Annotated in this window: 66 protein-coding genes and 1 other RNA gene (2 of these 67 running past the window's edge); 30 read left to right on the top strand and 37 right to left on the bottom strand. The window is 35.9% G+C overall.

Annotation, left to right across the window (positions count from 1 at the left end):
• Positions 1-74, bottom strand: the beginning of a protein-coding gene (locus ABXT51_RS01425) for a phosphoethanolamine transferase (RefSeq protein WP_416695814.1). The gene continues 1,519 nt to the left of window position 1, outside the view; the window shows 74 of its 1,593 coding nt (coding positions 1-74); its start codon is at positions 72-74; its stop codon lies off the left edge, out of view.
• Positions 75-130: 56 nt separating this feature from the next.
• Here ABXT51_RS01425 and ABXT51_RS01420 point away from each other — a divergent pair, with 56 nt between their 5' ends.
• The 8 genes from ABXT51_RS01420 to ABXT51_RS01385 all read left to right on the top strand — a co-directional run bounded on the left by ABXT51_RS01420 (position 131) and on the right by ABXT51_RS01385 (position 7,195).
• Complete coding sequence (locus ABXT51_RS01420; protein ID WP_416678482.1) at positions 131-826, top strand: TatD family hydrolase; 696 nt, start codon at positions 131-133, stop codon at positions 824-826.
• A complete protein-coding gene (locus ABXT51_RS01415; RefSeq protein WP_271541305.1) occupies positions 826-1,563 on the top strand; it encodes a tRNA threonylcarbamoyladenosine dehydratase in 738 nt (245 codons plus the stop codon). The genes ABXT51_RS01420 and ABXT51_RS01415 overlap by 1 nt, the downstream gene beginning before the upstream one ends.
• 22 nt (positions 1,564-1,585) lie before the next feature.
• Entirely contained in the window at positions 1,586-2,134 is a 549-nt protein-coding gene (locus ABXT51_RS01410; protein ID WP_416695813.1) for a thioredoxin family protein, read from the top strand.
• 99 nt (positions 2,135-2,233) lie between these two features.
• Positions 2,234-4,054, top strand: coding sequence for a DEAD/DEAH box helicase (locus ABXT51_RS01405; RefSeq protein WP_416695812.1), 1,821 nt, complete (start codon positions 2,234-2,236; stop codon positions 4,052-4,054).
• 176 nt (positions 4,055-4,230) lie between these two features.
• The gene (locus tag ABXT51_RS01400; RefSeq protein WP_114114942.1) at positions 4,231-4,437 is read left to right on the top strand and encodes a cold-shock protein; all 207 of its coding nucleotides are present in this window, start codon (positions 4,231-4,233) and stop codon (positions 4,435-4,437) included.
• A gap of 186 nt (positions 4,438-4,623) precedes the next feature.
• Positions 4,624-6,051, top strand: a complete 1,428-nt coding sequence (gene sbcB, locus ABXT51_RS01395; protein WP_416695811.1) for an exodeoxyribonuclease I — start codon at positions 4,624-4,626, stop codon at positions 6,049-6,051.
• A 77-nt stretch (positions 6,052-6,128) separates the two neighbouring features.
• Positions 6,129-6,761, top strand: coding sequence for an endonuclease III (gene nth, locus ABXT51_RS01390; RefSeq protein ID WP_416678472.1), 633 nt, complete (start codon positions 6,129-6,131; stop codon positions 6,759-6,761).
• A 14-nt stretch (positions 6,762-6,775) separates the two neighbouring features.
• Entirely contained in the window at positions 6,776-7,195 is a 420-nt protein-coding gene (locus ABXT51_RS01385; RefSeq protein ID WP_416695810.1) for a DUF1841 family protein, read from the top strand.
• A 1-nt stretch (position 7,196) separates the two neighbouring features.
• Here ABXT51_RS01385 and hisH read toward each other — a convergent pair whose 3' ends face one another.
• The 10 genes from hisH to folB form a co-directional block, all read right to left on the bottom strand.
• Positions 7,197-7,814, bottom strand: a complete 618-nt coding sequence (hisH, locus tag ABXT51_RS01380) for an imidazole glycerol phosphate synthase subunit HisH (RefSeq protein ID WP_416695809.1) — start codon at positions 7,812-7,814, stop codon at positions 7,197-7,199.
• 21 nt (positions 7,815-7,835) lie between these two features.
• On the bottom strand, positions 7,836-8,417 hold the full coding sequence (hisB, locus tag ABXT51_RS01375; RefSeq protein WP_271541288.1) for an imidazoleglycerol-phosphate dehydratase HisB: 582 nt from the start codon (positions 8,415-8,417) through the stop codon (positions 7,836-7,838).
• Positions 8,418-8,431: 14 nt separating this feature from the next.
• Positions 8,432-9,457: an aspartate-semialdehyde dehydrogenase gene (locus ABXT51_RS01370; protein ID WP_416687449.1), complete on the bottom strand. Its 1,026-nt coding sequence runs from the start codon at positions 9,455-9,457 to the stop codon at positions 8,432-8,434.
• Positions 9,458-9,585: 128 nt separating this feature from the next.
• Complete coding sequence (locus tag ABXT51_RS01365) at positions 9,586-10,491, bottom strand: aldo/keto reductase (protein ID WP_416695808.1); 906 nt, start codon at positions 10,489-10,491, stop codon at positions 9,586-9,588.
• A gap of 23 nt (positions 10,492-10,514) precedes the next feature.
• A complete protein-coding gene (locus ABXT51_RS01360; protein ID WP_416695807.1) occupies positions 10,515-11,255 on the bottom strand; it encodes a Nif3-like dinuclear metal center hexameric protein in 741 nt (246 codons plus the stop codon).
• Entirely contained in the window at positions 11,248-12,309 is a 1,062-nt protein-coding gene (gene hisC / locus ABXT51_RS01355; RefSeq protein ID WP_416695806.1) for a histidinol-phosphate transaminase, read from the bottom strand. Before hisC ends, ABXT51_RS01360 begins: the two co-directional genes overlap by 8 nt.
• Positions 12,306-13,085, bottom strand: a complete 780-nt coding sequence (gene thiD / locus ABXT51_RS01350; RefSeq protein ID WP_416695805.1) for a bifunctional hydroxymethylpyrimidine kinase/phosphomethylpyrimidine kinase — start codon at positions 13,083-13,085, stop codon at positions 12,306-12,308. Before thiD ends, hisC begins: the two co-directional genes overlap by 4 nt.
• A gap of 5 nt (positions 13,086-13,090) precedes the next feature.
• The gene (locus tag ABXT51_RS01345; protein ID WP_271541279.1) at positions 13,091-13,717 is read right to left on the bottom strand and encodes a thiol:disulfide interchange protein DsbA/DsbL; all 627 of its coding nucleotides are present in this window, start codon (positions 13,715-13,717) and stop codon (positions 13,091-13,093) included.
• 11 nt (positions 13,718-13,728) lie between these two features.
• Positions 13,729-14,223 carry a 2-amino-4-hydroxy-6-hydroxymethyldihydropteridine diphosphokinase gene (gene folK / locus ABXT51_RS01340; protein WP_416687439.1) on the bottom strand — a complete coding sequence of 165 codons (495 nt, stop codon included), beginning with the start codon at positions 14,221-14,223 and terminating at the stop codon, positions 13,729-13,731.
• Positions 14,223-14,576, bottom strand: coding sequence for a dihydroneopterin aldolase (folB, locus tag ABXT51_RS01335; protein WP_416695804.1), 354 nt, complete (start codon positions 14,574-14,576; stop codon positions 14,223-14,225). The genes folK and folB overlap by 1 nt, the downstream gene beginning before the upstream one ends.
• Before the next feature lie 131 nt (positions 14,577-14,707).
• On the opposite strand from folB, the gene plsY reads away from it, so the two are divergent.
• Positions 14,708-15,289 carry a glycerol-3-phosphate 1-O-acyltransferase PlsY gene (gene plsY / locus ABXT51_RS01330; protein WP_416695803.1) on the top strand — a complete coding sequence of 194 codons (582 nt, stop codon included), beginning with the start codon at positions 14,708-14,710 and terminating at the stop codon, positions 15,287-15,289.
• A 56-nt stretch (positions 15,290-15,345) separates the two neighbouring features.
• Here plsY and ABXT51_RS01325 read toward each other — a convergent pair whose 3' ends face one another.
• Entirely contained in the window at positions 15,346-15,624 is a 279-nt protein-coding gene (locus ABXT51_RS01325) for a hypothetical protein (RefSeq protein ID WP_416695802.1), read from the bottom strand.
• A gap of 56 nt (positions 15,625-15,680) precedes the next feature.
• Positions 15,681-16,220 carry a lipocalin family protein gene (locus tag ABXT51_RS01320; protein WP_271541272.1) on the bottom strand — a complete coding sequence of 180 codons (540 nt, stop codon included), beginning with the start codon at positions 16,218-16,220 and terminating at the stop codon, positions 15,681-15,683.
• Between the two features lie 163 nt (positions 16,221-16,383).
• Between ABXT51_RS01320 and ABXT51_RS01315 the strand changes: the two genes are divergently transcribed.
• From ABXT51_RS01315 to ABXT51_RS01305, 3 genes are read left to right on the top strand one after another with little or no spacing between them, the layout of a single operon-like run.
• Entirely contained in the window at positions 16,384-16,629 is a 246-nt protein-coding gene (locus ABXT51_RS01315) for a hypothetical protein (protein ID WP_271541271.1), read from the top strand.
• 54 nt (positions 16,630-16,683) lie between these two features.
• Positions 16,684-16,815, top strand: a complete 132-nt coding sequence (locus ABXT51_RS01310) for a hypothetical protein (RefSeq protein ID WP_416695801.1) — start codon at positions 16,684-16,686, stop codon at positions 16,813-16,815.
• Positions 16,779-16,982: a hypothetical protein gene (locus ABXT51_RS01305; protein ID WP_416695800.1), complete on the top strand. Its 204-nt coding sequence runs from the start codon at positions 16,779-16,781 to the stop codon at positions 16,980-16,982. Before ABXT51_RS01310 ends, ABXT51_RS01305 begins: the two co-directional genes overlap by 37 nt.
• Before the next feature lie 17 nt (positions 16,983-16,999).
• On the opposite strand, the gene ABXT51_RS01300 is transcribed toward ABXT51_RS01305, so the two are convergent.
• Genes ABXT51_RS01300 through ABXT51_RS01290 form a run of 3 tightly spaced genes read right to left on the bottom strand, consistent with a single transcriptional unit; the run spans position 17,000 to position 17,791 of the window.
• Positions 17,000-17,197: a DUF3565 domain-containing protein gene (locus ABXT51_RS01300; RefSeq protein ID WP_416688390.1), complete on the bottom strand. Its 198-nt coding sequence runs from the start codon at positions 17,195-17,197 to the stop codon at positions 17,000-17,002.
• A 16-nt stretch (positions 17,198-17,213) separates the two neighbouring features.
• Complete coding sequence (locus tag ABXT51_RS01295) at positions 17,214-17,405, bottom strand: CPXCG motif-containing cysteine-rich protein (protein WP_416695799.1); 192 nt, start codon at positions 17,403-17,405, stop codon at positions 17,214-17,216.
• Positions 17,406-17,422: 17 nt separating this feature from the next.
• Positions 17,423-17,791, bottom strand: a complete 369-nt coding sequence (locus ABXT51_RS01290; protein WP_416695798.1) for a DUF2237 family protein — start codon at positions 17,789-17,791, stop codon at positions 17,423-17,425.
• Positions 17,792-17,846: 55 nt separating this feature from the next.
• Here ABXT51_RS01290 and ABXT51_RS01285 point away from each other — a divergent pair, with 55 nt between their 5' ends.
• Positions 17,847-19,004: an agmatine deiminase family protein gene (locus ABXT51_RS01285; protein WP_416695797.1), complete on the top strand. Its 1,158-nt coding sequence runs from the start codon at positions 17,847-17,849 to the stop codon at positions 19,002-19,004.
• Positions 19,005-19,179: 175 nt separating this feature from the next.
• Here the strand turns inward: ABXT51_RS01285 and ABXT51_RS01280 are convergent, their stop codons facing one another.
• Complete coding sequence (locus tag ABXT51_RS01280) at positions 19,180-20,529, bottom strand: hypothetical protein (RefSeq protein WP_416695796.1); 1,350 nt, start codon at positions 20,527-20,529, stop codon at positions 19,180-19,182.
• Positions 20,530-20,694: 165 nt separating this feature from the next.
• Here ABXT51_RS01280 and ABXT51_RS01275 point away from each other — a divergent pair, with 165 nt between their 5' ends.
• A complete protein-coding gene (locus ABXT51_RS01275) occupies positions 20,695-20,976 on the top strand; it encodes a hypothetical protein (RefSeq protein WP_416695795.1) in 282 nt (93 codons plus the stop codon).
• Positions 20,977-21,100: 124 nt separating this feature from the next.
• Here the strand turns inward: ABXT51_RS01275 and ABXT51_RS01270 are convergent, their stop codons facing one another.
• Both ABXT51_RS01270 and ABXT51_RS01265 read right to left on the bottom strand, forming a co-directional pair.
• Entirely contained in the window at positions 21,101-21,862 is a 762-nt protein-coding gene (locus ABXT51_RS01270; protein ID WP_416695794.1) for an ABC transporter permease, read from the bottom strand.
• An 8-nt stretch (positions 21,863-21,870) separates the two neighbouring features.
• Positions 21,871-22,779, bottom strand: coding sequence for an ABC transporter ATP-binding protein (locus ABXT51_RS01265; protein ID WP_416695793.1), 909 nt, complete (start codon positions 22,777-22,779; stop codon positions 21,871-21,873).
• A 122-nt stretch (positions 22,780-22,901) separates the two neighbouring features.
• Here ABXT51_RS01265 and ABXT51_RS01260 point away from each other — a divergent pair, with 122 nt between their 5' ends.
• The 10 genes from ABXT51_RS01260 to ABXT51_RS01215 all read left to right on the top strand — a co-directional run bounded on the left by ABXT51_RS01260 (position 22,902) and on the right by ABXT51_RS01215 (position 34,222).
• On the top strand, positions 22,902-24,476 hold the full coding sequence (locus ABXT51_RS01260; protein ID WP_416695792.1) for a dihydrolipoyllysine-residue acetyltransferase: 1,575 nt from the start codon (positions 22,902-22,904) through the stop codon (positions 24,474-24,476).
• On the top strand, positions 24,473-25,879 hold the full coding sequence (gene lpdA / locus ABXT51_RS01255) for a dihydrolipoyl dehydrogenase (RefSeq protein WP_416695791.1): 1,407 nt from the start codon (positions 24,473-24,475) through the stop codon (positions 25,877-25,879). The genes ABXT51_RS01260 and lpdA overlap by 4 nt, the downstream gene beginning before the upstream one ends.
• Positions 25,880-25,886: 7 nt before the next feature.
• Complete coding sequence (locus ABXT51_RS01250; protein WP_416695790.1) at positions 25,887-26,540, top strand: protein-L-isoaspartate O-methyltransferase family protein; 654 nt, start codon at positions 25,887-25,889, stop codon at positions 26,538-26,540.
• A 16-nt stretch (positions 26,541-26,556) separates the two neighbouring features.
• Positions 26,557-28,848, top strand: a complete 2,292-nt coding sequence (locus ABXT51_RS01245; RefSeq protein ID WP_416695789.1) for an efflux RND transporter permease subunit — start codon at positions 26,557-26,559, stop codon at positions 28,846-28,848.
• Positions 28,849-28,994: 146 nt separating this feature from the next.
• Positions 28,995-30,554: an L-aspartate oxidase gene (gene nadB / locus ABXT51_RS01240; protein WP_416695788.1), complete on the top strand. Its 1,560-nt coding sequence runs from the start codon at positions 28,995-28,997 to the stop codon at positions 30,552-30,554.
• Positions 30,551-31,048, top strand: a complete 498-nt coding sequence (def, locus tag ABXT51_RS01235; protein WP_416695787.1) for a peptide deformylase — start codon at positions 30,551-30,553, stop codon at positions 31,046-31,048. The genes nadB and def overlap by 4 nt, the downstream gene beginning before the upstream one ends.
• A gap of 4 nt (positions 31,049-31,052) precedes the next feature.
• Entirely contained in the window at positions 31,053-32,021 is a 969-nt protein-coding gene (dusB, locus tag ABXT51_RS01230) for a tRNA dihydrouridine synthase DusB (protein WP_416695786.1), read from the top strand.
• Positions 32,018-32,248: a helix-turn-helix domain-containing protein gene (locus ABXT51_RS01225; protein WP_416695785.1), complete on the top strand. Its 231-nt coding sequence runs from the start codon at positions 32,018-32,020 to the stop codon at positions 32,246-32,248. The genes dusB and ABXT51_RS01225 overlap by 4 nt, the downstream gene beginning before the upstream one ends.
• Positions 32,249-32,296: 48 nt before the next feature.
• Complete coding sequence (purH, locus tag ABXT51_RS01220; protein WP_416695784.1) at positions 32,297-33,838, top strand: bifunctional phosphoribosylaminoimidazolecarboxamide formyltransferase/IMP cyclohydrolase; 1,542 nt, start codon at positions 32,297-32,299, stop codon at positions 33,836-33,838.
• A gap of 33 nt (positions 33,839-33,871) precedes the next feature.
• Positions 33,872-34,222, top strand: coding sequence for a rhodanese-like domain-containing protein (locus ABXT51_RS01215; protein ID WP_416695783.1), 351 nt, complete (start codon positions 33,872-33,874; stop codon positions 34,220-34,222).
• 33 nt (positions 34,223-34,255) lie between these two features.
• Here the strand turns inward: ABXT51_RS01215 and ABXT51_RS01210 are convergent, their stop codons facing one another.
• Genes ABXT51_RS01210 through ABXT51_RS01200 form a run of 3 tightly spaced genes read right to left on the bottom strand, consistent with a single transcriptional unit; the run spans position 34,256 to position 38,756 of the window.
• Positions 34,256-35,020, bottom strand: a complete 765-nt coding sequence (locus tag ABXT51_RS01210) for a dimethylarginine dimethylaminohydrolase family protein (protein WP_416695782.1) — start codon at positions 35,018-35,020, stop codon at positions 34,256-34,258.
• A gap of 28 nt (positions 35,021-35,048) precedes the next feature.
• Positions 35,049-36,227 (bottom strand): M20 aminoacylase family protein, encoded by a 1,179-nt coding sequence (locus ABXT51_RS01205; protein ID WP_416695781.1) that lies wholly within the window; start codon positions 36,225-36,227, stop codon positions 35,049-35,051.
• 3 nt (positions 36,228-36,230) lie between these two features.
• Positions 36,231-38,756 (bottom strand): GcvT family protein, encoded by a 2,526-nt coding sequence (locus ABXT51_RS01200; RefSeq protein WP_416695780.1) that lies wholly within the window; start codon positions 38,754-38,756, stop codon positions 36,231-36,233.
• A gap of 135 nt (positions 38,757-38,891) precedes the next feature.
• On the opposite strand from ABXT51_RS01200, the gene ABXT51_RS01195 reads away from it, so the two are divergent.
• Positions 38,892-39,191 carry a virulence factor gene (locus ABXT51_RS01195; protein ID WP_416695779.1) on the top strand — a complete coding sequence of 100 codons (300 nt, stop codon included), beginning with the start codon at positions 38,892-38,894 and terminating at the stop codon, positions 39,189-39,191.
• A 7-nt stretch (positions 39,192-39,198) separates the two neighbouring features.
• Here ABXT51_RS01195 and ABXT51_RS01190 read toward each other — a convergent pair whose 3' ends face one another.
• Together ABXT51_RS01190 and ABXT51_RS01185 are read right to left on the bottom strand one after the other, a co-directional pair.
• Positions 39,199-40,323, bottom strand: a complete 1,125-nt coding sequence (locus ABXT51_RS01190; RefSeq protein ID WP_416695778.1) for an aspartate kinase — start codon at positions 40,321-40,323, stop codon at positions 39,199-39,201.
• 105 nt (positions 40,324-40,428) lie between these two features.
• The gene (locus tag ABXT51_RS01185; RefSeq protein WP_416695777.1) at positions 40,429-41,016 is read right to left on the bottom strand and encodes a MarC family protein; all 588 of its coding nucleotides are present in this window, start codon (positions 41,014-41,016) and stop codon (positions 40,429-40,431) included.
• Between the two features lie 124 nt (positions 41,017-41,140).
• Here ABXT51_RS01185 and ssrS point away from each other — a divergent pair.
• Positions 41,141-41,321: non-coding RNA, 6S RNA (ssrS, locus tag ABXT51_RS01180), on the top strand.
• A gap of 72 nt (positions 41,322-41,393) precedes the next feature.
• Positions 41,394-41,948 (top strand): 5-formyltetrahydrofolate cyclo-ligase, encoded by a 555-nt coding sequence (locus tag ABXT51_RS01175; protein ID WP_416695776.1) that lies wholly within the window; start codon positions 41,394-41,396, stop codon positions 41,946-41,948.
• Here ABXT51_RS01175 and ABXT51_RS01170 read toward each other — a convergent pair whose 3' ends face one another.
• From ABXT51_RS01170 to ABXT51_RS01130, 9 genes are all read right to left on the bottom strand, one after another.
• Positions 41,949-43,118 carry a UbiH/UbiF/VisC/COQ6 family ubiquinone biosynthesis hydroxylase gene (locus ABXT51_RS01170; RefSeq protein ID WP_416695775.1) on the bottom strand — a complete coding sequence of 390 codons (1,170 nt, stop codon included), beginning with the start codon at positions 43,116-43,118 and terminating at the stop codon, positions 41,949-41,951.
• Complete coding sequence (pmbA, locus tag ABXT51_RS01165; RefSeq protein ID WP_416695774.1) at positions 43,119-44,435, bottom strand: metalloprotease PmbA; 1,317 nt, start codon at positions 44,433-44,435, stop codon at positions 43,119-43,121.
• A gap of 44 nt (positions 44,436-44,479) precedes the next feature.
• Positions 44,480-45,346 carry an HlyC/CorC family transporter gene (locus ABXT51_RS01160; RefSeq protein WP_416695773.1) on the bottom strand — a complete coding sequence of 289 codons (867 nt, stop codon included), beginning with the start codon at positions 45,344-45,346 and terminating at the stop codon, positions 44,480-44,482.
• A 27-nt stretch (positions 45,347-45,373) separates the two neighbouring features.
• Positions 45,374-45,685 carry an RnfH family protein gene (locus ABXT51_RS01155; protein WP_416695772.1) on the bottom strand — a complete coding sequence of 104 codons (312 nt, stop codon included), beginning with the start codon at positions 45,683-45,685 and terminating at the stop codon, positions 45,374-45,376.
• Positions 45,675-46,412, bottom strand: a complete 738-nt coding sequence (gene hisA, locus ABXT51_RS01150; protein ID WP_416652422.1) for a 1-(5-phosphoribosyl)-5-[(5-phosphoribosylamino)methylideneamino]imidazole-4-carboxamide isomerase — start codon at positions 46,410-46,412, stop codon at positions 45,675-45,677. Before hisA ends, ABXT51_RS01155 begins: the two co-directional genes overlap by 11 nt.
• Positions 46,413-46,509: 97 nt before the next feature.
• Positions 46,510-47,532 carry a tRNA (adenosine(37)-N6)-threonylcarbamoyltransferase complex transferase subunit TsaD gene (gene tsaD / locus ABXT51_RS01145; RefSeq protein WP_416695771.1) on the bottom strand — a complete coding sequence of 341 codons (1,023 nt, stop codon included), beginning with the start codon at positions 47,530-47,532 and terminating at the stop codon, positions 46,510-46,512.
• Complete coding sequence (lptB, locus tag ABXT51_RS01140; protein WP_416652419.1) at positions 47,525-48,256, bottom strand: LPS export ABC transporter ATP-binding protein; 732 nt, start codon at positions 48,254-48,256, stop codon at positions 47,525-47,527. Before lptB ends, tsaD begins: the two co-directional genes overlap by 8 nt.
• 37 nt (positions 48,257-48,293) lie before the next feature.
• Complete coding sequence (locus ABXT51_RS01135; protein ID WP_416695770.1) at positions 48,294-49,049, bottom strand: biotin--[acetyl-CoA-carboxylase] ligase; 756 nt, start codon at positions 49,047-49,049, stop codon at positions 48,294-48,296.
• The gene (locus ABXT51_RS01130; RefSeq protein WP_416678378.1) at positions 49,028-49,390 is read right to left on the bottom strand and encodes a diacylglycerol kinase; all 363 of its coding nucleotides are present in this window, start codon (positions 49,388-49,390) and stop codon (positions 49,028-49,030) included. The genes ABXT51_RS01135 and ABXT51_RS01130 overlap by 22 nt, the downstream gene beginning before the upstream one ends.
• A 98-nt stretch (positions 49,391-49,488) precedes the next feature.
• On the opposite strand from ABXT51_RS01130, the gene truA reads away from it, so the two are divergent.
• The gene (gene truA / locus ABXT51_RS01125) at positions 49,489-50,232 is read left to right on the top strand and encodes a tRNA pseudouridine(38-40) synthase TruA (RefSeq protein ID WP_416695769.1); all 744 of its coding nucleotides are present in this window, start codon (positions 49,489-49,491) and stop codon (positions 50,230-50,232) included.
• Between the two features lie 7 nt (positions 50,233-50,239).
• Entirely contained in the window at positions 50,240-51,418 is a 1,179-nt protein-coding gene (locus ABXT51_RS01120; protein WP_416695768.1) for an SRPBCC family protein, read from the top strand.
• 52 nt (positions 51,419-51,470) lie between these two features.
• On the opposite strand, the gene ABXT51_RS01115 is transcribed toward ABXT51_RS01120, so the two are convergent.
• The 4 genes from ABXT51_RS01115 to purB form a co-directional block, all read right to left on the bottom strand.
• Positions 51,471-53,282, bottom strand: a complete 1,812-nt coding sequence (locus ABXT51_RS01115; protein WP_416695767.1) for a SulP family inorganic anion transporter — start codon at positions 53,280-53,282, stop codon at positions 51,471-51,473.
• Positions 53,283-53,381: 99 nt separating this feature from the next.
• Entirely contained in the window at positions 53,382-53,900 is a 519-nt protein-coding gene (gene rimM, locus ABXT51_RS01110) for a ribosome maturation factor RimM (protein ID WP_416695766.1), read from the bottom strand.
• 4 nt (positions 53,901-53,904) lie between these two features.
• The gene (rpsP, locus tag ABXT51_RS01105; RefSeq protein WP_416695765.1) at positions 53,905-54,546 is read right to left on the bottom strand and encodes a 30S ribosomal protein S16; all 642 of its coding nucleotides are present in this window, start codon (positions 54,544-54,546) and stop codon (positions 53,905-53,907) included.
• A gap of 56 nt (positions 54,547-54,602) precedes the next feature.
• Positions 54,603-55,967: an adenylosuccinate lyase gene (gene purB / locus ABXT51_RS01100; protein WP_416695764.1), complete on the bottom strand. Its 1,365-nt coding sequence runs from the start codon at positions 55,965-55,967 to the stop codon at positions 54,603-54,605.
• 93 nt (positions 55,968-56,060) lie between these two features.
• On the opposite strand from purB, the gene acnB reads away from it, so the two are divergent.
• Positions 56,061-56,371 carry the 5' end (the start) of a bifunctional aconitate hydratase 2/2-methylisocitrate dehydratase gene (gene acnB / locus ABXT51_RS01095; RefSeq protein WP_416695763.1) on the top strand. It continues 2,248 nt past the right edge of the window, so the window shows 311 of its 2,559 coding nt (coding positions 1-311); its start codon is at positions 56,061-56,063; the stop codon falls past the right edge of the window.

Below are 56,371 nucleotides of genomic sequence, written 5' to 3'. Positions count from 1 at the left end.
CCGGTTAATGTTAAAAAACCTGCAATAATCAAAACTAGATGAATCTGAGATAATTTATAAGAAAAAAGTTTCATTTGTTTTGTTTACAAAAAAATATTATTATATTATCCATTAGATTAAAAAGGAAGTAATGCTTAACTCACATATACACTTAGATTTTGATAATGTTAACTCCCCTTCTAGCTCTACAACTGGGGTTATTGTTCCATCAACTGGGAAAGATAACTGGGATAGCGTTATTGCATGCTGCTCAGCAGACAATAATAGTCACTTTGCACTTGGAATTCATCCTTGGTTTATTGAAAATCATCAAATGATCGATTTATACAATCTTGAAGTTCGTATCGAGGAAGAAAAGCCAGTTGCGGTTGGTGAGTGTGGCCTTGATTATGTTAAAGTTAAAGATCAGAATACGCAGAGATTTATGTTTGATGAGCAGATATCTTTGGCAACTCGCTTTGATCTGCCTTTAATAATTCATTCAGTCCAAGCAACTGAAGATGTGACTGACTTACTCAAATCGCACTCTAAATCTCGAGGTGTAATTCATGCATATTCAGGCAGTATTCAACAAGCTGAAAATTTACTGAAAATTAATTTTTCGTTTGGTTTTGGTAATACATTAACCAATCCTCAAGCTTACAAACTGCATGATATTGTGAAGTTTTTACCAATTGAGTCTATTGTGATTGAAACTGATGACCATAAAAACCCTGATGAATTAATTCAGGTAGCTGAGAGGGTTGCAAGAATTAAAAAGCTCACTGTTGATGAGGTAATTGATCAGTGTGACCAAAATACACGCAATATTTTTAATATAGATTAATGTCAGGAAGTTGTGCACGTACTGAAATATTAGTTGGCCAACTAGGCCTAGCTCAATTAGCAGAATCACATGTTGTCATTGCTGGATTAGGGGGTGTTGGAGGAGCATGCGCTGAATCACTCTGCAGGGCAGGAATTGGAGAGTTGACTTTAATTGACTACGATACTATTTCAAATACGGATCTTAATCGTCAGGTAATTGCTCTGCATTCAACTTTAGGTGGCTCAAAAGTCAAAGTTCTTGCGCAGAGACTTAGAGATATTAACCCTGATACTGTAATCAATGAAAAAAACCTTTTTATTGATAGCAAGGAAGCAGAATCAATAGCCAAGAATGAAGATTTAAATTTTGTTGCGGACTGTATTGATGCAATTGCCTGTAAGACAAATTTAATTGATGCCTGTAATCGCTCAGGTAAACCAATAATTTCTAGCATGGGAGCTGGGGGTAGACTAGACCCAACTAAAGTTACAATCTCTAGAATGGATAAAACAGAATATTGTGGTCTTGCTAGAGAGCTAAGAAGACAACTCAGAAGTAAACACGCATCTTTAAAATTTCCAGTTGTTCATTCCACAGAGGTTCAAATAAAAGCCCTCCCACATGAAGATTTGGATAAAAACGAATTATGCCCTCCAGGAAGACCAAGAGCGGTCAATGGAGCAATATCATATATGCCTAATATTTTTGGATTAATGATGGCAGGACACATCATCCAAACTATATTAAAATCATAGTCATTAGGATATTGAGAAAATTATGGTAAGGACTGAAAGCCCAATTTGTGATTTTAATTTACCCGCAATTGAATTTGAGCTGAAGGGGGTTGATGGGAAGCTTTATGACTTAAATAGTCTTAAAGGATCCAATGGCTTGCTAGTAATGTTTATCTGTAACCACTGCCCTTATGTCAAATCAATTATTGATCAAATAATTCTTGACACAAAAGAGCTTTCTGAATTAGGCATAAATAGTGTCGGCATAATGTCAAATGACCCTAATGAATATGAAGAAGATTCATTTGAAAATATGAAAAAAATTTCTTCCGATTTAAATTTTCCTTTTCCATATCTAATTGACGAAACGCAGGAAGTGGCAAAAGCATTTGGCGCTGTATGTACACCAGACTTTTTTGGTTATAACAAAAACCTTGGACTCCAATATCGTGGGAGACTTAATGAGTCAAGAAAAGAGTCAGTTGATGGAGCGAAAAGAGAGTTATTTGAGGCCATGAAAGAAATTGCAATTTCAGGAAATGGTCCTAGCCATCAGACTCCCTCAATAGGCTGCTCAATCAAATGGTTTTAATTTATTTTTATAAGCTTCATGCTAGTGATAAATACTGGTTATAGATGTAAAATTTCAAATTAAGGTATAATACGCACCTTTTTACTCCCCCCACTTCACATGTCTGAACATGAATCAAGCGTAAATTTTAAAAGTTTTGGTCTTTCCGAGGCCTTAATAAAGGTGCTTGATGAAGTTGGTTATGAAACGCCTTCAGCAATTCAAGAGCAGTGTATACCTTACTTGCTAAATGGTCACGATGTTATTGGACAGGCGCAAACTGGTACTGGCAAAACAGCAGCATTTTCACTCCCATTAATTGATAGAATTGATATTAGTACTAATCAAGTTCAGCTTTTAGTGTTAACCCCGACAAGGGAGCTAGCAATCCAAGTTTCAGAGGCCATTCAAACCTATGCTAGGCATCTTAAAGGACTGCATGTACTTCCTATATATGGTGGACAGTCTTATGATATTCAGCTAAGGCCATTAAAAAGAGGAGTCCATGTTGTTGTAGGAACTCCTGGAAGAGTAATGGACCATATAAAAAAAGGCACCCTTAAGCTTGGCTCACTAAAAGCATTGGTGCTTGATGAGGCTGATGAAATGTTAAGAATGGGTTTTATTGATGATGTAAAGTGGGTAATGGAAAAGCTGCCGAAAGAACGTCAAATTGCACTTTTTTCAGCAACAATGCCTGACGTAATAAGAAGAGTTGCAGAAAAATTCTTAAACGATCCAAAAATAGTTAAGATAAAAACAAAAACCGCTACAGCGCAAACAATTAGTCAAAGATATTGGCTGGTTAGTGGCGTTAATAAGCTAGATGCGTTGACTCGAATCTTAGAAGTAGAAACATTTGATGCACTTTTAATATTTGTAAGAACAAAAACAGCAACAGTAGATTTGGCAGAAAAATTATCTGCAAGAGGTTTTTCATCTGAAGCGATTAATGGTGATATTGCTCAAAATCAAAGAGAGCGAACAATCCAGCAACTTAAAAAAGGGAAAATTGATATTCTAATTGCCACAGATGTAGCCGCTAGAGGATTAGATGTTGAGCGAATTTCTCATGTTGTGAATTATGATATTCCTCAAGACCCAGAGTCTTATGTTCACAGAATTGGAAGAACAGGTAGAGCAGGTAGGGAAGGAAAAGCAATACTATTTGTAGCGCCAAGAGAAAGAAGAATGCTTCAGACAATTGAAAGAATTACGCGTCAACCAATCACACCAATGCAGCTTCCTTCTGCCAAAATTATTAATGAGCAAAGGGTAACAAATTTTAAACAAAGAATAAGTGATACTCTTAATAATCAAGAGTTGGGAATCTTTGAAGAACTCATCCTAAGTTTCCAAAAAGAGCATGAAGTTGATGCCTTTAAAATAGCATCAGCATTAGCATTGATGGCGCAAGGTACAGAGCCATTACTTCTTAGTGAAAAGGAGTTAAGCCAAGGCTCATTTAAGGAAGGCAGTAAGGCTAAAATTTCTATTTCAGTTCATGCAGATCCGCTAAAAAATAACCCTTCAATTAAAATGCGAAGGTATAGGCTAGCTATTGGTCATAAAGATAACATTAAGCCGGGTAACGTCTTGGGTGCAATAGCTAATGAGGCTGAAATTAGTAGTGAGTTTATTGGAGCAATCCAAATATTTCAAGACTTTACCACAATTGATCTACCCGATGAAATGACAAAAGAAACGCTTGCTATTTTGAAAAAAACTAGGGTTTTTGATAAAAAACTTAATATTGAAGAGCTATCAGAGAAAAATAACACAACCTCTCCTCAACAAAAAAGTGATGATTTTAAAAGAAATTCTTCAAGAAGGGGTGGTGAAAGGAAGTTTGAGAGAAAGCCAAGAGGCAAAGGTGGAGATAGGCCTAATAGACATAAAGATAAGAAATTCTCACGAGGCAAGCCAAAAAGAAAAGATTAATTGCTACTAATTACAAGCAAATAGGCGTATTTAAGGCAAAAATATAGGTTAAAATCACATTGCTGGTTAAAATACAGCTAATTTAATAGTGTGTTGTTGCTTCGTAGTAAGTCGGTTTCACAGTAATTTGGGTTGGTTGCGTCTTTTCCATGTTTTATTTATTTTTAGGAGACGGAATGTCTACAACAACAGGACGCGTTAAATGGTTTGACGCAAAAAAAGGTTTTGGTTTTATTGAGCAAGAAAGTGGTGACGATGTGTTCGTTCACTTCAGAGCAATCCAAGGTGATGGTTACAAATCACTAGAAGAAGGTCAAGAAGTTGAATTTGAACTTGAAGATGGCGCCAAAGGACCTCAAGCTGCCAACGTAGTACCAAAATAATTTAAGAATTATTTAATGAAAACCCAGCCTAAGTGCTGGGTTTTTTATTGCCTGTCTTAAATCAAATTGCTTTCATTTAATCTTGTATCGTTTAAAACCTCTATGACCTCATTTTTTTAGTCAAAATAATATCTCTTTCAATTACAAGTATTTGTTACATATATAATTAATCCAAAAAAACAATCTATGAAAACATTCTATTGGTACGATTATGAAACTTTTGGATTATCGCCAAAAGTTCAAAGAATTGCACAGTTTGCTGGCATTAGAACTGATGAAAATCTTAATATTCTTGAAGAACATATGTTCTACTGTAAACCAACCCATGATTCCTTGCCTGCACCTGAGGCATGCGCAGTCACAGGCATAACGCCACAATTATGTGAGAAAAAAGGATTAATAGAACATGAGTTTATCAAAAAGATACATCAAGAATTTTCAAAACCTGAGACATGCACTGTTGGTTACAACTCTATAGCATTTGATGATGAATTTACAAGGCACACTCTATTTAGAAATTTCATAGACCCATATTCTTGGCATTGGCAAAATGGTAACGCAAGATGGGACATTCTCAATGTTGCACGTTTCTGTTATGCTCACAAAGAAGAGGGAAGCCTTAAGTGGGTTAAAAATGATAAGAATAGACCAATTTTCAAACTGGATACACTTGCTCCTGCAAATAACATTGAGCATACGAATGCGCATGATGCTATGGCTGATGTAAGAGCCACAATTGGGATTGCAGCTATTATTAAAAAAAGTCAGCCCAAGTTTTTTGATTATGCCCTTAGCTTAAACGATAAAAAAGAAGTTAGCAGACAAGTTCGTTTGCTTCATCCAATGCTTTTAACAAGCTCACCCTTTGGCTATAAATCATCTTTTACTCGATTAGTAACTGCAATATGTTATCACCCCGATTATTCAGATCGCGCAATCGTCTTTAATCTTAATCAGGATCCTGAAATTCTAATGGAGCTTGAGATTGATGAATTGAAAACACTCACATTTTCTAAAAAAACAGACCTCCCAAAAGGGATCAATAAATTAGAGCTAAATGAACTAGTTTTTAATAAAAGTCCGATGTTTGTATGTAGTCCAAATTCAACTAGTTTTAAGTTGTCTCCAGCCCTTGTGGAGAAGTTTAATTTAAATATGGAGAATTGTTTAAAAAATTTACTTTACATTCAAAGCAACATAAAAAAAATTGAAGAAAAGGTCCAATCGATTTATAATGATAAAGGGGAAAGAGAGCCAAGTAATGATGTTGATCAATCTCTATATGATGGCTTTATTAGTAATAATGATAGAGCTATATGCAATCAAATTCAAAACCTTTCAGAAGAGGAAATAAAGCACTTTGAACCAAATTTTGAAGATAGGAGGCTCACAAAATTATTCCTGAACTTTAAAGCTAGAAACTATCCCCAGTTATTAAATGAATTTGAACAGGAGCAGTGGTTTGAAATTGTTCAATCACGAGTGCAAAATGGTGAGAATGGCTTCTTATCAATAGATAGTTTCGAGCGCAGCTTATTTAACTTAAAAGAAAAATCTCCTGAGAAACAAAATTTATGGAGAGATCTTGAGAACTATGCACAGACATTTCTTTAATCAAAATACCTTGCTATTGAAAAATAAGTAAAGTTTAAGTATAATATTCGACCTTAGTTTAACGAAAAAAGGTTCAAATGAACGCAGAAACTAGAAGTGAAATGTTTGCTAGGCTTTTAAAGCAGATTCCAAACCCGACAACTGAACTGAACTACTCAACATCATTTGAATTATTAGTGGCTGTGACATTATCAGCGCAAGCAACTGATAAAAGTGTAAATCAAGTTACTGATATCTTATTCCCTCTTGCAAATACTCCTGAAAGCATTTTTGAGCTAGGTGAGGATACGCTTAGAGACACAATTAAGTCGATTGGCTTATTTAATTCAAAAGCAAAACACATTATTCAAACTTGCAGGATATTAATAGATAAATATAGCTCAAATGTTCCTGAAACTCGAAAAGAATTAGAGGCGCTTCCTGGCGTAGGCCGCAAGACTGCAAATGTAGTTCTTAACACAGCATTTGGACAACCAACTATTGCAGTTGATACTCACATATATAGAGTAGCCAATAGAACAGCAATAGCCTCAGGAAAAACAGTTCTAGAAGTTGAAAAAAAGCTAATTAAGTTCATACCTGATGAATTTAAAGTCCCAGCTCATCATTTAATGATTCTTCATGGAAGATACGTCTGTAAGGCGAGATCACCTCATTGCACAGAGTGTAAGCTTTTAGACTTATGTGAGTATGAAGAGAAAAACCTTTAAAATCTAACGATATAGTGTTCTCACAAGATAGATCTAAACAAAGAGAATTTCTAGCCAGCTCATGGCAAAAACATATCAATGGCGAAATACTAGAGCCTCTTGAGCTTCAGCTTGCGTTGATAGTTCAGAAGCATCCAGAGTATCATGCCCTCATTAATGACATAAATTTAGAATATTTCCCAGAGCAAGGAAAAACAAATCCATTCCTTCACATAAACCTTCACTTAGCTCTTCAAGATCAGCTCACACTTGATCAGCCGATTGGAATTAATGATATATACAAAAAACTTATGGCAAAGCATAGTGACACGCATGAAGTTGAACATCTGATGATGGAATGTATAGCCGAAATGATATTCAATTCTCAAAAGAATAACACTACTTTAGATCAAGTTAATTATTTAGTCAATCTTAAAAAACTAATCAAAAGCTAATTTACTGTGTCCAATTAGTAAAGTTTTTAAGTAGTTGCAACCCATCACTTTGCGACTTTTCTGGATGGAATTGCACGGCAAAGAGTTGATCAATTGCAATTGCAGATGTAAAAGTATGTCCATAATCTGTCGTTCCGGCAACACAACTTTCATCGACCTCTTCTACATAATAACTGTGCACACTATAAAAGCGACTGTTATTGTCAATTTTATGCCATAGTGGGTGATTCTTTACTTGGTTTACTCTATTCCAACCCATATGTGGTATTTTAAGATCACTATTTTGAAATTTTATGACTTTTCCTGGAACTATTGAAAGCCCTTGAGTTGTATTATTTTCTTCACTATAGTCAAATAATAATTGCAAGCCAAGGCATATTCCAAGAAATGGTTTTGATTTCGAAGCTAATTTAACTTCATCAATTAGTTCATTTGAAGCAAGAGCGCTCATGCACGAACCCATCGCCCCTTGTCCTGGAAAAACAACACGGTCAGAATCTCTTATGACTTTTGGATTATTAGTAAGAAGGCACTTATCATTTGGCGCTACATGCTCAATAGCTTTTTGAACAGAACGTACATTTCCCATTCCATAGTCAACAATTGCAATTGTTTGCATGTTGCTCTTCCTAATTGTCTTCTAAAGTGAGCCCTTGGTCGAAGGGATTGTATTTGCTTGCCTCTCATCTGGAGTCACGGCCATTCGAAGCGCTCTTCCAAAAGCTTTGAAAACAGTTTCTGCTTGGTGATGAGAATTTATGCCTTTCAAATTATCAATATGGAGAGTAACTAGGGCATGATTTACAAAACCCTGGAAGAATTCTCTAATTAAATCTAAATCAAATGTACCTACCCTATCTCTTGTAAATTTAACCCCAAGATCAAGCCCAGGTCGGCCAGATAAATCAATAACTACTCTTGATAATGCCTCATCTAAAGGAACATAGGCATGGCCATAACGTGTCAATCCTTTTTTATCACCTACAGCATCAAAGAACGCTTGTCCAAAAGTTATTCCAACATCTTCAACCGTATGATGATCGTCTATTTCATTATCACCATCACATTTAATTGAAATGTCCATTAACCCATGGCGAGCAATTTGATCTAGCATGTGATCTAAAAATGGAACGCCTGTTTCAATCTCAGCTTTTCCACTTCCATATAGCTCTAGACTAACGGCTATATCAGTTTCATTTGTCTTGCGTTCTTTAGTAATCATAATTTGATTTTATCTTAAGCAATATAGTCTCTGATGAGTATTTCAGCTATTTGAATACTATTAAGAGCAGCCCCTTTTCTAATATTATCTGACACAACCCATAAATTTAAACCTTTATCATGACTGATATCTTCCCTAATTCTGCTTACATATGTAGCGTCAGTATTGGTTGCTTCAACAAAAGGTGTTGCATATCCACCATCTTTTCTTTCGTCCATAACAATGACACCTTCTGCTTTTTCAAGTAAATTTCGAGCGTCAATCGCAGTAATTTTTTCTTTAGTCTCGATATGAACAGCTTCTGAATGACCATACACTACTGGAATCCTTACTGCAGTAGGATTAACAAGAAGGTTATCATCCTCAAATATTTTTTGAGTCTCCCAAACCATTTTCATTTCCTCTCTTGTATATCCATTATCTTGAAATGTATCAATATGTGGAATAGCATTAAAAGCAATTTGTTTGGTATAAACATCTACCTCTACATCATTGCCATTTAATAAATTAGCAGTTTGATTAGTAAGCTCAGTAATCGCTTCTTTTCCACTTCCAGAGACCGCTTGGTATGTTGCAACATTAATTCTAGAGATTCCAACAGCATCATATATCGGCTTTAAAGCAACGAGCATCTGAATTGTTGAACAGTTTGGATTAGAAATAATATTTCGATTAGTGTAATTAGCTATCGCGTGAGGATTAACCTCTGGAACAACCAGCGGAATATCATCATCCCTTCTAAAGTGAGATGTGTTATCAATTACAATGCACCCTTGTGCAGCAGCAATTGGCGCATATTTTTCTGAAATATCGCCTCCAGCAGAAAATATACCTATTTGAACTTTAGAAAAATCAAAAGTATCTAGATCCCCAACAATCCATGACTTTCCTTGGCATGAAACCTTGCTTCCAGCCGAGCGTTTGGATGCTAGTGGGTACAAATTTTCAATAGGAAATTTTCTTTGATCAAGAATTGAGATCAATGTTTCCCCAACCGCACCAGTTGCGCCAACGATAGCAATGTTATATTTTTTGCTCATAATATTTTGAAGAAACTAAAAAAACTATAGATTATACGAAGGACTGGGACTAATATTCATAAATATATTCAATACTTTAGGATATTTATTTCATTCAGACAAGTCAAAGTATTGTTATTTTAAATAAATTAAGGAAGGCGCCATGGCAGAACACCATCATTAAATGCAGCAGTATAAAGCTCAAACCAAGTCTCACGATCCATCTTAACCTTCATTGCATCAGAAATTTTTGCAATCCTATCTAAATTATTTGTACCCATTACAGGGCAAATTTTGGCTGGATGAGCTAGTATCCACGCAACGGCAACAGCTGCCATATCAACATTTTGATTAGCTGCAATCTTTGCGAGTGCCTTGCCAAGTAATCCATTATTACTCATCAATTTCCCGCCACCAAGAGGTGACCAAGCCATTACAGTTGTTTTTTCCTCTTGATGAAAAGCAAGATCTCCATTTGTAAACGCATCAGTTGCAGCTAAAGACATCTCAATTTGATTTGTTATCAATGGGCTTTTCATGCCTGACTGCAACAACCTATAATCCCAAGGCTTAAAGTTTGAGACGCCCACTTCCTTTACTTTTCCAGACAAAACAAGATCATCTAACGCCTTTCCAGTCTCAAGATGATCCATATAAGGATCTTGTCGATGGATTAATAATAGGTCTAGATAATCTGTAGACATATTCTTTAAAGATGCATCAACAGAGTCAAAGATATGCTCTCTTGAAGTGTCATAATGACTAAATGTTGCACTAGAGTATCTATCAGAGGGATTTACTATGCCGCATTTTGATACGATTTCAATCTTATGCCTTAAGGATGGAGTTTCCTTCAAAACACTCCCAAATAATGCTTCAGCAGTATATAAACCATATACAGCAGCTTGATCAAACGTTGTGATTCCCTGATCTAAGCATAAATTAACTTTGTTGCTAATATGTTTGGTTGATGTATTAGCGTCATTAGCTAAACGCCACATCCCATAAATGATTCGACTAAAGTTAGAAGAACTAGAAAAATTTAACCGCTCCATACTAACTCCAAATAGTAATAAGATTAAACAGAATTATCAACTTCAATATAGTGGTGTTTTAATTTGAATTGAGAGCAAAGATGTTTGCATAGAGCCTGCACCCCATATCTTTCTGTCGCATGATGGCCAGCAGAAATAAATGTAATATTGTTTTCTTTAGCAACTGCAGGGGTCTTTTCTGACACCTCTCCACTCAAATACAAATCGACGTTAAGATTGATTGCATCCTCAATAAAACCTTGGGCAGCTCCCGTACACCAAGAAATTTTTTTAATCTTCCCACTCTGTTTGCCAAATACTTGAGGCGCCCTATCTAGTTTTTCTTCAATCAATTTTGAAAAATCACTTATATTAGTATTTAGCTCCCCTTGCCATAGCAAACCCCCTGCAACAGGCTCCATATTTTTTATCCCTAAGCGCCTTCCAAGCTCAACATTATTTCCAACCTCATAGTGGTCATCAAGGGGAAGGTGAAAACCAAAAAGATTGATATTGTGTTTAAGTAATAAAGCAATCTTAGCTCTCTTTGCGCCAGATATTGTTTTTGATTCGTTATCCCAAAAAATACCGTGATGAACAAAAATAGCATCTGCTTTTTCTTCAATAGCTCTCTCAATTAGTTCTAAATTAGCACTGACACCACTTACAATTTTAGTGATATTTAATGAACCTTCAATCTGAAGTCCATTAGGGCAATAATCCTTAAATTTATCAATATCAAGATAGGTATTACAGTAATTTTTTAACTCTTCACGATTAACCATAGTAATCCTTGATGCATTCTAAAAGAACATTATTCTCTTTTGCTTCAGCAACACTGATGCGTATAAAATTTTCTAATTGCGTACCAATTGCAAAACCCTTTATAAGAATTCCACTTTCTTTTAATGATTCTAATAAAGATTTTGCATTTTCAGCCTTTACTAAAAGAAAATTAGCTTGAGACGAATAAACAGTAAGCCCTGGAATTAAAGAAAGCGCGTCATAAAGTCGGCCCCTTTCATTCATAATTATTTTGGCATTACTTACAATACGCTGACTATCTTTAAGTAAAAAATTTGCACTCACCTGAGTCAAAATATTTATATTATATGGAAGCCGTAATTTGTTTAATTGTTCAATAGTTTCTTCGCTTCCGACTAATAAACCAAGTCTTAAGCCTGCAAAACCAATTTTGGAAATGGTTCTAAGTACCACTAGGTTTGAAAAATTGTCAATTTCAGTCAAAAAACTTCGCTCCGAATATGCATAGTAAGCTTCATCAAGAACCACTAAGGCATCAGTAGACTGAATAATTTCTCTAATCACATCATAATCAAAAGCATTTCCGGTTGGATTGTTTGGATAAGCTATAAAAATTAACTTTGGTTTTTTAGTTTTAATAGCTAATAGCGTAGCGTTTAAATCAATATCAAAATTCTCATCCAATGGAATTCCATGATAATTTAATTGTGCAAATTTTGAAACCAGTTCGTACATCACGAAACTTGGCTCAAAGCTCATTATCAAGTCACCACTGCTGCAGGCTAGTGACAATAGTTGAATTAACTCATCTGAGCCATTTCCAAGAAGCACGCCAAAATCTTTTGGGATACCCATTAAGTTTCTTAGAGTAGCTTGAAGTTCTTCAGCACTTGCATCTGGATAGCGATTTACTTCTGATCTTGATATATACTCTAAGAAATCATCTTTTAATTCTTCAGGAACACCAAATGGACTTTCCATTGCATCCATCTTGAGCATATTCTTTGCAGAAGGAACATGGTAAGCATTGATATTTCTAATATCAGATCTTAGCCATTGATCAATAAAGGTCATAATTGTTTAGGAAAAGTTCTATTTGGATGATACTGCATTTTACCAACCTTTTTAGCGCCTAATAAAGATTGGTAGGTATAGTCAAGAGCCTTTTTACAGGCATCTTCAACAGGTACATTATCTGCCAGCAAAGCTGCAATGGCACTAGATAATGTGCATCCAGAACCATGATACTGGCCTGTCAATTTCTTATAGGTAAATTTACGTACCAAATTAGCATTATGATATAAGCGATGTTCAACTTGAATTTCAGAGCTATCAGAAGTTGTTAAAAGTACCCAAGGGCAATTTAAACTAGATATTGCTGACTCTTCATTGAGTCCAGGAGCCAGAGCGTTTAATTCAGCTAAATTAGGTGTCACTATTAAGCACAAAGGGATGAGCTCATTCTTCATGGCATCAATCATCTCTTTACTGCTTAAAATATCATCTGTACTCGAACTTATTATTGGATCAAGAACGATATTTAGTCCCTGCTTATTAGATAGCAATTTTGAAATAGTTTTAACTTGTGACGATGTGCCTAGTAGTCCTATTTTGACTGTATTAAAACTAATATCCTCATCAATTAACTGAAACTGCAATTCTAAAAGGCTATTTTTTGTTGGCTCAAGAGATAGAACTCGCTGAGTATTTTGAGCAGTAAGCGTAGTGATTATTGGAAGTGGAGTCACTCCAAATTGATTAATTGTTTCAATATCTGCTGAAACCCCAGCAGCCCCAGATGGGTCTAACCCCGAAAATAATAAAACTGAATCGGCTTCAAGCCTAGCCATATTTATTATTGAGATTCTTTTTGAATTAGATAGTCAATTACTTCAAAAATTTTCTCAGAACTTCCCGCACTAGTTCCATTAACCATATATTTACCATTTACAATAAAAGCTGGAACTCCAGGAATACGATATTTATAAGTATTAGCCTTTGCCTTATTAACAGCAATTTTTACTGGGAATGAGTTATAAACTTTATTTGCCTTCTCTTCATCTACTCCATTAAAAGCGAGCCATGCAACAAAGTCTTGTTGTGTTTTAAATTGTAATTTTTGAATATGAATTGCATTAAATAGGGCACCGTGTAATCGATCCACTTCGCCTAACTCCTCAAGAATATAGTAAAAACTAGCTCCATACTCCCAACCTGGAAAAACTGCCGGCTGAAGAATAAATTGAGCAGAACTATCCATTGTTTTTAACCAATTATCTAGCAAAGGATGAACAGTGAAACAATGAGGACAAAAATACCAAAAAAGTTCTCTAACTTCCACTTGACTGCCAGTCTCAGTTTCAATTGCCTTATCTAAGACAATATAATTTTTACCAGCAACAAATTCTGCTTGAGTGGTGTTTGTAAAAAACACAAAAACTGAAAGAATAATCAGAGAAGATAGTGCTGTTATTTTTTTCATATTTGTACTCATTAATCAAAAAGTTTATCAATATTATACTGGTTTAAGTCAAATTCCTTGCTTGATTGGAACTCCTTCCAAAGATCCAAATAGGAAATTCTTTCCTGAGGATGAATGCCATTTGGATTAAGCTCTGCAAGAGGCGCTAAAACAAAAGCATACTTTAAAATATCGCGTCGAGGAATATTTAATTTATCATCAATGACATCATCATATAAAACAAGATCTAAATCTATTATTCTAGAAGAGAACTTTGGTAAGTTACGATCCCTACCCAAGGTATTTTCAATATCATGCAAAATATTTACAACATCATTAATATTTTTATCTGTCTCAACATTAACGCCAATATTATAAAATTTACTCCCAACGAAGCCTTCGGAGGGACTCTCAAAGAGTGATGACATAGTAATTTCTGTAAAGTTTGATTCAAGACTATCCAATGCTAAACGAATATTTTTTCGTCTATCTTGGTTTGAACCAATGTTAAAGTGCAGTAAGCTCATTAGCCAGCTGACCTCTCAATAATTACTCCAACACCCTCAGCTCCAGTAATTGCCTCACCTTTATTTAGTTTTAATTTAACCCAACTAACATCAAACTCATTAAGAATAATCTGGCAAATTCTCTCTGCCAAGGTTTCAACTAGTTGAAATTCAGACTCTTTCACAAAACCTATAATACGCTTACAAATATTTTTATAGTTTAAAGCTTGATCAATATGATCAGTAGCTGCTGCTTTAGCAATATCTGAAGACATCTCTATATCTAATATTATGTCTTGGCGAATTTTTCTTTCCCAATCATAAATGCCTATAACTGTATCTACTTTAAGACCCTGAACAAAAACAATATCCATATTTAATCTACCCTAAAAAAAACTATTATGATACCTTTGAGAAATCCTTTGATTGCTACAATAAAATGTTTTCATTGATATAATTTATAAATAGTCCTAAAATTCATTAAGGTCAAAATCAGGAGAACTACTTGTTTTACTTTCTAATTGCTAGCTACTTACTTGGATCAATCTCAAGCGCTATTATTATTTGCAAGATTATGGGCCTCCCAGACCCAAGAACTAAAGGCTCTAAAAACCCTGGTGCTACCAATATTCTTCGTATAGGGGGTAAAAAAATAGCCGCATTCGTTCTGTTGTTTGATGGCTTAAAGGGAGCTTTACCAGTAATTCTGGCTCATTATTTTGGCTTTAGTTTATTTGAGCTAACAATCATCTTACTTTGTGCATTTCTTGGGCATGTATTTCCAATTTTTTATGGCTTTAAAGGAGGAAAAGGTGTTGCAACTTACCTTGGAGGATTAATAGGTTTAAACTTCTTTGTGGGATTAACATTTTCAATTATCTGGCTTTTCGTTGCAAAAGTAATAAAAATTTCATCTGTTGCAGCGTTAACTGCTACATTACTTTCTCCTTTATATTTTTATTTTATTACCACTCATAACTTTAAAGCCACTCTAGTAATTTTTCTCATAAATCTTTTTATTTATTTTACTCATCGCGAAAATATTAAAAGAATTATGAGTGGAGATGAGGGAGCTATTGGGTCATAGCTAAAGTCCACTATGAGATATGAGGTGTGGTCATGAATTATTGACTAATATTTTTTTCATACTTCCCAAACAACATAAGGCTCATTATCTTCATCTATATCACCATCTTGCGTCAAGGTAAATTGGAAAATCTTTATAGGTTTCCAAGCATCAAACTCAAGTTCCCCATAATTCTGACTTGCAAAATCTTCTAGTTCAATTTGAATTTCCATATCTTCTTCTAGGGTGCGTAATACTTCTTCTAGGTCTAAAGCGTCAACAATGATAGATACATCTGCCTCTTCAATAGCCTTTCCTTTATAACTCAATTTTAAGATAACTCCATACTTTGCCATTCTTACTTCTTCTAACTAAAAACTTCTCCTTACAAAAATACTATTGATTCAGTAACTCATTCATGAGTTGCTTTTTGCAAATCATCTAGATCATACCCAAGGGAATCTACCCGAGCCACCAAGCTTGAGTAGTCTTTTTGGGAAATCGTTGGCGTTCGCGCCATAATCCATACATAGTCTCGACTGGTTCGCCCAATAATGGTTTGTTGGTAGGTATCATCTAAATACACAATTCTATAATCCGCCTTTATTGGCCAGACAAACTGCATACCCCAAATCGCGTTGGTGCGCTTATCTTTAACAAATCCACGAGGTCGATATATCTTAGTTGGACCGTTCAAACTTCCTTTATTAAAAGTAAAAGTCGTTGCAATACTTCCATCATTATCACGCTTATAGGTTTCAATGGGATTGTAGGCGTCCCTTTCGAGAAAAGTTGGGATAGTAGCAATTACATACCAATCGCCCATGAACCGATCAAGGTCGACATAGTCTACCACTGGCATAGGCTCTGGTGAACTGCCAACAAAAATTTGGTTACTAGTACACCCAATTAAACCAAGAGATATCAATAAGATTAAGAGTAGTTTTTTCATTCTATTATTTTATATCAACTTGAACTGAGGTAGTGCATTCTAGTTCTCATTATTTCACAATTTATAAAAAAATATTTCATAATAAACCCTATTATAAAAGGATTTATAGTGAATAATTTTATTGTAGAATGTCGTTCCTTTATATTAACTTAGGAATGATGACATGAAAAAAATACTCTCTCTTACTTTTATAGTTTTACTTTTGCCTTCTATGGCTTTTGCTGGAGCATGCCCAATGCTAACATCACAAGTTGAAGATAAAATTGCAACATTAGATCAAGCAAAGTATGCAACTTTAATTACTGCTGCACTTATGCTTCATGAAGAAGGTGTCAAAGCACATGGCTCTGGAGATCATGGGATGTCTGAAGTTTATCTTAATGGCGCTCTAAGACTGCTAGATGTCTAAACTACAATTTTAAATGTGCCCTAATTTAATTGGGCACATTGCTAAAGACTTTTTATGCAAAAACTCATTTCAATTTTATTTATTACTAGCTTGTTAAATGTTTCACATGCAGGTTATCTTGATGATTGGTCTAATGATGATCTTTGTGGATGGATGGAATCATCTTCAACCCCAAAAAGATTCTAGATGAAGTAGATAAGAGAGAAATATTATGTTACGGAGTCATTGAGGTTTCAACTTTGCCAGAATCTGATTCTTCTGAGGGTGAAGATGGAACTGTCTTTCCTTCACCTGATCCATCATTAATTCCAGAAGCGATACCTGATAAGAAAAAGAGTATGGTTAATTATTAATCTATACAATTTCAGTCTTATTGAAAGTCATATTCATCCCTGCAAGACTTACATTCAAATTCAAATCCTATAAAGTCATTACGTCCGTTATCTGACAAAACCCATTCTCTTTGTTGCCAAGGTGGATTATTCCTGACATGCTGAGTGTGGCCACAAGATAAGTCTGCTACCCAGTGATTATCTTCGTCTAGATGAAAGCCAGTTATTTTTTCAATAAAAGATTAGATGAATTTATTCATTTCCATCACCAACATTATTTATGATTATTTCACCATCATAAACTTCATATTCGAGTTTATTTGGATTACAACATATCTCACAGTCATAAATCTCAACGTCATTACCAATAAAAGATGGGCCAATTTCTAATGAAACTTCAAACTGCTCAAAACAAAAAAAACAGGTAATCACTTTATGTATCATTTTTTAAATTCTCCATTTTAATCATCTATTGCATATTTTTTGAGAAGCTCCATTGGAATTATTTCCAATGCTCTTATATGGGTACTTTGTAAATTCAGTCTTGGTGCCATGCCACTTTTCTCTGCTTCTAACCAACGCCCAGCACATACACACCAACTATCACCTGGTTCTAAGCCTTCAAAGCCATAATCCAGCATAGGAGTAGATAAGTCATTTCCTTGCGATTTTGTGTAGTCTAAAAATTCCTGCGAAGTTTCAATACAAACTGTATGAGAGCCAGAGTCATCTTTACAGGTATTACACTCACCATCTCGGTAGAATCCAGTAACTGGATCCATGCCACAGATTTCTAATTTTTTACCAAACACGTTAATTGATTCATCCATTGTTAAAAGTATTTAAAAAAAGTTAGCATTATATTTAAAATTTCGTTTGATATGTGTGAGGCATCATTCTTTATTTAAAATGGGAATGGTGGACAACATTATTAACACAAAAAGAAAAAGTAGAATTTGGTTTATCTCAATAGTACTTCTACTTTCTGCGATAAGCATTAATACGCTCGCAAATGAAGTTAGCAATATATCAAAACGTGTTCCAGCTGAATGGGAAACTCACGAAGCAATTTGGATGCAATGGCCTGGTTACTGGGAAAAAGAATATGAGCCAACCTTTGCGAAGATATCTGCAATTATTTCTCGTTACGAAACACTACACATTTTATATCATTCTGAAAAAATTTATGCAGAGGCACTTAAAGCGATACATAACATAGGAGCAGACCCTCAAAATAAAAATATCCGATGGCATAAAGTGCCTAATGACAATGCTTGGATGAGAGATAATGGGCCTATTTATGTTTTAGAAGATAATGAGTTAAGAATTCAAAATTGGGATTTTAATGCATGGGGTGGTGCTTTTGGCTCAGACATTCCTTTTAACCTCGACAACATGGTCCCAGATAAAGTTGGAGCGATACTTGATATGCCTGTTGATTCCATAAATATAGTACATGAACGTGGTAACTTAGAGTTTAACGGATTAGATACAGTTATTACAAATTGGAGCGCTCTAGGAGATCCAAGTCGAAATTTGAACTACAATAAACAACAGGCAGAAACTGACCTGAAGAAACACTTTGGTGTAAAAAATGTTATTTTCATTGAGGGTATTCCGGATGAAGACTTTACCAAAGGACACATTGATGGTATTGCCCGGTTTATTGGAGAAGAAACTGTTGTTGTAGTTCAATGTACATCTCGATCTTTATGTCGACCAGATAGTAAAGATGCTGAGATTTATGATAATGCAGCAAAAATAATAGAGAAAGCAGGGTTTAATGTAATAAGAGAGCCCATTGAGGGTTCTGTAAAATATAAAGATCAAAAGTTTGATACAAATTACATGAACTGGTTAGTTGGTAACGGATTTGTAATTGTGCCTGGCTTTGGGAATCCTGAAACAGATGCCTCAGCTAAATCTCGTATCGAAAATTATTTCCCAAATCGTGATGTGTATTTGATTGAAATGTTAAGTTCTTGGGCGGCTGGTGGTGGAGTTCACTGCCATACAAATGATCAGCCTGCAAATCCAATGTAAAATAATCTTTAACTTTATTTTGCAAACTCTGCTGATAATATGTGAGACGGGGTAACTTAAGATTCTAGATACACACTAGATACACACTAGATACACACTTTTAGAGAAACCCTATCAGAATAGTATCTGTAGGGGTAATAAGTCACTCTGTTTTTATGGTACCGCCTTTAATTAATCATTCCAAAACTGAGCCATCCCAAACAACCTCTCCATCCTTTCCATAGAGCTCACAGGTTCCAACAATATTATTTTCTTCCTGCCATTTTTTGCACTCTTCAAACGCGCCATTTTCTGTATCGCCAAGACCATACTCGCATCTTCCATCCTCACCTGCAACTGCAAACATATAAGAGGCATTTTTAATATCATTTTTCCAATTGCCCTCAACATCTCTTTTGCAAATTTCTAAGAGATTTGTGTTGTAATCAACTGTTGGATATTCTTCACTTGTTGCATCTTCTTTGTTTTCATCTTTAGATGGTCTTGAAGCATCATAATCCAATAAAATTTCTGGTGAAAATTCATATTCTTCTTCGCTCACTCTAATAATATTATTCCAATTTTTTAATATAAATTTTATTTCACTACTATTTTTATCAAATTTAAGTTCTCTAGCGCAGTCATGGAAAAGACTTCCATCTAGGATTTCACTTTCATTAATAAGACCTCTCTTGGACATTAATAGAAGAGCTGCTGAGCCTGCTTTGTCACTTTCACCTTCAAAAGCTTCACGTCCCATTTTTCTTTCGTATATTTCCTGAAGGATGTGACTGTCAAAAGATTTATTATCATCTAACAAATTTTTTGCAAAAAATCTAGCTCCTCCTTCAATCATCCATCGACTATTACTGTCTCTTTTATCTGCTTTATTTCTGCACTCACCTTCAGTTGTTAAATCATGCTGAAAGGCGTGATAAAGTTCATGCTGAAGGAATTCTTGAAGATCTGCATAAAATGCATCTCTTCCCCCTGGGTTATTTCTCATGTTGTCAGTAAGACCCATTCCTACAAGTCTTTCTTCGGTACAAACAGACCACTGAGAAGACCAGTCAACTCCTCTCTCTAAACCCTCTTTGATTTGACCCAATAATTCATAGTCAATATATCCACAACTATTATTTTTAGACCAGTCTTCTATCATCTGATAGCTTTCATTGATTTCATTTGGAGACATTAAAACTTGATGAAGGTGGCCCGGACCAAATTCTTGTATAGGTTCAATTATTTCACCTACATCATATATAAATACAAATATATTTGACTCACGTGAAGCCATTTTAGAACTAGCAGAATCAGCCCACTCCTGTAAAGTTTTTGTTGGAAAGCTTGATTTGTTGACAATAGTTATGTCGAAGTTTTGATTAGCCGATGAACTGTTTTGAGTATTATTGTTACACTCAAATACAAAATAAGTACCATCCGCAGATATACTCTTAACTGGCTCACTGCCATCAGGACATCCTGCTGCGAAACCTTGTGTTGAGAAAAGGGATAGAATTAAAAGAAAGATATATTGTTTAAACATACCTTGAGTATATACCTATTGATTTTAATTAAAAGATTCAAAATGGTTTATTGAATAATCTAAATATACAAACTTAGTGATAAAGTCCAAACTTCGTTTCATCTTTGAGGCAGTTCTTTTTTACACTATAATTAATTTTCTTTAAAAACAATACTAGGAGCGCTAATGTCAGTAGCAAGAATTACAACAGTAACCTTTGAATCAAATGAAGCGGCAGATATTGCTGCTGCTGCCTACGTTCCAAATGCACCAAGTGACTTTCCAGAAGCAGAGCAATTGATAGCAGTTAAGTCTGAAGGCAACGTCAACATATCTGTAACTTTATATGAGAGTAATGAAGCAATGGAAAGAGCAACAGCTGCAAAAAATAAAGTAATGGACGCTATTCAAGGGATTGTTTCTGTAGATACTAAAGTTGGCCCTGTAACACTAAACCATAGCAACTAACTAAAGTACAAAACTACTAAGTCCAATTTCGTTTGATGTGTGAGAGTTAATTTATGATTCTATTACACACTTATTACACACTTTTCTGGATATCGCATGAGGGCTGGGTTTTCGAGGTGCTATATTACTCTGTTTTTATACTAACGCCTCGACTTAAAAGCCTATTAGCGATTAATGCCAAAATAATAATCATAATACAAGGCACTAAAAAAGCCTTCCATAATTCAACAGAGCCAATGCCTAAAAATCCCATTCTAAAAGCATCCATCATATAATAAATTGGATTAAAAATTGACACACTCCTCCAGAAGCTAGGCAATATATCAATACTATAAAACATACCACCAAGATACGTTAATGGAAGCAAAACGAAATTTGGAACGATTGAAATATCATCAAAAGTCTTGGCAAAAACTGCATTTATAAAGCCAGCTAAAGCGAACATAACTGACGTTATAAGAAAGGTGATACCTATAACTACAAAACTATGAATTTGAATTTCAACAAAAAATGATATTGTAAAGGTTACTGCAAGACCAATAGTTAGCCCCCTACAAACACCACCACTCACAAAGCCTAATAAAATAACCCAATTAGGAGTTGTAGAAACTAATAACTCTTCAAAGCTATTATTATATTTAGTCATAAAAAATGAGGAAACTGTATTCGCATAAGATTGCATAATTACTGTCATAAGAATAATTCCAGGAACTATAAAATTCAGATAATCAACGCCCTGCATTTGACCAATTCTCCCACCCATTAAACCACCAAATATTAGTAAATAGAGTGAGGTTGTAATAACTGGAGGAATTATCGTTTGAATCCAAATTCTTACAAATCTTAGTATCTCTTTTGTAACAATGGTTTTATAAGCAATCCACATAATAATATTTAACTAGTAATTGATAAAAATAAAGCTTCTAAGCGATTTTGTGAACTACGAAGGTGGGACACATTAATATTTTGAGCTGACAAACTCAAAATTACATCTGAGATTGAAGTATTTTCTCCTTGTGCAACCTGTAAAGTAGTGTCATCTATTAATACACAATCACAATTAGTGATAGAAATATTGTTTGTCAATTTTTCGATAGTGTCTAGAATTAGTACTTGCCTCTTTGCTTTTAAAAGAAGCTTCTTCATATTAGTCTGCTCAACAAGATCGCCATCATTAAGAATTGCAATATTCCTGCATAAAGATTCCGCCTCTTCCAAATAATGAGTGGTTAAGATAATCGTCATACCCTCTTTATTAAGTTGGGTTAAGTAATCCCACATTGATTTACGAATTTCAACATCAACGCCAGCAGTTGGCTCGTCTAAAATTAATATGCTTGGTTTATGCATTAATGCTCGAGCCAGCATCAGTCGCCTTTTCATGCCACCAGATAGGGATTGTGCAACATCAAATCGTCTATCCCATAACTCCATCTTTTTCAAAAGAACTTCAGCTTGAATTTTAGCTTCTGCGCGAGAAATTCCAAAGTAACCAGCTTGGTTCATAAGAATTTCCATATTGGGCTCATGGGGATTAAAGTTAAACTCCTGAGGCATTAAGCCAATCATTTTTTTTACTTCATTTGCATGTTTATTTTGATCTAGACCATTTATCTTTACCTCACCAGAGGTGCTCTTTAGCAAGCCTGAAATAATTCCAATTGCCGTAGTTTTTCCAGCGCCATTAGAGCCTAAAAGTGCAAAAAAATCACCCTTTTCTACCCTTAGATTTACACCCTTCAGTGCCTCAAGATTATTAGAATATATTTTGGTTAGATTATCTGTGGAAAGTGCTAATGTCATAAAATTATCTTACTTAGATTATAAAAAAATAATTAACTTATTATATAAAAATAAATTAGTTTTGACATGTAAATTTATTTTCATATTTATCCCACTTCACAAGCTAAATTTGGGATAATTACATGCTTAAAATACAAAGCTATTTAATAGTCTATATGCCAACCCAAAAAAATGTCGAGTTACCAGATATAGGTGATTTTGACTCTGTTGATGTTATTGAAGTTTTAGTGAAAGTTGGAGATACTGTCAATGAAAATGACAGTCTTATTACATTAGAAACTGACAAAGCTACTATGGAAATCCCTGCGCCCTTTCCAGGAAAGGTAGCCAGTCTTAAAGTAAAAGTTGGAGATAAAATAGCTAAAGGCGAGCTCATTCTCACCATTGAGAGTGATTCTGAACCTGAAGAAGAAGCTTCAAATAAAACAGCTGCTCCTAGCAATTCAGAAGCAACGGGTTCAAATAATCAATCTAATACTTCACAAAAAAATGTCGAGTTACCAGATATAGGTGATTTTGACTCTGTTGATGTTATTGAAGTTTTAGTGAAAGTTGGAGATACTGTCAATGAAAATGACAGTCTTATTACATTAGAAACTGACAAAGCTACAATGGAAATCCCTGCGCCCTTTCCAGGAAAAGTAGCCAGTCTTAAAGTAAAAGTTGGAGATAAAATAGCTAAAGGTGAGCTCATTCTCACCATTGAGAGTGATTCTGAACCTGAAGAAGAAGCTTCAAATAAAACAACTGCTCCTAGCAATTCAGAAGCAACGGGTAGTTCACATATTGAGATTGAAGAACCAAGTGTTTCAAGCTCAATAACTGAAGACCCTAAAGAAGAAATTTCTTTAAATACTGATTCAAATTCTCACGCCTCTCCTTCCATACGAAAATTAGCAAGAGAACTTGGAGTTAGCTTATCAAAGATTAAAGGTACAGGTAAAAAAGGCAGGATCTTAGAGGAAGATTTAAAGTCTTTTGTAAAACAAATAGTTATTAATGGAGATACTGATAATGAAGTAGAGATAGTTCCATTATCTAGAATTAAGAAAATATCTGGAAAACACCTCTCAAGTAGTTGGAGCTCAATACCTCATGTCACTCAATTTGATGAAGTTAATATTGAGCAATTAGAGAAATTTCGCAAACATCAAAAAGAAAGAAATATTAAATTAAGTCCCCTAATTTTCATTATGAAGGCTGTCGTTCAAGTTTTAAAACGTCATCCAAACTTTAATGCTTCTTTAGATGAGAGTGGTGACAATTTAATAGTAAAAAAATACTTTAATCTTGGTATTGCAGTTGATACGCCAAATGGCTTGCTGGTTCCAGTTGTAAAAGATGTGGGTAAAAAATCATTAGTTGAACTCGCTGAAGAACTTGCTGATATTTCTTCACGAGCTAGAGAGGGTCAATTACAGGCAAGCGAAATGAAAGGTGCGGGCTTTACGATTTCAAGCCTAGGTGGAATTGGTGGGACCCAATTTACGCCAATTATTAATTCACCTGAAGTTGCAATTTTAGGAGTCTCTAGAACACAAATAAAGCCAGTTTGGAATGGGACTTCTTTTGAGCCTACGGCAATGATTCCACTCGCACTTTCATATGATCACAGAGTTATAGATGGTGCAGAGGGAGCGAAGTTTATGGCTGAACTAAATCAAGTTCTTAGCAATATTATGGAGATGTTATTATGATTAAAACTAAAGTTTTAGTTATTGGATCTGGTCCAGGCGGGTACACAGCTGCTTTTCGTGCGGCTGACTTAGGTAATGAAGTTACCTTAATTGAAAGTCATAAAACTCTTGGTGGGGTTTGTTTAAATGTGGGCTGTATTCCTTCTAAAACACTTCTTCATACTGCTGAAGTAATCAACGAAGCCAAGCATGCAAATGAACTTGGTGTTACTTTTAAAAGCCCTAAAATAGATATTGATGGTGTTAGAAAAAATAAAGAAGCTATAGTAAGCAAGCTTACTGGTGGCATTCAAGCCCTTGCTAAAGCAAGAAAAGTCAAAGTAATTACGGGCTATGCAAAATTTCTTTCAAAGAATCAAGTGGCACTTGATGGGACTGATGAAGTCATTGAATTTGAGCAATGTATTATTGCAACAGGCTCAAGAGTAACGAAATTTCCAATGTTTCCATTCGAGGACAAGCGAGTAATGGACTCCACAGATGCCCTGATGTTGGATGACATACCTAAAAGAATGCTGGTTGTTGGTGGTGGCATTATTGGCCTCGAAATGGCTACAATTTATGATGCCCTTGGAAGTGAAATTACTATGGTTGAGCTTGGCAATCAAATTATTCCTGTGGCAGACAAAGATATTGTTACTCCATTATTTAAAAAAATAAAAAAGACTTATGCTAATGTCTTTTTAAACACTAAAGTTACCAAAATGACTGCAGCAAAAAAAGGAATAAAAGTTGAGTTTGAAGGTAAAGATGCTCCAGAGTCAGACACATTTGACAAGGTTTTAGTTGCTGTTGGGCGAACCCCTAATGGCCTATTAATTGATGCTGAAAAAGCTGGCGTTAATATTGATAAAAGTGGATTTATTGCTACAAATAATCAAATGAAAACTAATGTTGATAACATATTTGCTATAGGAGATATTGTTGGACAACCAATGCTTGCTCATAAAGCCACTCATGAAGCTAAAGTTGCAGCAGAAGTAATTAGTGGCAAAAAAACTGGATTTAATGCTCTTACAATTCCCTCAGTCGCTTATACAGATCCAGAGGTAGCATGGACTGGCAAAACTGAAAAAGAACTCATAGAAGCTGGAGTTAAGTTTGATAAAGGTGTGTTTCCATGGGCTGCATCTGGAAGAAGCTTGAGTATTGGAAGAAGTGAAGGTGTATCAAAGGCTTTATTTGATGCTGAGTCAGGTAAGATTCTTGGCATGGGTATTTGTGGAAATCATGCTGGTGATTTAATTTCTGAGGCTACTTTAGCCATTGAAATGGGTTGTGATATGAGCGATATTGCTTTAACCATTCATGCACACCCTACTCTTTCAGAAACGACTGCATTTGCAGCTGAAATGGCTGAAGGTACAATTACAGATTTGATGCCGCCAAGAAAGAAAAAATAGGTGAAATATGGATATTAAACAAGCTAGAAAAAATGTTATTGAACAGCAAGTAAGGCCTTGGGGTGGTCTCAATGTGAGAGCAAATCAAGCATTAACAGATATCCCACGTGAAAACTTTGTTCCAGAAGAATATCAGAAGTTAGTATTTGCTGATATTGAAATACCTCTTAATAAGGTAGGCAAAATGCTTTCACCAAAAATTGAGGGCAGGATTCTAGATAGCCTTGACCTAAAAGGCCATGAAAATGTTCTAGAAGTTGGCACTGGAAGCGGTTACTTTACTTCCGTACTATCTTTACTATCAAATTCAGTTATAAGTATTGATGCTGATAAAGACTTACATGCTTTAGCAAAAAGTAAGATTAATAAACTTAATTTAAGCAATATAACCCTTAAGCATGAAAGCTTTCTAACTTCTAATTTTGAGAATGGGCAGTTTGATGCAGTTGTTCTAGGATGTGCTCTTCCTGAAATTAATAAAGACTTAAAAAAACTTCTAAATTTAGGTGGAAAATTATTTGTAGTTGTTGGATCAAAAAACCAAATGCATGCAACTCTTGTTTCACGTCTAAATGAAAATGAATGGCACTCCAAATCGCTTTTTGAAACGCATTTAGACGTCATGATAGGTTCTGAGCCATCTGTCAAATTTACCTTTTAACTTGAACTAGACAGATATGCTTAATTCTTTATTGAATTTCTTAATTAAGAAGCCAGCATGGTCTTTAGCTCTGTTTTTAGTTGTTATTGGAACAACATTTCTACAAATTCAAAATTTCTCACTTGATGCCTCCTCAGAGTCATTATCACTAGAGGGTGATAACAACCTAGAACTTTATTTTGATACCCAAAAAACTTTTGGCTCTGATGAATCGTTAGTAATTAGCTACACGGCTAATGAAGAAACTATTCTTGGTACTAAACAGATATCTCACCTGCGCTCCTTAAGAGATGACTTACTCAATATTGAAGGTATTAATTCAGTAATATCAATACTTGACGTTTCTCTATTTCAATCCCCACCTCTTTCTCTTATTGAACTTGCGAGTGATGTTTATACAATTGACAATGGTAAGGCAGAATTGTCTTACATTGAAAATGAATTTAAAAATAGCCCACTTTATGCTAACAACCTAGTTAGCACAGACTTAAAAACAACGGCGTTATTAATTCCACTTTCTACTGACAACCCAGAAATATTAATTAATCAAGAAACTTTGAAAGTAATAATCGAAGACATACGTTTAACGATGAATGAATATCGCAATGAAGCAAGCTTATTCTTGGGCGGAGTTCCAATGATAAGAAATGATGCAATTGCATATATCAAAAGTGATTTAATAGTATTTAGTCTTGCTGTTATTTTGGCAATGTCCATAATGCTAGCATTCTTTTTTCATAAAATTCGATGGGTTGTGGTTCCAATAATGATTAGTATTATTGGCGCTCTTTTCATGACTGGAGTAATAAGCGCTATTGGCTGGAAAGTTACCGTTATTTCAGCAAATTTTTTCTCTCTTCTTCTTGTTATGACCCTGTCTGTAACTATTCACTTAGTGGTTCGCTATAGAGAAATATCGAGCAATAATCCTGATGCAACGTCTTCAGAATTAACAAAGCAGACTTTGACAGAAATGATTAAACCATGCACCTATACCGTAATTACAACTATAGCTGCATTTGTTTCTTTAACCACAAGTAATGTTAAGCCTGTAATTGACTTTGGCTTAATGATGAGTATAGGAGTAATGATAGCTTTTGTATTATCCTTTATTAGTTTTGCAATATTTACGATGCTTCTACCAAAACCTAAAACTGTAAGTCATCCAGATCAATTCTTAGTTTTAGAAAAATTTGCAATTATTACCGATAAGTTTGGTAAGCGAATACTAGTAACTCTCATTGCAACTATGATTATTGCCTTTATTGGTTTAAGTAAACTTTCAGTAGAGAATAGCTTTATAAACTACTTTAAAAAAGATACAGAGATTTATCAAGGGCTTCACTTAATTGATAAAGAGCTAGGTGGGACAGTTCCATTAGAAATTGTTTTTAATGATATTGCAAATGCGTATTGGGCAGATTCAAGCTTAAGGGATGACTTCCATGAGGTTCATAAGTACCTTGATGGAATACCCAGCATTGGAAAGGTTTTGTCAATTGATACATTCATGCAAATCCTTAAAAAATCAAATAATGGGAAAACACCTAATGGATTTTTGTTAACTTTAGGTAAAAATAATATGCCTGAATTTGCTAAAGAGCAGATTTTAAAGCCACATATATCAGATGATAGTGACCAAATAAGAATAGTAGCAAGAATTAAAGAAACAACAATAGGGTTAAATAGAAACCAACTCATTAATGACATCAATAATGATTTGATTAAAAACTTTAACTTTAATCAAGAAGATTTTTATTTCACAGGGACATTTTCACTCTACAATAATCTTCTACAAAGTTTATTTGAATCTCAAATAAAGACTATAACTAGCGTCTTTGTAATTATTTTTATAATTTTTGTATTCATATTTAGATCAGCATCAATTGCACTTATAGCTGTGTTGCCAAATGTAATTCCATCGCTATTAATCTTAGGGGTTATGGGTTTAGCAAATATACCGCTAGATATTATGACAATAACTATAGCAGCTATTGCTATTGGAATCGGAATTGATAATGCAGTCCATTACATCAGTAGATTTCAAAATGAGGTTTTAAAGGATGATGACTACTTATCTTCGATGTACAGAACACATAGCACTATTGGTATCTCAATGTTTTATACTGCTGCCACAGTTGCAGTTGGGTTCTTAGTTATAATATTATCGCACTTTACTCCGAGTATTTATTTTGGTATTTTTATGGCGATTGCTATGTTGAGTGCCGTAATTGTTAATCTAACATTACTTCCTAAGTTGCTAATAATTTTTAAACCCAAAATGAATAACCAAAGGCTTATAAAATAAAAAACCCCACCTCGAATAAGAGAGTGGGGTTAGTCTACTATTAAAAGGAGAAATAAGTTAAATATAGTAGTTTTTAACTTACGCGAGATTATATATAAAAATTAATTTAATAATTTTTATTTTGTGTCTTTTTGTATCAATAAATCATGGCAAACAATTATCAATTTGATGTTCTTATTATAGGCTCTGGAGCTGCAGGCTTGATGAGTGCAATTCAGCTGTCTGAAAAGCTCTCAATAGCTGTAATAGCGAAAGATAAAGTATTAGAAGGCTCTTCTTATTACGCCCAAGGTGGCATATCTGCAGTGCTGGACCCAGAAGATAACTTTGAGTCACATATTTTGGACACAATAAATACTGGATTTAACTTAGGCAGTGAAAAAAGTATTAGGTTTATGGTGGAGCAAGCTCCTTCAGCAATTTCAGACCTTGAAAATACTGGTGTAAAATTTTCACATGTCAATAACAGCTATGACCTAACTACTGAAGGTGGTCATAGTTCAAAAAGAGTAGCTCATGTTGCTGATAAAACTGGTCAGTCAATCCAAGTTAACTTATTAGCAAAAGTTAAGCAAAAAAATAATATTACACTTTTTGAGCAATATGTAGCAGTTGACTTGCTAGTTGATGATGGAAACTGCAATGGAGCATATGTTTTCAATAAGAGTACAAAAGAGGTTAGTACTTTTTCCTCCCATAAAACTATATTAGCCACTGGAGGAGCATCAAAATCCTACCTTTATACTTCAAACCCAGACACCTCAACTGGCGATGGAATTGCCATGGCCTATCGAGCTGGTTGTCATATTACTAATATGGAATTTACACAATTTCACCCAACGTGTCTTTTTCATCCACATGCTAAGTCATTTCTAATTTCTGAGGCATTAAGAGGTGAAGGAGCAAAACTACTTCTACCGAATGGTAAAGAATTCATGCACAAGTATGATAGTAGACTTGAACTTGCTCCCAGAGATATTGTGGCAAGAGCTATCGATAATGAGATGAAGGTTAATGGGTATGACTGCGTTTATCTTGATATCTCATTCAAAGACGCCAAATGGATCAAGTCACGCTTCCCAGCTATTTCACAGCGATGCAATGAGCTAGGCATTGATATATGCAATGAAGCCTTGCCAGTTGTCCCAGCTGCTCATTATACATGTGGTGGAGTTGATACAAATTTAGATGCACAAAGCAATATTAAAAACCTTTATGCGATTGGAGAAGTAGCTCATTCTGGTGTGCATGGTGCCAACAGATTAGCAAGTAACTCTTTACTTGAATGCATTGTTTTTGCAAAATCTTGCGCCAAGCATATTAATGACAGTGTCTTCGAAGAAGTATTCCCTTCTATTACAAAATGGGATGCTTCTAGAGTCGCCCCTTCAAAAGAGAAAGTAGTTATCTCCCACTTATGGCTTGAAATCAGACTCATTATGTGGAACTTTGTAGGCATTGTCAGAAGTGATAATCGACTTAATTCAGCCCATTTAAAAATTCAACAAATAAACAAAGAAGTTGATGAATATTACCGCATTTATACTATAACTGATGATTTAATTGAACTAAGAAACTTAGCTCAAACATCAAAAATTATTGTAGAATCAGCAATCTCTAGAAAGGAAAGCAGAGGTTTGCACTATAACCAAGATTACCCAAATCAACTTAACAAAATACGTAACACTGTTATGATTAAAACATGATTTTAGACATTTTAAAGTACCCTGATAAGCGCTTAAGGACGGTTGCAAAAGAAGTAGACACCGTTAATGCAGTTATCAAGAAACAAGTTAAAGACATGTTTGAAACTATGTATGATGCTCCTGGTATTGGCTTAGCCGCAACCCAAGTTAATTTTCATAAGCGCATCATTGTCATTGATATTTCAGATGAATGCAACCAGCCACTATGCCTAATAAACCCAAAAATAATTGAAAAAAATGGTGAAATTGAATGGGAGGAAGGATGCCTTTCAGTTCCAAATTACTATGAAAGTGTTAAAAGATCCAATGAAATAAAAGTTAGTGCGCTTAATCAGCTTGGTGAGTTGTGTGAAATTGATGCAAGTGAGATGTTGGCAGTTTGTATACAACATGAAATGGATCACTTAAATGGCATATTATTTGTAGATCATTTATCTAAATTGAAACAAAAACGCCTAAAAAAGAAAGCCGAAAAAAATACCTTAAAATTTTAATTTTATGAATATTGGCCCTTACTCTCTTCCATCACAAGTTTTACTTGCACCGATGGCAGGTACGAGTGATAAACCCTTTAGAATGATATGCAGAGCTCAAGGTGCTGGCCTAACAACGTCTGAGATGGTTGTGATGCAAAACCATCTTCTTAATTCAAATAAATCTAAACATCGTCTAGACTTTACGTCGGAACAATCTCCTATTAGCATTCAAATAGCAGGCTCAGAGGCAGCAGAATTAGCTGAATCAGCCAGAAAAGCAGTTGATTTTGGGGCGGATATTATAGATATCAATATGGGCTGTCCTGCAAAAAAGGTCTGCAATAAAGCTGCTGGTTCAGCTTTAATGCAAAACGAAAAACTTGTGGAAGACATCATTAAGTCTGTCGTTAGTGCGGTTGATATTCCTGTTACTCTTAAAATGCGTACAGGATGGAATGAAGAAAATAAAAATGCTCCCACTATCGCAAAAATTGCTGAGGATTTTGGCATACAAATGTTGGCAATTCATGGGAGAACTAGGTCACAAAAATATAACGGTGAAGCTGAATTTAATACAGTTAAAAAAATTACCAAAATGGTGTCAATTCCAGTTGTTGCAAATGGCGATATCACCTCCCCAGAAAAAGCTAAAGATATATTAGACTTCACTGGTGCCAAAGCTGTCATGCTTGGTCGAGCAACACAAGGAAATCCTTGGCTAGTTGGTCAGGTTAATCATTTTTTAAAGACTGGAAACAAAGCAGAAGAGACTTCTTTAAATAAAAAAATTTCCCTTATCTTGAGCCATATTCTTCAAATTCATGATTTTTATGGCCATAAATTAGGCACACAGTTATCCAGAAAGCATATTTTTTGGTATTCTATGCACCTTGACCAAGAAAAAGGGACAGCATTTTGGCCAAACATTAATAGAGTGTCTGATCACTCTGAACAATATTCAATTTTTCATGATTTTTTGTATTCAATATGACACAAAGGGGTTTACAGGATTGTATCAAAGATAGTCTCGAGAAGTACTTCTCGGACTTGAATGGTGAAAAATCAAATGGAGTTTTTAAGATGGTTATCCAACAAACTGAGTCAGCTACTATTAAGTTTGTCCTAGATAAAGTCAATCAAAATCAAAGTGAAGCTGCCAGAATCCTTGGCATAAACAGAGCAACCCTAAAGAAAAAAGTAAGCCTTTATAACCTGTAAGAGTTTATAATCAATTCCTTAAAATATCTAAATTTTAATTCTTAAAAGATGTCTATTAAGCGAGCTTTAATTAGCGTTTCTGACAAAACTGGAGTAGTTGAATTTGCTTTAGGACTTTCTTCACTAGATATCGAAATTATTTCCACGGGTGGAACTGCCAAACTTCTAAAAGATAATAATATCCCTGTAATTGAAGTATCGGATTTCACAGGCTATCCAGAAATGATGTCAGGCCGTGTTAAGACTCTCAATCCAATGATCCATGGTGGAATTTTGGCTCGAAGAGGTAAAGATGAAGCTGTAATGTTAGAAAATAACATCAGTCCAATTGACTTAGTCGTTGTAAATTTATATCCTTTTCAACAAACTATTTCAAACCCAAACTGTACCCATGAGGATGCCATTGAAAATATTGATATTGGTGGACCTGCAATGCTACGCTCAAGTGCAAAAAATCATGAATCAGTAACTGTAATAGTTGATAGTGCTGATTATCAATTTATTCTAAATGAATTAAATAATAATGGTGACACTGAACTTGTTACCAGAAAATCTCTTGCACTAAAAACCTTCGAACACACTGCACAATATGATGGAGCTATAGCAAATTATTTAGGACGTGAAAAAGATGGATTTTCAAATACCTTAAATTTGCAATACATAAAATCTCAAACCATGCGTTATGGAGAAAACCCTCATCAAAGTGCTGCATTTTATAAAGAGACTAACCTTACTGAGGCATCTGTTTCTTCCAGTAAACAAATCCAAGGAAAACCTCTTTCCTTCAATAATTTGGCAGATGCTGATGCAGCATTAGAATGTGTTCGAGATTTTGAAGAGCCGTGCTGCGTTATTATTAAACACGCAAACCCATGCGGAGTAGCAACAAGGGAAAATATTCACTTGGCCTATCTTAGTGCTTATCAAACGGACCCAACATCTGCATTTGGGGGAATTATTGCGTTTAATCGTGAACTTAATGAAGAGACCGCTCAATCTATTACCAAGCAACAATTTGTTGAAGTAATCATTGCCCCAAGAATCAGCCCTAAAGCTAAATCTATACTATCTAAAAAAGAAAACATAAGGGTTCTTGAGTGTGGTGATCTTCAAAAGGCTAAATATGCTTTTGACTATAAGAAAATATCTGGAGGCCTTCTTATTCAGGATAAAGATTTAGTTATTTTAAAATCTTCTGATCTCAAATGCGTATCTTTAATTCAGCCTACTAGCAAACAAATGCTCGACTTATTGTTTGCTTGGAAAGTTGCTAAATATGTAAAGTCTAATGCAATTATCTACGCAAAAAACCAAATGACGATCGGGGTTGGAGCAGGTCAAATGTCAAGGATCTACTCTGCTAAAATTGCTAGCATTAAAGCTGCCGATGAAAACCTTGAAGTCAAGGGCTCAGTAATGGCGTCAGACGCTTTTTTTCCTTTTCGAGATGGAATAGATGCTGCTGCAGAAGCTGGAATTAGTGCTATTATTCATCCTGGTGGGTCTATGCGTGATGAGGAAGTAATTGCTGCTGCTGATGAACATGGAATAGCAATGGTATTTACGGGTATTCGTCACTTCAAACATTAAGGTACAACTTTATTAACTATTAAGGAATTTCCAATGATCAAAAGTGTAGGTGAATTAATATCAGAAGCTCAAACAAAAATTAATTGTGTTGATTCAAACGCAGCAAAACTTCTCTATCAAAATTCAAATAATTCTGTAATTATTGATGTTCGTGAAGTAAATAATTATGAAGAATTGAGTCTCAATGATTCGATAAATATTTCTAGAGGATTAATTGAAATGAAAATCGGCAAACATTGTCCTAATCCTGAAACTTTAATATTGACTCACTGTGCTGGTGGCGGTCGTGCCTCACTTGCAGCTCTAACAATTCAACAAATGGGTTACTCCAATGTTCATGCTATAACCGCAACGTTTGAAGAAATTAAAGAAATATTTGATTAAATTAAAACCTCAGTAATTAATATTAAGAATTTCCTAGTATCTTAGAGACAAACAGCTTAAACCTCCATCAAGCTTTTTGAATTCTGAAACATCAACTTCAATTATTTTAAAACCTGCATCTGAAATCCTCCCTTTTGATATTGGGTATCCAGATGGAATAATTACAAATTCATTAACCCAAATACAGTTTGCCGCATAGCTTTCTTCTTGTGGTATTTCTATAAAGTCATAATTTTCAAAAATTGGATTACTCATGAACTCACCACATACTACTAACTTATTATTTTCTAGATAAGAAAGGCCAGTCTTAAGGTGAAGAACATCATTTAAATCAACAGTTGAGCCAGTTAAACCATATTTTTGCAGCAGTTTAATTGCTTGCTCAGCGCCATCGACATTAGTTCGATCTGACAAACCAATATAGTAATGACTACCAACCATCATAATATCTCCAGCCTCTATTGTTCCTGGCGCTTTAATATATTCAATATTCATAAATTCTTTTCTTAATACAGAATCTATTTGACTCACCTCATCTCTCCTGGTTGGAGCTCCTGGGCGCGTAATTATTACGCACTCTGGGGTTACTAGAGCTACGTCTTCAATAAATGTTGAATCTGGGTATTGTTCACAAGGCTCAAGAACATTAACTTCAACACCACAAGATTTCAGCGCCTCTATATAAGACGTATGCTGAATAATTGCATTATCATAATTTGGCAATCCTAGATCCTTCGAATCGCTTAATCCATTAATTAGACTCTTTCCAGGAACCCTAACAATCGCATGAGAAAACATAAATTAAACCTTAAAATCAAAAAATTACTTACTTGAGAATGCCTTGGACTAGTTGAACCCAATAGCTACTTCCAAGAGGAAGAATCTCATCATTAAAATCATATTCTGTATTGTGGAGCATGCAGCCGCCCTCAGGGCCATCCTCAGGAACTAGCCCGTTCCCAATCCAAATATAAGCGCCTTCTGAGGCGTTCAGCAAAAAAGAAAAATCTTCAGAGCCCATACTTGGCTTTTCATTTCTCAAAACATTACTACTTCCTACAACCTCTGCTGCTGCATTTGCACAAAGCTCAGCATGTTTTGGAGTATTAACTGTTGCTGGATAATTTGGCGTTGAACTGAACGTTGCTGTCGCTCCCATTGAGTGACTTATACCCTCAACAATTTTCTTAATTTTTGCCTTTACTTCATTCCCTACATCTGTTGAAAAGTATCTTAAAGAGCCAGTTAGGTTCATGTCGTTTGGAATAACATTAGAGACGAAGCCTGCATCAAGCATTGTAATACTTACGACAGCAGAATCAAGAGGGGCAACATTTCTTGAAACCACACTTTGAAGCGCAGTAATAATTTGAGCTCCAATTATCACAGGGTCAACGCACTGATCTGGCATTGCTGCATGGCCTCCCTTGCCTTTGATAGAAATTTTGAGTGTTTCGTTAGCAGCCATTACAGCTGTATCATGAACAGCAAATTGCCCTTCAGCCATACCTGGCCAGTTATGCATCCCATACACAGCTTCACAAGGAAACTTTTCAAATATACCCTCTTCAACCATCACACGACCGCCGCCGCCGCCTTCTTCAGCTGGTTGAAAAATAAAATGAACTGTTCCTGCAAAATTATTATTTTCTTTTAAGTGAACAGCAGCACCAAGTAGCATTGTTGAGTGACCGTCATGGCCACATGCATGCATCTTTCCATCATGAACTGATTTATGACTAAAATCATTTTTTTCCTGAATAGGAAGAGCATCCATATCTGCTCGAAGACCAATAACACGTCCTTCTTTTTTTCCATGAATAGTGGCTACTATTCCTGTAACTGCCAAGCCGCGATGCATTTCAATATCATTGGCTTCAAGAACTGCAGCTATATAATCACTAGTTAGATCTTCTTTAAAGCTAAGCTCGGGATGTTTATGAATGTGATGACGCCATGTCACCATGTCTTCGTGTAACTCAGATTGTTTTTTAATAATAGACATTCTTTAGCTCCTTAGGCACTCATTCGTTGAGTCAAAAGGTGACTCTTCTATCACTATAGCTTTATACCTTTCACCCAATATCTCAATTTCAAGTTCTGTTCCAAGAGTTGCAAGTTCAAGCCTTACAAGTCCTAGAGCGAGTGACTTTTCACAGCGCCACCCATATCCTCCAGATGTAGCTCTTCCAACAACCTCGCCATCTTTATAGATCGCCTCTGAACCACGTGCATCTGCATCAACTACTCCTAAAACCTCCAGAGTGACAAATCCATTTGAAGGCCCACGATCCTGCCATTCTTTAAGAGCAGATTTACCTATGAAATCATTTTCTTTGTCAAGCTTTACAAAACGATCAAGACCAGACTCATAAGCAGAGTATTCAATTGACATCTCTCTTGGAATTAATCGGTAAGATTTTTCAAGGCGCATACTATCCATTGCACGTATGCCGAATGGTTTAATTTCAAACTCAGCTCCAGCCTCCATTAGCTGATCAAATATGTAATTCTGCATTTCAATTGGATGATGAAGCTCCCAACCAAGCTCACCAACAAAGTTAACTCTCAGGGCCTCTGCAGTTGCGTAGCCTACATTAATTTTTTTACCTGTTAGCCACTTAAAGTTATCGTTTGATAAATCAGTATCAGTCAGTTTTTTAAGAACATCACGAGACCTTGGGCCAGCTAAAACAAGCACACCAGTTTGTGTTGTAACTCGCTGGATATTCACACTTCCATCTTTTGGTGCGAGCTTAAATAAATAGTCATGATCATGAGTTTCAAATGCACCTGCTGAAACTAAATAATAACTTTGAGGACCGGTTTTATAGACTGTAAATTCTGCTCGAACCCCACCATTTAAAGAGAGCATATGAACTAGACTAATTCTACCAATAGCTTTAGGCATTTTGTTTGCAAAGATATATTCTAGCCATTCCTCTGCTCCAGGTCCTTTAACTATACATTTTGCAAAAGCAGACATATCTAGTAGTCCAACTTTATCATTAACATGCTTGCATTCATTTCCAACATGTTCAAAATAATTAGAGCGCCTAAATGAATTTTTTTCTACAATTCGTCCATCCTCTAAAGCTGTCGCATGGTTTTTATTCATCAATACTTTTGCTGGATCATCTTGATTTAACTCCTCTACACTCAGAGAATAATCAGCACTAGGCATGAACCAATTTGGACGCTCCCAACCATATACGCTTCCAAATACAGCCCCCAAAGCTTTCATACGATCATAACAAGGTGCGGTTTTCAAGGGTCTTGCAGCACTTCTCTCTTCATCAGGATAGTGAGTTGTAAAAACATTTGCGTAAGCCTCTTCATTTTTTTCTTTCAAATATCCTCGAGTAGCATAAGGGCCAAAACGTCGAGGATCAACGCCCATCATGTCAACTGTAGGCTCTCCATCAACAATCCACTCGGCGAGCTGCCATCCAGCTCCGCCCGCAGCTGTTATACCAAAACTGTGGCCTTCATTGAGCCAAAAGTTTTTTAGTCCTGGCGCAGGACCAACAATTGGGTTTCCATCAGGAGTGTATGCAATAGCTCCGTTATACACGTCCTTAATTCCTACCTCTCCAAACGCAGGAACACGATTGATACAGCGATCAATATGCGGCATTATGCGATCAAGTTCACCATTAAATAACTCATATTGACAGTCGTCTTTAGGGCCATCAACGTAGCATACAGGTGCTCCTTTTTCGTAAATTCCTAAGATCATTCCACCAGCCTCTTCTCGCAAATAATAGGCCGCATCAGATTCACGTAGAACGGCCATTTCAGGAAGTCCTTGTTTTTTTCTTTCTAAAATTTCTGGATGAGGCTCTGTTACTAGAAACTGATGTTCAACAGGAATTACTGGTACATCTAAACCAACCATTTCACCAGTTTTTCTGGCAAAACTACCTGTACAAGAGACAACATGCTCGCAGGCAATGTCGCCTTTATCGGTGGATACAATCCAGCTCTGGTCTTTTTGTTGTGTAATTCCTTCTACAAGTGTGTGCTCATAAATCTCAGCACCACGATTTCTAGCACCTTTGCATAATGCTTGAGTTAAGTCTGCTGGCTGTATATATCCATCATCAGGATGCTGAATAGCGCCCAACAACCCTTCCGTATTACATAAAGGCCACACTTCTTTAATTTCTTCTGGCGTTAAGAAATTTACATTAACACCTACAGTGCTTCCAACGCCAGCATAATATTTGTACTCGTCCATTCGGTCTTGAGAATTTGCAAGGCGGATATTTGATACAACACTAAAACCAACGTTCATACCAGTCTCTTTTTCTAATTCATGATAGAAGTCGACTGAATATTGATGTAGTTTTCCAACTGAATAACTCATATTAAAGAGTGGCAATAAGCCTGCTGCGTGCCATGTTGAGCCAGAAGTTAAATCTTTGCGCTCAACCAATACGACATCAGTCCAACCTTTTTTTGCTAAATGGTATAGGGTCCCTGCGCCAACAACTCCGCCTCCAATAACTACCACTTGTGTTTTATTTTTCATCAAATCCTCAATGTAAATTCTAACCAAAAAAAGCGAATTATATACCTAAATTATAGCAATTACATCAATTAGTTAATGGTAGAATTTCTCAAAATTTATTACGGCTATAATTTACTATATTTTTTGGAGAATTAGATGAATTTAACAATAAAGAAATGGCGCGATATACCAACAATGGTTATGATTAAAAAAAGCAGAAGAGAAGTTGAAAAAGTTCAGCTAGATAATCGCTTTATGGAGGCTGTTGACTCTGCAGCGTCAGTTGCAGATGCAACAGATGCTGACTCATACCTTACTGATTGGAATGATGAAATAATTGAAATAGCTGATGGCGATCTCAAAGAGCCGGTAGAAAAGAAAGCAGCGGAACTAGAAATAGAATTTTCTGATGAAGTATTATTAAGTTACGTCAATAACGGCGGTCACAAGCCTTAGCCTTTATTTAAGTATATCTTCCATGCAGAAACTTTAATGTTTCCCTAACCTTTATTTCTTTAAGGAGATAGCTGATAATGTTTTTAGGTGAATCTAAAAGCTCAGCATAATCAAGATCAGCTGGTTTTTTAGAAACCTTATTATTGAAGACAACAGAAATCGTAGCCCAATGCCTGCTCAACTTATAGAAACCTAGTTTTTCTTCAAGTTGCGCTAATTTATCACTTAAATAAACATCATCATTAAGTAACAATCTTCTTGAGTCAATATACACAACGCCATCGACATGACTTGAGGCTTTATGCTCAAGCGCAAATTCTATTAGCACCATATTATCTCGATGAGCAATAGCAACAACCTCTTTTTCAGATGCTTCTTTATGATGAATAGTCGTTCCAATTGAATTATTAAAAGTGTTTCTTGCAACAATTGGTGTTTTAGTTTTAATCGAGGCCTCAATTGCTCGAGGGTGAATAACTCTTGACCCTTCATCAGCCATAGCTAACATTTGCTGAACACTGATTGAATCAAGATAACTAGAGGCTTCCACCTGTCTTGGATCACAATTTGCAATACCATCAACATCAGAAAATATTTCAACCTTCTCTGCACCTAAAGCTGCCGCTAATGCTACTGCAGAAGTGTCACTTCCGCCCCTTCCAAGTGTGCGAATATCACCCCTTTCATTAACCCCTTGAAAACCTGCTACTACTGCAATATCTCCTTGATCAAGCGCTTCAACAATGCGAGATGGATTCACATCGAGTATCTCAGCATTCCCAGCATTATCATCAGTCAAAATTCCTGACTGTCTTCCATTAAATGAAACTGCAGGCATTCCGCTACAACTTAAAAGATGAGCACAGAAAGCTGAGCATAGTGTTTCACCAACGCTCATAACGAGATCGAGTTCTCTTGGATTAATATTATGACCTACATCTTTTAATAGAGCTACAAGTGTATCCGTTGCATATGGCTCACCCTTCCGCCCCATTGCAGAAACTACAACCACAACTCTTTCACCAGAATCAGCATAATGTTTGATATGATTTAAGACATGGGAACGAGAAATCTCATCCCTAAGACTTGTTCCACCAAATTTCATTACTATAGGTGCAGAGCTTTTTGACATTTCAATCTTCAAAAAAAAGAGGGAATTATAGCTTGTGACTTACAACATAGCAAATCAGTGCTTTATAGTTAAATTGCAAATTCACTAAACTGGAAGGTTAAAGTATTAAATACCAAATGTTTGTTTAATTCCATCTAATATAAAGTCAACCGAGACCATCACCAATATTATGCCCATTAATCGTTCAATTGCGATTAATGCCCTATTACCAAGTTTTCTTCCTAGTGTTTCTGAAGAGACTAATATAACACCTGATATTAAGCAGGCAATAAATACAACAAAGGTCCATTCAACCCATCTATTTGGCTCTTGAGCCATAAATAATATAACTGCTGCAATAGCTGAAGGGCCAGCAAGCATTGGAACAGCTAGAGGAACAATAAGAGGTTCTGTTGTTTCATTGTGACCAAATAGAGGCTTAGTACCTGGGAAAATCATTCTTATAGCAATGATGAACAATATAATTCCTCCTGTAACCCCAAGTGAAGATTGTTCTATTTCTAGCATCTGAAGCAAATATCTACCAACAAACATAAAAAACAATAAAATTATGAAAGCGATTAACAATTCACGAATAATTATTATTCTTCGTCTTTCGAGCGGTATATTTTTGAGAATACTTAAAAATACAGGGACATTCCCAATAGGATCCATAATGATAACTAATAATAAAATTGCAGCTAATATAGTCACTTAGTAAACCTTTAGGAAGTAATGAATCGGGTGATTTTATACGAACAACCTTCTAAAAATTAAGTATATTTTTAAACATTAAGAAGAAACTGTATTGCAATTAAATTAGTCAGAGGTGATAATTAATTATCTGTTGTGTTCGTGCTTTGATTTATTTCCCTGAGCCGATTAAGTATAGAAAAGGAGATGAGATTGGTTGCTATTGTGTAAGCCCACCTTGAAGTGGGAAACCTGCGGTAAACATCGAACTTCCGCCTTGAACCAGAAAGGTTCAGGACAATTCAACACGGCACAATGGACCTATCTGAAGAATATTAAACTTCACTCTATTACATTACTTTACTAATTAAACAGCTTTTCTCTTAAAATCTTCATTAATGATAGAACTAAGAAGACAACTCAGACAACTCCGCAAATCCATTGATGAAAAAACCCGCAAGGAAGATGGTCAAAAAATCCTGCACCAATCTCAAAAAAATGGCCTTTTCGAAAATGCCAAACATATTGCAATTTTCATTCCTAATGATGGAGAAATTGAGACAGAAGATACTATTAAATTCTTAAAAAATAATGGCTGTTCTGTTTACCTCCCAATTCTGGTTGAAGAAAAACTTAAATTTGCTGAAATGGGAGAGCACTTTAGAAAAAATAGATTTGGAATCGATGAGCCAATCCATACCCCTGTAATGGGCGCTAAACAAATGGACCTTATCTTTATGCCACTCGTTGGATTTGATAAAAATAAAAACCGTTTAGGAATGGGTGGTGGCTTCTATGATAAGACATTAAGTTTCAAACTGAAAAGTAAGAATTACCAAGCACCAAAACTCTTTGGTCTTGCATTTGATTGTCAAGAAGTTGACCATTTGGACTCAAAGCCATGGGATGTTCCAGTTGATGGCATAGTCACTCCAACCCGCTTCCTCGAGTAGCTAGTCGTTTTTGGCCTTACCGAGCGCTTGTTTTTGGAAAAATGATTTAAGGATTGGGGTTTCATCAATAATGTTCATGCCAAAACCCCTAAGCCATCGAAATGACTCATTATTTTCTTTATACGCCCAATCAAGTCCTGTCATTGTTTTTGACATTAATTCATTATCTAATCGGCGCGCTCTTGCATACTTCCTTAAAACTAGAGGATCGCCCAATGATTTATCAGTATTTTCAACTATCTGCTTACTAAGCTCCATTGCATCTGAAAAACCTAAGTTAGCGCCCTGGCCAGCTAATGGATGAATACTATGAGCCGCGTCACCTATTAAAGCAAGATTTGAAAGCGTATAGTCCTTAGCACTCCTAGAGACTAAGGGAAAAATATTTCTTGAGCTTTGTAGCTTTAATTCACCAAATCGATATTCAACTGCTTCAGATAAAGATTGGTTAAAGCTAGTAATATCCATCTCTTCGAGCTTATCAGCAAATTCATCTTTACAAGACCATACAATTGAAGCCTGATTTTCTGAAAGAGGCAATAAAGCAATAATACTATCTGATAAAAACCTCTGCCAAGTTGTATTCTCTAGTGACTTTTCACTAACTACATTAGCAATAATAGCTTTTTGCTTATAGTCATGTGAAGATACTTCAATATTAGCAAGACTTCTTACTTTGGAATTAGCTCCATCAGCCCCAATCACTAACTTACAAAATATGCTTTTTTTATTATCAAGGGTAACCTCATAGCCAAATTCATTTTTTATTAACTCGTCGAGCTTTGCATGAATAATTTGAACCTTGGTTTGAGCGATTGCATGATATAAAGCAGATTGTATTAAATCATTCTCTACAATGAATCCAAGATGCTCAATACCTTCATCTTTTGCATAAAAGTTCAGGTGTCCATGAGAGTTTTGATCCCATACCCGTGTTGACACAAACCCTTGTTTTCTATTAATGTCATCCCAAACATTAATAGAACTAAGAAAATTTTTTGTTGATGGAGTAATTGCACTGACTCTGGTGTGGAATGAACTGCTGATCTCTGGGTTGCATTCATTTGGATCAATAATTGCAATTTTAAAGTTTTTTTTTCTTGAGAGCGCTAAAGTGAATGCAAGACCAATCATACCACCACCAATAACAATGACATCAAATTCTTTCAATTACCCTTCCCCAGCAATAGTCATTTCACTTACCAAAGTTGAGCCCACTTTTAGATTACTTCTATTATCAAAATCATTACCTATAGAAATCACATTCTTCAACATATCTTTTAGATTTCCAGCAATAGTAATTCCAGAAACTGGATATTGAATTTCACCCTTTTCTACCCAAAAACCACTTGCACCACGAGAATAATCGCCCGTTGTTGCATTAATACCCTGCCCCATTAAGTCAGTTACAATAAGACCTTTATCCATGTTTTTAGTTAATTCTTCAATTCCACCATCATAATTAGAGCTAACTCGGCAGTTGCTGACGCCACCAGCATTCGCGGTTGACTTCAATCCAAGTTGGTTTGCAGAGTATTGGCCCATTAGGTAAGTGGTCACCCTTCCATCTTCGACAAAAAACTGTTTTGATTTTAATACCCCATCTAAATCAAATGCTCTTGAGCCAAGAGTTTTTAATTGAAGTGGGTCTTCATAAATATTAATAGACCCTGGTAGGACTTTTTTGCCTAACGAGTCTAACAAGAAGGATGTTTTTTTATACTGCCTCGAGCCGCTCAGAGCTCCTAGTAATTGCGAAAACAAACCAGATGATTGTCGCGCAGTAAATATAATAGGACATTTTTGAGATTCCAAGTTACGAGAACCAAGTTTTTGTTGGGCCATTTTTGCAGCTTCAAGACCAATTATAGATGGGCTCGTTAAATCTCTAGAGTCAAGAGCAATTGCGTATTCATAGCCCGTTTGCATTTCAGAGTCTCTTTTTGCTATCAATGAGCAGTAGAGCGAATGCTTACTATTTTTTGACTTAGTGATCAGTCCATTTGAATTAGCATAATAGCTTTCGCCCTCAAAACTTGACAACTCAGCGCCATCTGAATTATCAATTTCAGTCTGCTCTAATGCAATCTGCTCACACTCTTTAGCAATCTCAATGCTTTCTTTAGCGTCCAGAGTCCAAGGATGGTAAAGGTCTAAATCAGGTGCATCCCACGCCATTCTGTCCTTTGGAGCTAGTCCATTAAAGGGGTCTTCTTGGGTATATTTAGCAATTAAGCATGCAGAATCAATAGCTTTTTTTAGACTCTCTTTACTGAGGTCAACACTTGCAGCCTGGCCTTTATTTTTCCCAATATAAACGCTCACATCAAAACTAGTATCTAGACTGTATTGCAATGTTTCAACATTTGATAATCTAACTGCAGTAGAAATACCTGAGCTTTTTCCAACAGAGAACTCAAAATCTGTGACTTTATTTTTTTTAATTAGGTCAATTGCTAACTGCGTTGTTTGTTCGAGTGAATTCATAATGCTGGATTATACTAATTGATTGATAACTTTTGACAAAACAATTAAGAACTAACTTTATCTTTTGAGGACTTAATATCTATTATTTTACGTTGCACTTCAAGTAAGAGAAGTCTTCGAGTATCAGTTTTTAGAACCTTAAACTCAAAGCCATGAAGGCTAATTTCACTCATTTGCTCTGGGAGATAGCTAAAACCTGAAATGACTAAACCAGCTACAGTGTCGTAATTATCACTTATGATATTGGATTCAAAAAACTCATTAAACTCTAATAGAGGTGTATTGGCTTGAAGTAAATAGCGCCCATCTCCATAATCAATAATATTATCTTCTTCCTTATCATGCTCGTCTTCAATTTCACCAACAATCTGCTCAATCACATCTTCTAGAGTTACTAATCCAGCAATCTCTCCATACTCGTCAAGAACAACTGCCATATGTGATTTATTTTGTTGAAATTCTCTCAGCAAAACGCCTAAAGGCTTACTTTCAGGAACAGATAAAGCATCTCTAAGGTACTCTCTGTAGTTAAACTCTTCCTTATTATCTTGAGCAAAGTGAGCTAGCAAATCTTTAGCTAATACGATACCAAGTATTGAGTCCTGCTCAACATTGTGAATTGGAAAGCGGGAATGTGATGAACTGACCATGATTTGAAGCAAATCCTCAGTGGATGACTCTGAATTTATCATAGTCATTTTTGATCGAGGAACCATTACGTCTCGCACTTTTAGGCTTTCGACTTGCAACGCGCCTTCAATAACTGACCTGCTATATGGATCAATAACTAGGTTTTCTTCAGCCTCTTCTAAGGCCTGCATTAACTGTGCTCGGGGCTTTAAAGTTTGAGGGAAAACCTTATCAAATAACCTATTAAATAATGGCCAACTGGGAGGTTTTTCTGCGTTCATAATTATAATGAATGGATTGTATGTTGCTTATTTTACCTTGGATTGGTTTTTTTTATTGCTTCGCATTGCTTTTCCCTTAGCTGCCCTCTCCTTACGAGCTTTTTTAGGATCAGCAACAAGAGGTCTATAAATTTCAACTCGGTCCTTTTCACGAAGGATAGTATCAAGGGTTGCAAACTTAGAAAAAATACCAACCCTATCCTTTGTAAGATCAATCTGCTTAAAAACTTCAAGAATCCCAGAAGCCTCTATAGCTTCTTTTAATGTAGATCCACTTTCAACCTCAATGCTTATAAGGCTTTGCTTATTAGGCAGAGCGTAAGCAACCTCAACTATCATAAATATCGCTCATCGTTTGTGCATCATGAAAGTCAAGTCTTCCCTCATAAATGGCTCTTCCAGTTATGGCGCCCATGATGCCGTGATGCGCATTTTTCAAAAGTGCAGCAATATCATCAAGATTAGTTATACCACCAGACGCAATTATTGGAATGGAAGTGTGCTTTGCAAGATTAGCTGTTGCCTCAACATTAACGCCCTGCATCATCCCATCTCTAGCAATATCAGTATAAATAATTGAACTAACGCCATATTGCTCATATTTTTTTGACAAATCTACGACATTTAAATCTGTCTGTTTAGCCCATCCCTCTGTCGCCACAAGTCCATTATTTGCATCAAGTCCAACAATAATTTTATCTGGGAATTCTCTACATAAATTAGACACAAACTCAGGCTTTGTTACAGCCATGGTTCCAATAATAAGATAGCTTATTCCAGCATCAATATAGGCACTAGCAGTTTTTAAATCACGAATCCCTCCACCAATTTGGACAGGTAAATTTGGAAATTTTTTTGTGATTTCATTAACGCACTTTGCATTAACTGGCTTACCTTCAAATGCACCATTAAGGTCAACTAAGTGAAGTCTTCTTGCGCCCTCATCAACCCATTTAGCTGCCATCTCTGTTGGGTTATTAGAAAAAACCGTACTATCTTCCATCAACCCTTTTCTAAGGCGAACACATTGACCATCTTTTAAATCGATTGCAGGAATTATAAGCATAGAATTTTTAATTTAATTGACAACTATATTATATGCACCTTAATCCGCCAAATGATTGCTTTAAATAGCAATACAGGCAAATTTAGCTAGCAAAAATCTAAACTGGTTGAAGCTCTTCAAGACTCCAGCGAGGCTTAATTGATATCTCATAATGATCATTAGTCTGCCCAGCAAGAAAGCGGTAGTGACCTGCTAAAGCAATCATAGCACCATTATCTGTACAAAAATCAAGTGCTGGATAAAAGACATTGGAACCAAGTTTCTCAGTCATTTCATTTAAGGATTTACGTAGTGAAAGATTAGCACTAACTCCTCCAGCCACAACCAAAGTTTTAAACCCAGTATATTTGAGCGCACGGCTGCATTTAATTGTTAGCGTTTCAGTTGCAGCAACTTCAAAAGCTTTTGCAATATCTTCTTTTTCATTTGGAAACTCAATAAATGTATTTTTAGCAAATGTCTTTAAACCACTAAAACTAAAATCAAGGCCTGGCCGATCTGTCATTGGTCTAGGAAAGATAAATCTATCTTTAATGCCTTTCGTTGCAAGTTTAGCAAGTGCAGGACCACCAGGATAACCTAAACCGAGTATTTTTGCAGTTTTATCAAAAGCCTCACCAACTGCATCGTCTAATGATTCGCCAAGGATTTTATATTCACCTATTCTGGTAACTTCGACAAGTAAAGTATGGCCACCCGAAACCAGAAGCGCTACAAATGGAAACTGTGGCTTATCAACCTCCAATAAAGGAGCTAAAAGATGGCCCTCCATGTGATGAACTCCAAGAGCTGGAATTCCAAGCCCCCAAGCTAGGCTCTGAGCAATAGAACCTCCAACCAATAAAGCTCCGGACAATCCTGGTCCAGCTGTATAGGCTATGCCTGTAAGGTCCTTTAATTGAATGTGACTATCACTAAGCGCTTCCTTAATCAAAGGAAGAGCTCTTTGAATATGGTCTCTCGAAGCTAGTTCTGGAACCACACCCCCATATTCAGCATGTAAATCAACCTGAGAAAAAAGTTTGTGCGAAATAAGGCCTTTTTTACTGCTATAAATTCCTATTCCTGTTTCATCACATGAGGACTCAATCCCCAATGTAATTAAATTTTTATTAGCCACCTGCCGTTTCACCTAAATAAACCTTCTTTACCTCTTCATTTGCCAAGATAGAATCCTTTCCACCTTGTGCAATTATCTTTCCAGCACTTAAAACATAAGAGTGATTACAAGTATCAAGCATTTCTCTATAGTTATGATCAGTAATCAGAATACCAATTCCCTTATCTCTGAGCTGATAAATAATTTCTTGTATATCACCAACAGATATTGGATCTATGCCAGCAAAAGGCTCATCAAGCAAAATAAACTTTGGATCCATCGCTAATGCTCTAGCAATTTCTACCCTTCTTCTCTCACCACCAGACAAGGTAATACCTTTAATATGACGAACATGTTCAACCTTAAATTCAGACAAAAGCTCTTCGAGTCGACGAGCTCTATCCTTTGGTAAGATTGATTTATTCATTTCAAGAACAGCCATGATGTTATCTTGGACGCTTAATTTTCTAAAAATTGAAGGCTCTTGTGGAAGATAACCAATACCAAGATTAGCTCTCTTATGAATTGGCATATGGCCTATACTTTTATTGTCAAGAATAACCTCGCCTTTACTCGATCTGACTAACCCACACGCAATATAAAAACATGTAGTTTTACCTGCACCATTAGGGCCCAAAAGGCCAACAATTTCTCCAGCACTAACCGAAAATGAGACGTCATTAACGACCACTCGTCTTGCGTATTTTTTGTAAAGATTTTTTACTTCTAATTTATGTTGTGACATTCTATTTCAATACGTTAATACTGTTAACTATCTTACCCTAAATGTATTCAATATTCTTGGAGCTATAGAGCTCCTTGGTGCCATTTTCTGTTAAAACTTTTAATGCGCCTTGGTTGGAAATTCCTACCACCTCTCCCTCAAAAGATTTGCCAAATTCTATTGATTTTAGCTTTGCACCTTTAAGCATATCGTATTGATCCCATTGAGAAAGGAGACCTGATAAACCATTTAATTTAAAATAAGCTGACATGGATAAGATATTATTAATAATTGATGCTGTAAGTTCATGAATATCTGGCAATGTCTTGGTAATTTTTGAAAGATCAATCCAAGGAATATCGCAGGACATTTCTTGCTCTAAATGATAGTTAAGACCTACCCCAATAATGACAGATTGAGATCCATTCTGAATACTATTTTCCAACAAAATTCCTGCTAATTTTGCTCCCCTAAAATAAATATCATTAGGCCATTTAATTTTAAACCCATCAATTCTACATTCTTTCTCTAAAGCCCTAATAATTGCCAAACCAACAACTAAACTTAAGCCGCTTAAATTAATATCAATTCCAAATGTTTGACGAATTGAGAGAAGAATACTGCCATCTTTCTGAGATAACCATTCTCTACCATGCTGGCCCTTTCCCTGAGTTTGCTCTCGCGTGACACATAGCTGCGTTATATTAGAGCTTGGCAAACTATTTAGAAAGGAGCTAGTACTCTCTAGAGAATCAAAATAATGACACTCTAGATCATTTCCAATCAGGCTTTTTAGAGAAGAATAATGATCCATGTAAATATGAAAATAATTAAAGATATTGAAACTGCTGCTGATGCAACATCCTTAGCAAAGCCTGATAACTCATGCTGCTCAAGACTAATCCTATCAACAACAGCCTCAATTGCTGAGTTTAACATTTCAACAATCAAAACTAAAAATATAGGCGTAATAAGAAGTACTTTTTCAACTGGTGATTCGCCAAGCCAATAACCAAGTGGAGTCAGCACAACTGCCAACCACACTTCAAGTCTAAATGCATATTCAGACTGATAGCAAGCCTTAAAGCCTTTTGCAGAATAGATTGAAGCAGACCAAAGTTTTTTAATGCCCGTAGGCTTGTTATTTTCTTTCATAAAGTTCGTATTATCCAGAATAGACTCATTTAGATAGTTACAATAGTTTGTTAAAATATTATTATCGATTTTACAATAAAAAAAATTAGCGGTTGCTTATGAAAATTGCACTTGGTGTTGAATATTTAGGTACGGATTTTCATGGATGGCAAATCCAGAAATCTGACCTAAGAACAGTCCAAGGTGTTGTTGAGCCTGCTTTATCTAAGATAGCAAATCACCCTGTAAGAGTATTTTGTAGTGGCAGAACCGATGCTGGCGTTCATGCACAAGAGCAAGTCATTCATTTTGAAACGCAAACGAGTAGGACCGATGGAGCCTGGCTCTTTGGTGGGAACGCGAACCTACCAAGTGATGTAAATTTTAAATGGGCTAAGGAAGTGAATGATGATTTTCATGCAAGATTTAATGCATACGCACGTTCTTATGAATACAAAATTCACCATCATCCTGTTAGGTCATCACTAAAGACTGGCTATTATTTATGGGAGCCTAGGTCCCTTAATATTGATGACATGAAAAAAGCAGCAGCTTTTTTGGTCGGTGAGCATGACTTTTCATGCTTTAGAGGAAGCATGTGCCAAGCAAAATCTCCTATTAAGACAATCGAATACCTTCAAATTGATGAAATAGGTGACGATCTAATTATTAAGGTTAAAGCAAATGCTTTTTTGCATCATATGGTTCGCAACTTGGTAGGAACACTTTTAAAGGTTGGTAGGGGAGAGGAAAGTACTGAATGGATGCTATCAGTATTAGACAGTAAAGATCGAAAAGAAGCAGGGCCAACTGCAGAACCGCAAGGCCTCTACTTTGTAAAAGCTCACTATCAAAATATATAATTATCTTATGTCAGTAGAAATTTACTTGAACCATTACTCTAATTCTCCGCTTAAAAGCGTCATCAAGGCTATAGATGAATCCGCTAAAAAATCATTTGAAGAAGCATCACCGATTCCAGCTGCAGCAAACCACTCTGTCGAATTTTATAATCATGAACAAGAGCAGATTTTCAATCAGGAATGGATTTGTATTGCTCGTACTGATGAGGTTCCAAATACTGGCGACTTCCTTACCCATGACATAGCCGGCACTCCTGTGGTAATTATTCGACAAGAATCTAATGAGATTCTGGGATTTGTAAATGCCTGTGCCCACCGATTTACTTGTCTTGTACCAAAATTAGCTGGCAATGCTTTTGCTTTTACCTGCCCTAATCATGCATGGACATATGGGCTAGATGGGTCCTTAAAGCATGCACCATTTATGGAGATGAAGACTAATTTTGATATTGAAAAGCATCATTTAAAAGCTCTTCATACCGAGATCTGGGAAGGATTTATATACATATCGTTAGCAAAAAATCCCAATAAAAAAGTTTCCTCTGCACTCGAGGGTTTACATAAAAATATTGTTGGGCAATATGACATGGGTAGCTATCAAACTATAATGCGTGAGAGCATGTCCTGGGATGCAAACTGGAAAAACTTAATTGAAAATTTTACTGAGAGCTACCATGTTCCAATTGCGCATCAAAAAACATTTGCTAATCACAAAAAACCAATAGAAGACTATATCTGTGGTGAGGATAGTGATCATTATTGCTATCATTACGCCCCCCAAGAGACAGAAAGTGGTCCTGGCTCTGCCCACCCAAATAATACCAAGCTGAAAGATAAATGGCGTCGTACGATGGTTGATTTTTGTATTTTTCCTAACCACTTGGTTACCCTTATGCCAGATTATTTATGGTGGGTTTCAGTTATGCCAGATGGCATTGGACGCTTTAAAGCAACTTGGGGGGTGGCCGTTCCACCAGAAATATTAGCAGAAGTTCCAACAGCAGAATATGGCGCTTGGGTGTTGCAAATGGCTGACTACATGAATACTGCAAATAGTGAGGATAAAGCTCTTGTTCAAGGCCTTTATCGTGGCTCAAGCTCTCAATTATTACCCAAGGGAACTCTTCATCCAATTGAGAAAAATCTTTGGCAGTTCACTAAGTATCTTTCAAGAATATCCAGTTAATGCATCACTAAAAAACGAATCTAATATTGAAAATTTAACTAAAGTAAAACACTTATTGTTGCTCAACCTCATTATTATTATCTTCTAGCTCTTGCCAAACATATTTCAAGGCATCCGCTCTTAAATCAAAAAATCGATTATCACCAAATCGCTTTTTGAAGCCAGAGCGAAACAACTCTGCTTCTAATCTTTCAGTTCTAGCAAAAAGAATTTCAACTCCTGAATTTGAACATGTTTCAATTAAGCCAGATAAAACTTGCTCACCAGATGCGTCAACCTGAACAATTGAAGCCACATCAACAATAATGTATTTTAATTCTTCATTATTTTTAGCAATTAATTCAAGCAACTTAGTTTCAAAATATGCTGCATTAGCAAAATAAAGCGACCCACTCCATTTTGCAACTTTAACAACATTGCTAGCTTCATTTGAGTCATCCGCAAACCTTGAGGCAATAATCGAGCCGTGTTCAACTGATAATTCAGAAAAATTTGGCTCCATAGTTCTATATAAAAATAATCCTAGAGACATAATCACCCCAAAAGCGATACCGTTTTCTAAATTCGGTGCAAAAACTAGAGTCATCACAAACGTTAATAAGCCAACCAGTCCATCATGCTTCTCAACCTTCCATGCATGCTTAAGCGGAGCAAAATGAATCAAACTTGCTACTGACATTAAAATAATAGCAGCAAGAGTAGCGAGGGGAAGATGATAAAGCAAAGGCGTCAGATAAAGAATAGTTATACCAACAATAGCTGCTGTTACTACGGATGAGAAGCCAGTAACTGCACCTGCAGTTAAATTAACCGCTGAACGCGAAAAAGAACCTGAGACAGGGTAACCCTGAAAGAAGCTTGCAGTAACATTTGATAGTCCTTGACCTATAAGTTCCTGATTCACATCTAGGCGCTGCTTCGTCGAAGCTGCCATAGACTTAGCAACCGATATTGCCTCCATAAAGCCAATTAATGAGATTGTAATTGCATAGACAAATAATGTTCCCATAACATTAAAGTCGAATCGCGGTATCTTAAAGCTAAACAAACCATTTATGTTTATTGAATTTACAATGGTCCCTCCCATCCCTTGATAATCAATCAAGAATGAAGCTGCTGTTGACAGAACAGCTACCGTAAGAATCGCAGGCAGTCTAGGGAAAAAACGCTGCAATATTAAAATTCCAACTACGCCCATTAACGCCATACCTAATGTAGGAAGATGGGTGAAATAAAGTGCAGCTTCAAGAAGTCTGGCAATAGTTTCATAGCTTTGGTCTGCGTTACAAATCGTATGAAGGCCTCCAACATCTACACTCTCAACTCTTTCAGGAATAGAAAGTGCTTGGCAAGCACTTACCCAATCCGAATCATTTGAACTTATAACCCTTATACCAAAAACTTTAGGTAGCTGAGATGCTCCAATAATAATTGCAGCTGCACTTGTAAATCCAGTTACTACAGGGTGTGACAAAAAATTAACTACAAAACCTAGCCTAAGAACGCCTAATAAAAACTGAAATATTCCTACAATTAGCGCCAGTAATGCTGCATAAACTGCGTAGCTCGATGGATCAGTAACTATTTCCCCAAGTGCGGCCGCCGTTAACAAAGATACAACCGCAACTGGGCCTGTAGAAAGCTGTCTGGATGACCCCATAACTGCTGCAACTAAGACTGGCAAAAATGCAGCATAAAGACCATATTGAGGGCTTAATCCAGCTAACTGTGCGTATGCCATTGATTGAGGAACGATTACAAAACCAACAGTAAGGCCGGCTAAAATATCCGCTTTCAAAGTTTTGGGATTGCTTAAATCTTTAATCCATAACAAAAATGGAAAGAGTTTTGTTATCCAGCTCATGAAATATGTTTCTGAAGTTTAGTATTTAAAATTTAAGTCTACCAAACTAAAACAGTCAGACAAGAGATTTTTACTTAAACTTATGAAAATTACACTATATTAAAAATCTTCATCCCAATCAACAATAATTTGCTTAGTTTCTGGATTAGTAGAAATTAAAAATGGCTCAATATAGGGAATCCAATATTCTTTTTTGCCTTTGGTGACTAAAACATTGTTTGATCCTGTCTCAACAAAGTAATCAACTACGCCTAATTTTTCATTGTGCTGGTTAATTACCTCAAAACCAATCATTTCATACCAATAATGCTCACCTGGAACTAGCTTAGGCAGTTGTTCTTTATCAATATATATATCTTTTCCAATAAATACCTGAGACTGTTCTCGATTATCAATATCCTTAATATGGGCAACAATGGTTTTGGACTGCTCGCGGCCATTCGTTACCTCAATTTTTTCATAGGCCCCGTCACTCAAGAAGTACCATGGTTGATAGCTTAGAATATTTTTTCTTGGATCAGTATAAGACAAGAGCTTTACCCAGCCCTGTAAACCAAAAAAGCCATTAATCTTTCCGACTAATAGCTTTTTATCGTCTAAATTAGGCGCTTTTGACACCAAATTATTTTTCTGCAGGCTTCTCTTCAGCTGCTGGAGCTTCTGCTGCGGCTTCTTCTACTGGAGCTTCTGCTGCGGCTTCTTCTACTGGAGCTTCTGCTGCGGCTTCTTCTACTGGAGCTTCTGCTGCGGCTTCTTCTACTGGAGCTTCTGCTGCGGCTTCTTCTACTGGAGCTTCTGCTGCGGCTTCTTCTACTGGAGCTTCTGCTGCGGCTTCTTCTACTGGAGCTTCTGCTGCGGCTTCTTCTACTGGAGCTTCTGCTGCGGCTTTAGCTGCTGCCGAAGCAGCTTCTGCCGCTTCTTTAGCCTCTGAATCTGCTTTAGTTTTTTCTTCAGCTGCAATTTTTTTAGCTTTATCATCAGCTTTAGCTGCATGTTTGGCTAATTGTTTTTCACGAATTGAAGGATCTCTGTATTCTTTCACAAGCTGTTTTACGCGATCAGAAATCTGTGCGCCTTGTGAAATCCAATGTGACAGTCTGTCTTCTTCTAGTTGAAGCCTGACTTCTTGTCCGCGAGCAACTGGATTAAAGAATCCAATACGCTCAATGTAACCACTATCTCTTCTCTTTCTAGAGTCAGTTGCTACAATCGAATAAAAAGGGTTTTTCTTGGCTCCACCTCGGGCTAGTCTAATCTTAACCATGGGTTTTTTGCTCCTTTTAGATTGTTGAAATATTAAGGCGAGAAATTATATCAGTTTTAAATGTCACGTGCCAAATTAATCGCATTACCAATATAATTCATCGGGGTTAACTTACGAAGCTCTTCTTTAGCCTCTGCGGGGATTTCCAATGTATTTATAAAGTCATCTATTATTTTAGAATCAATTTGCTTACCACGAGTCAAAGCCTTAAGTTTTTCATAAGGATTTTCAACACCATACCTTCGCATAACTGTTTGAATTGGCTCCGCTAAAACTTCCCAAGCTTTATCTAAGTCTTCAGTTAACTTGCTCTCGTTAATTTCTAACTTTCCAATGCCCTTAGATATCGATGCATATGAAATTAAACTATGGGCGCAGCTAACTCCTAAGTTTCTTAATACAGTAGAATCTGTTAAATCTCTCTGCCACCTTGAAATTGGAAGTTTTTTTGCAAAGTGATCACCAACTGCAATTGCTAAACCTAGATTTCCTTCAGCATTCTCAAAGTCAATTGGATTAACTTTATGCGGCATAGTCGATGAACCAATCTCTCCCTCAATTGTTTTCTGAGTGAAGTAGCCTAACGAAATGTAGCCCCAGATATCACGACAAAAGTCAATTAGAATTGTATTAAAGCGATTTAATGCATGAAAATACTCAGCAATATAGTCATGCGACTCAATTTGAGAACTATAAGGCGCAAAATTTATACCGAGCTTTTCAATAAAATCCTTTGAAACATTTTGCCAATCAATTTCTGGGTATGCGCTTACATGGGCATTAAAATTTCCAACAGCGCCATTAAACTTGCCCATTATCTGAACTGCACTAAGCTGGTCAATTTGTCTGCTTAGTCGATAAGAAAAATTTGCCATCTCTTTACCAAGAGTGGTTGGTGATGCAGTTTGACCATGGGTTCTAGAAAGCATTGCAACTTCTGCATTATCTTTTGCTAGTTTTGTTATTAAACTTAGCGTGACATTCATTTCTTCAAGAAGGACAAGCCTTCCATTTTCTAGCATTAGGGCATGTGACAGATTATTTATATCTTCTGAAGTGCAGGCAAAGTGAATAAATTCACTTACTTTTTGAAGCTCAGGGATTGAGGAGACTTTTTCTTTAAGGAAGTATTCAACAGCCTTAACATCATGATTAGTAGTTCTTTCAATTTCTTTTATTGATTTAGCATCTTCTAATGAAAAGTTATCTGCAATAGCTAATAGAGCTGCATTAGATTGAGGGCTAAATTTTGGCACTTCTGAAATATGTGGATTGTTTGACATTGCTTCTAACCATCGCACCTCAACAAGAAGTCTGTACTTTATTAGCCCAAATTCACTAAAAATTGCTTTAAGTGGGCTTGTTTTATCGCTGTAACGACCGTCAATGGGTGAAATGGAAGTGAGGTTATCAAATGTCATAATACGAACTATTGCTTTAAAAGATTTAAGCTTTCATATTAAAAAGGATAAAATTATACTCTTTTATTTAAACACCTAATAGTCAGTATTATTATGAAAGAAGCCTACTTAAAGCATTGCGATGAAAGAAAAGCAGAAAACCTTCCTCCCCTAGTACTTAATGCAAAACAAACCAAGTCAGTAGTTGAAGGCCTCATTTCAGGCTTAGATGATGACTTTTATCTAGACTTATTAACACATAGAATTCCGCCTGGGGTTGATGAGGCGGCCTATGTAAAGGCTGGATTTTTAACAAGTATTGCCAAAGGTGATGAGTCTTGTAAGGCTATTTCACAAAAGCATGCTACATTTTTATTAGGAACAATGCTTGGTGGATACAGCATTACTTCATTAATTGACTTACT

It is taken from the genome of Candidatus Pseudothioglobus sp. Uisw_050_01 (assembly GCF_048085775.1).
GTDB lineage: Bacteria > Pseudomonadota > Gammaproteobacteria > PS1 > Pseudothioglobaceae > Pseudothioglobus.
Note: the sequence above shows the minus strand (reverse complement) of the source record. Positions and strands in the feature narration are given on the sequence as shown.

Coding starts and splice junctions, on each gene's coding strand:
- ABXT51_RS01420 (WP_416678482.1), top strand. CDS start 131: ATGCTTAACTCACATATACACTTAGATTTTGATAATGTTAACTCCCCT.
- ABXT51_RS01415 (WP_271541305.1), top strand. CDS start 826: ATGTCAGGAAGTTGTGCACGTACTGAAATATTAGTTGGCCAACTAGGC.
- ABXT51_RS01410 (WP_416695813.1), top strand. CDS start 1,586: ATGGTAAGGACTGAAAGCCCAATTTGTGATTTTAATTTACCCGCAATT.
- ABXT51_RS01405 (WP_416695812.1), top strand. CDS start 2,234: ATGTCTGAACATGAATCAAGCGTAAATTTTAAAAGTTTTGGTCTTTCC.
- ABXT51_RS01400 (WP_114114942.1), top strand. CDS start 4,231: ATGTCTACAACAACAGGACGCGTTAAATGGTTTGACGCAAAAAAAGGT.
- sbcB (WP_416695811.1), top strand. CDS start 4,624: ATGAAAACATTCTATTGGTACGATTATGAAACTTTTGGATTATCGCCA.
- nth (WP_416678472.1), top strand. CDS start 6,129: ATGAACGCAGAAACTAGAAGTGAAATGTTTGCTAGGCTTTTAAAGCAG.
- hisH (WP_416695809.1), bottom strand. CDS start 7,814: ATGCAAACAATTGCAATTGTTGACTATGGAATGGGAAATGTACGTTCT.
- hisB (WP_271541288.1), bottom strand. CDS start 8,417: ATGATTACTAAAGAACGCAAGACAAATGAAACTGATATAGCCGTTAGT.
- ABXT51_RS01370 (WP_416687449.1), bottom strand. CDS start 9,457: ATGAGCAAAAAATATAACATTGCTATCGTTGGCGCAACTGGTGCGGTT.
- ABXT51_RS01365 (WP_416695808.1), bottom strand. CDS start 10,491: ATGGAGCGGTTAAATTTTTCTAGTTCTTCTAACTTTAGTCGAATCATT.
- ABXT51_RS01360 (WP_416695807.1), bottom strand. CDS start 11,255: ATGGTTAATCGTGAAGAGTTAAAAAATTACTGTAATACCTATCTTGAT.
- hisC (WP_416695806.1), bottom strand. CDS start 12,309: ATGACCTTTATTGATCAATGGCTAAGATCTGATATTAGAAATATCAAT.
- thiD (WP_416695805.1), bottom strand. CDS start 13,085: ATGGCTAGGCTTGAAGCCGATTCAGTTTTATTATTTTCGGGGTTAGAC.
- ABXT51_RS01345 (WP_271541279.1), bottom strand. CDS start 13,717: ATGAAAAAAATAACAGCACTATCTTCTCTGATTATTCTTTCAGTTTTT.
- folK (WP_416687439.1), bottom strand. CDS start 14,223: ATGAGCTTACTGCACTTTAACATTGGTTCAAACCAAGATAGACGAAAA.
- folB (WP_416695804.1), bottom strand. CDS start 14,576: ATGGATATTGTTTTTGTTCAGGGTCTTAAAGTAGATACAGTTATAGGC.
- ABXT51_RS01325 (WP_416695802.1), bottom strand. CDS start 15,624: ATGGCAAAGTATGGAGTTATCTTAAAATTGAGTTATAAAGGAAAGGCT.
- ABXT51_RS01320 (WP_271541272.1), bottom strand. CDS start 16,220: ATGAAAAAACTACTCTTAATCTTATTGATATCTCTTGGTTTAATTGGG.
- ABXT51_RS01315 (WP_271541271.1), top strand. CDS start 16,384: ATGAAAAAAATACTCTCTCTTACTTTTATAGTTTTACTTTTGCCTTCT.
- ABXT51_RS01310 (WP_416695801.1), top strand. CDS start 16,684: ATGCAAAAACTCATTTCAATTTTATTTATTACTAGCTTGTTAAATGTT.
- ABXT51_RS01305 (WP_416695800.1), top strand. CDS start 16,779: ATGGATGGAATCATCTTCAACCCCAAAAAGATTCTAGATGAAGTAGAT.
- ABXT51_RS01295 (WP_416695799.1), bottom strand. CDS start 17,405: ATGATACATAAAGTGATTACCTGTTTTTTTTGTTTTGAGCAGTTTGAA.
- ABXT51_RS01290 (WP_416695798.1), bottom strand. CDS start 17,791: ATGGATGAATCAATTAACGTGTTTGGTAAAAAATTAGAAATCTGTGGC.
- ABXT51_RS01280 (WP_416695796.1), bottom strand. CDS start 20,529: ATGTTTAAACAATATATCTTTCTTTTAATTCTATCCCTTTTCTCAACA.
- ABXT51_RS01275 (WP_416695795.1), top strand. CDS start 20,695: ATGTCAGTAGCAAGAATTACAACAGTAACCTTTGAATCAAATGAAGCG.
- ABXT51_RS01270 (WP_416695794.1), bottom strand. CDS start 21,862: ATGTGGATTGCTTATAAAACCATTGTTACAAAAGAGATACTAAGATTT.
- ABXT51_RS01265 (WP_416695793.1), bottom strand. CDS start 22,779: ATGACATTAGCACTTTCCACAGATAATCTAACCAAAATATATTCTAAT.
- ABXT51_RS01260 (WP_416695792.1), top strand. CDS start 22,902: ATGCTTAAAATACAAAGCTATTTAATAGTCTATATGCCAACCCAAAAA.
- lpdA (WP_416695791.1), top strand. CDS start 24,473: ATGATTAAAACTAAAGTTTTAGTTATTGGATCTGGTCCAGGCGGGTAC.
- ABXT51_RS01250 (WP_416695790.1), top strand. CDS start 25,887: ATGGATATTAAACAAGCTAGAAAAAATGTTATTGAACAGCAAGTAAGG.
- ABXT51_RS01245 (WP_416695789.1), top strand. CDS start 26,557: ATGCTTAATTCTTTATTGAATTTCTTAATTAAGAAGCCAGCATGGTCT.
- nadB (WP_416695788.1), top strand. CDS start 28,995: ATGGCAAACAATTATCAATTTGATGTTCTTATTATAGGCTCTGGAGCT.
- def (WP_416695787.1), top strand. CDS start 30,551: ATGATTTTAGACATTTTAAAGTACCCTGATAAGCGCTTAAGGACGGTT.
- dusB (WP_416695786.1), top strand. CDS start 31,053: ATGAATATTGGCCCTTACTCTCTTCCATCACAAGTTTTACTTGCACCG.
- ABXT51_RS01225 (WP_416695785.1), top strand. CDS start 32,018: ATGACACAAAGGGGTTTACAGGATTGTATCAAAGATAGTCTCGAGAAG.
- purH (WP_416695784.1), top strand. CDS start 32,297: ATGTCTATTAAGCGAGCTTTAATTAGCGTTTCTGACAAAACTGGAGTA.
- ABXT51_RS01215 (WP_416695783.1), top strand. CDS start 33,872: ATGATCAAAAGTGTAGGTGAATTAATATCAGAAGCTCAAACAAAAATT.
- ABXT51_RS01210 (WP_416695782.1), bottom strand. CDS start 35,020: ATGTTTTCTCATGCGATTGTTAGGGTTCCTGGAAAGAGTCTAATTAAT.
- ABXT51_RS01205 (WP_416695781.1), bottom strand. CDS start 36,227: ATGTCTATTATTAAAAAACAATCTGAGTTACACGAAGACATGGTGACA.
- ABXT51_RS01200 (WP_416695780.1), bottom strand. CDS start 38,756: ATGAAAAATAAAACACAAGTGGTAGTTATTGGAGGCGGAGTTGTTGGC.
- ABXT51_RS01195 (WP_416695779.1), top strand. CDS start 38,892: ATGAATTTAACAATAAAGAAATGGCGCGATATACCAACAATGGTTATG.
- ABXT51_RS01190 (WP_416695778.1), bottom strand. CDS start 40,323: ATGTCAAAAAGCTCTGCACCTATAGTAATGAAATTTGGTGGAACAAGT.
- ABXT51_RS01175 (WP_416695776.1), top strand. CDS start 41,394: ATGATAGAACTAAGAAGACAACTCAGACAACTCCGCAAATCCATTGAT.
- pmbA (WP_416695774.1), bottom strand. CDS start 44,435: ATGAATTCACTCGAACAAACAACGCAGTTAGCAATTGACCTAATTAAA.
- ABXT51_RS01160 (WP_416695773.1), bottom strand. CDS start 45,346: ATGAACGCAGAAAAACCTCCCAGTTGGCCATTATTTAATAGGTTATTT.
- ABXT51_RS01155 (WP_416695772.1), bottom strand. CDS start 45,685: ATGATAGTTGAGGTTGCTTACGCTCTGCCTAATAAGCAAAGCCTTATA.
- hisA (WP_416652422.1), bottom strand. CDS start 46,412: ATGCTTATAATTCCTGCAATCGATTTAAAAGATGGTCAATGTGTTCGC.
- lptB (WP_416652419.1), bottom strand. CDS start 48,256: ATGTCACAACATAAATTAGAAGTAAAAAATCTTTACAAAAAATACGCA.
- ABXT51_RS01135 (WP_416695770.1), bottom strand. CDS start 49,049: ATGGATCATTATTCTTCTCTAAAAAGCCTGATTGGAAATGATCTAGAG.
- ABXT51_RS01130 (WP_416678378.1), bottom strand. CDS start 49,390: ATGAAAGAAAATAACAAGCCTACGGGCATTAAAAAACTTTGGTCTGCT.
- truA (WP_416695769.1), top strand. CDS start 49,489: ATGAAAATTGCACTTGGTGTTGAATATTTAGGTACGGATTTTCATGGA.
- ABXT51_RS01120 (WP_416695768.1), top strand. CDS start 50,240: ATGTCAGTAGAAATTTACTTGAACCATTACTCTAATTCTCCGCTTAAA.
- ABXT51_RS01115 (WP_416695767.1), bottom strand. CDS start 53,282: ATGAGCTGGATAACAAAACTCTTTCCATTTTTGTTATGGATTAAAGAT.
- rpsP (WP_416695765.1), bottom strand. CDS start 54,546: ATGGTTAAGATTAGACTAGCCCGAGGTGGAGCCAAGAAAAACCCTTTT.
- purB (WP_416695764.1), bottom strand. CDS start 55,967: ATGACATTTGATAACCTCACTTCCATTTCACCCATTGACGGTCGTTAC.